Annotated in this window: 53 protein-coding genes (1 of these 53 running past the window's edge); 28 read left to right on the forward strand and 25 right to left on the reverse strand. The window is 70.9% G+C overall.

Going from position 1 to position 55,787, the window contains the following annotated elements; translation table 11 throughout:
* Positions 1-437: 437 nt before the first annotated feature.
* Both CK500_RS13120 and CK500_RS13125 read left to right on the forward strand, forming a co-directional pair.
* The gene (locus CK500_RS13120; RefSeq protein WP_095637678.1) at positions 438-1,187 is read left to right on the forward strand and encodes a sugar phosphate isomerase/epimerase family protein; all 750 of its coding nucleotides are present in this window, start codon (positions 438-440) and stop codon (positions 1,185-1,187) included.
* Positions 1,188-1,255: 68 nt separating this feature from the next.
* Positions 1,256-2,482: an ABC transporter substrate-binding protein gene (locus CK500_RS13125; RefSeq protein WP_095637679.1), complete on the forward strand. Its 1,227-nt coding sequence runs from the start codon at positions 1,256-1,258 to the stop codon at positions 2,480-2,482.
* Positions 2,483-2,604: 122 nt separating this feature from the next.
* Here the strand turns inward: CK500_RS13125 and CK500_RS13130 are convergent, their stop codons facing one another.
* From CK500_RS13130 to CK500_RS13140, 3 genes are all read right to left on the reverse strand, one after another.
* Positions 2,605-3,459, reverse strand: a complete 855-nt coding sequence (locus CK500_RS13130) for a DUF7547 family protein (RefSeq protein ID WP_095637680.1) — start codon at positions 3,457-3,459, stop codon at positions 2,605-2,607.
* Between the two features lie 56 nt (positions 3,460-3,515).
* Positions 3,516-4,733, reverse strand: a complete 1,218-nt coding sequence (locus tag CK500_RS13135; protein ID WP_095637681.1) for a GNAT family N-acetyltransferase — start codon at positions 4,731-4,733, stop codon at positions 3,516-3,518.
* A 92-nt stretch (positions 4,734-4,825) separates the two neighbouring features.
* Entirely contained in the window at positions 4,826-5,926 is a 1,101-nt protein-coding gene (locus tag CK500_RS13140; protein ID WP_095637682.1) for an NADH:flavin oxidoreductase/NADH oxidase, read from the reverse strand.
* 140 nt (positions 5,927-6,066) lie between these two features.
* On the opposite strand from CK500_RS13140, the gene CK500_RS17450 reads away from it, so the two are divergent.
* Positions 6,067-6,228 carry a hypothetical protein gene (locus tag CK500_RS17450; RefSeq protein WP_198951568.1) on the forward strand — a complete coding sequence of 54 codons (162 nt, stop codon included), beginning with the start codon at positions 6,067-6,069 and terminating at the stop codon, positions 6,226-6,228.
* A gap of 67 nt (positions 6,229-6,295) precedes the next feature.
* Here the strand turns inward: CK500_RS17450 and CK500_RS13145 are convergent, their stop codons facing one another.
* The gene (locus tag CK500_RS13145) at positions 6,296-6,742 is read right to left on the reverse strand and encodes a DUF7124 domain-containing protein (RefSeq protein ID WP_095637683.1); all 447 of its coding nucleotides are present in this window, start codon (positions 6,740-6,742) and stop codon (positions 6,296-6,298) included.
* A 130-nt stretch (positions 6,743-6,872) separates the two neighbouring features.
* Between CK500_RS13145 and CK500_RS13150 the strand changes: the two genes are divergently transcribed.
* Positions 6,873-7,700 (forward strand): BtpA/SgcQ family protein, encoded by an 828-nt coding sequence (locus CK500_RS13150; protein ID WP_095637684.1) that lies wholly within the window; start codon positions 6,873-6,875, stop codon positions 7,698-7,700.
* A gap of 86 nt (positions 7,701-7,786) precedes the next feature.
* Here the strand turns inward: CK500_RS13150 and CK500_RS13155 are convergent, their stop codons facing one another.
* Positions 7,787-8,803, reverse strand: coding sequence for a carbohydrate kinase family protein (locus tag CK500_RS13155; protein WP_095637891.1), 1,017 nt, complete (start codon positions 8,801-8,803; stop codon positions 7,787-7,789).
* Between the two features lie 25 nt (positions 8,804-8,828).
* Positions 8,829-9,353, reverse strand: a complete 525-nt coding sequence (locus CK500_RS13160) for a nucleoside deaminase (protein WP_095637685.1) — start codon at positions 9,351-9,353, stop codon at positions 8,829-8,831.
* 81 nt (positions 9,354-9,434) lie between these two features.
* On the opposite strand from CK500_RS13160, the gene CK500_RS13165 reads away from it, so the two are divergent.
* The 3 genes from CK500_RS13165 to CK500_RS13175 all read left to right on the forward strand — a co-directional run bounded on the left by CK500_RS13165 (position 9,435) and on the right by CK500_RS13175 (position 13,678).
* A complete protein-coding gene (locus tag CK500_RS13165) occupies positions 9,435-10,358 on the forward strand; it encodes a CehA/McbA family metallohydrolase (RefSeq protein ID WP_095637686.1) in 924 nt (307 codons plus the stop codon).
* Positions 10,359-10,421: 63 nt separating this feature from the next.
* Positions 10,422-11,672: a molybdopterin molybdotransferase MoeA gene (locus tag CK500_RS13170; protein WP_095637687.1), complete on the forward strand. Its 1,251-nt coding sequence runs from the start codon at positions 10,422-10,424 to the stop codon at positions 11,670-11,672.
* On the forward strand, positions 11,669-13,678 hold the full coding sequence (locus CK500_RS13175; RefSeq protein WP_095637688.1) for a molybdopterin biosynthesis protein: 2,010 nt from the start codon (positions 11,669-11,671) through the stop codon (positions 13,676-13,678). Before CK500_RS13170 ends, CK500_RS13175 begins: the two co-directional genes overlap by 4 nt.
* Here CK500_RS13175 and CK500_RS13180 read toward each other — a convergent pair.
* From CK500_RS13180 to CK500_RS13190, 3 genes are all read right to left on the reverse strand, one after another.
* Positions 13,648-14,109: a PaaI family thioesterase gene (locus tag CK500_RS13180; protein WP_095637689.1), complete on the reverse strand. Its 462-nt coding sequence runs from the start codon at positions 14,107-14,109 to the stop codon at positions 13,648-13,650. The two genes, CK500_RS13175 and CK500_RS13180, sit on opposite strands and share 31 nt — an antisense overlap.
* A 243-nt stretch (positions 14,110-14,352) precedes the next feature.
* On the reverse strand, positions 14,353-15,240 hold the full coding sequence (locus tag CK500_RS13185) for a hypothetical protein (protein WP_095637690.1): 888 nt from the start codon (positions 15,238-15,240) through the stop codon (positions 14,353-14,355).
* 86 nt (positions 15,241-15,326) lie between these two features.
* Positions 15,327-17,006 carry a sensor histidine kinase gene (locus tag CK500_RS13190; RefSeq protein ID WP_095637691.1) on the reverse strand — a complete coding sequence of 560 codons (1,680 nt, stop codon included), beginning with the start codon at positions 17,004-17,006 and terminating at the stop codon, positions 15,327-15,329.
* A 127-nt stretch (positions 17,007-17,133) separates the two neighbouring features.
* On the opposite strand from CK500_RS13190, the gene CK500_RS13195 reads away from it, so the two are divergent.
* The 6 genes from CK500_RS13195 to hemA all read left to right on the forward strand — a co-directional run bounded on the left by CK500_RS13195 (position 17,134) and on the right by hemA (position 22,053).
* The gene (locus CK500_RS13195) at positions 17,134-17,847 is read left to right on the forward strand and encodes a lipoate--protein ligase family protein (protein ID WP_095637692.1); all 714 of its coding nucleotides are present in this window, start codon (positions 17,134-17,136) and stop codon (positions 17,845-17,847) included.
* A gap of 94 nt (positions 17,848-17,941) precedes the next feature.
* Entirely contained in the window at positions 17,942-18,340 is a 399-nt protein-coding gene (locus tag CK500_RS13200) for a 30S ribosomal protein S6e (RefSeq protein WP_095637693.1), read from the forward strand.
* Between the two features lie 12 nt (positions 18,341-18,352).
* On the forward strand, positions 18,353-18,820 hold the full coding sequence (locus tag CK500_RS13205) for a DUF7112 family protein (RefSeq protein WP_095637694.1): 468 nt from the start codon (positions 18,353-18,355) through the stop codon (positions 18,818-18,820).
* Between the two features lie 91 nt (positions 18,821-18,911).
* Positions 18,912-19,997, forward strand: a complete 1,086-nt coding sequence (gene ahbB / locus CK500_RS13210) for a siroheme decarboxylase subunit beta (RefSeq protein WP_095637695.1) — start codon at positions 18,912-18,914, stop codon at positions 19,995-19,997.
* Positions 19,994-20,713 (forward strand): precorrin-2 dehydrogenase/sirohydrochlorin ferrochelatase family protein, encoded by a 720-nt coding sequence (locus CK500_RS13215; RefSeq protein ID WP_095637696.1) that lies wholly within the window; start codon positions 19,994-19,996, stop codon positions 20,711-20,713. Before ahbB ends, CK500_RS13215 begins: the two co-directional genes overlap by 4 nt.
* On the forward strand, positions 20,710-22,053 hold the full coding sequence (gene hemA, locus CK500_RS13220) for a glutamyl-tRNA reductase (protein ID WP_095637697.1): 1,344 nt from the start codon (positions 20,710-20,712) through the stop codon (positions 22,051-22,053). Before CK500_RS13215 ends, hemA begins: the two co-directional genes overlap by 4 nt.
* Positions 22,054-22,103: 50 nt before the next feature.
* On the opposite strand, the gene CK500_RS13225 is transcribed toward hemA, so the two are convergent.
* Both CK500_RS13225 and CK500_RS13230 read right to left on the reverse strand, forming a co-directional pair.
* Positions 22,104-23,588 carry a sodium:solute symporter family protein gene (locus CK500_RS13225; protein ID WP_095637698.1) on the reverse strand — a complete coding sequence of 495 codons (1,485 nt, stop codon included), beginning with the start codon at positions 23,586-23,588 and terminating at the stop codon, positions 22,104-22,106.
* Positions 23,585-23,863 carry a DUF3311 domain-containing protein gene (locus tag CK500_RS13230; protein WP_095637699.1) on the reverse strand — a complete coding sequence of 93 codons (279 nt, stop codon included), beginning with the start codon at positions 23,861-23,863 and terminating at the stop codon, positions 23,585-23,587. The genes CK500_RS13225 and CK500_RS13230 overlap by 4 nt, the downstream gene beginning before the upstream one ends.
* A 176-nt stretch (positions 23,864-24,039) precedes the next feature.
* On the opposite strand from CK500_RS13230, the gene dnaG reads away from it, so the two are divergent.
* Positions 24,040-25,572 (forward strand): DNA primase DnaG, encoded by a 1,533-nt coding sequence (gene dnaG / locus CK500_RS13235; protein WP_095637700.1) that lies wholly within the window; start codon positions 24,040-24,042, stop codon positions 25,570-25,572.
* Positions 25,573-26,184: 612 nt separating this feature from the next.
* Here dnaG and CK500_RS13240 read toward each other — a convergent pair.
* Together CK500_RS13240 and CK500_RS13245 are read right to left on the reverse strand one after the other, a co-directional pair.
* Positions 26,185-27,495: a phosphoribosylamine--glycine ligase gene (locus CK500_RS13240; protein WP_095637701.1), complete on the reverse strand. Its 1,311-nt coding sequence runs from the start codon at positions 27,493-27,495 to the stop codon at positions 26,185-26,187.
* Between the two features lie 81 nt (positions 27,496-27,576).
* Positions 27,577-27,942, reverse strand: a complete 366-nt coding sequence (locus CK500_RS13245) for a group I truncated hemoglobin (RefSeq protein WP_095637702.1) — start codon at positions 27,940-27,942, stop codon at positions 27,577-27,579.
* A 130-nt stretch (positions 27,943-28,072) separates the two neighbouring features.
* Here CK500_RS13245 and CK500_RS13250 point away from each other — a divergent pair, with 130 nt between their 5' ends.
* A complete protein-coding gene (locus tag CK500_RS13250) occupies positions 28,073-28,483 on the forward strand; it encodes a glutamyl-tRNA reductase (protein ID WP_095637892.1) in 411 nt (136 codons plus the stop codon).
* A gap of 43 nt (positions 28,484-28,526) precedes the next feature.
* Here CK500_RS13250 and CK500_RS13255 read toward each other — a convergent pair whose 3' ends face one another.
* Entirely contained in the window at positions 28,527-28,760 is a 234-nt protein-coding gene (locus CK500_RS13255) for a DUF2249 domain-containing protein (RefSeq protein ID WP_095637703.1), read from the reverse strand.
* A gap of 169 nt (positions 28,761-28,929) precedes the next feature.
* Here CK500_RS13255 and CK500_RS13260 point away from each other — a divergent pair, with 169 nt between their 5' ends.
* Together CK500_RS13260 and katG are read left to right on the forward strand one after the other, a co-directional pair.
* Positions 28,930-29,316, forward strand: a complete 387-nt coding sequence (locus CK500_RS13260) for a cupin domain-containing protein (RefSeq protein WP_095637893.1) — start codon at positions 28,930-28,932, stop codon at positions 29,314-29,316.
* A 325-nt stretch (positions 29,317-29,641) separates the two neighbouring features.
* Positions 29,642-31,783 (forward strand): catalase/peroxidase HPI, encoded by a 2,142-nt coding sequence (gene katG / locus CK500_RS13265; protein WP_095637704.1) that lies wholly within the window; start codon positions 29,642-29,644, stop codon positions 31,781-31,783.
* Positions 31,784-31,884: 101 nt separating this feature from the next.
* On the opposite strand, the gene CK500_RS13270 is transcribed toward katG, so the two are convergent.
* A complete protein-coding gene (locus tag CK500_RS13270; RefSeq protein WP_095637705.1) occupies positions 31,885-32,439 on the reverse strand; it encodes a DoxX family protein in 555 nt (184 codons plus the stop codon).
* A gap of 72 nt (positions 32,440-32,511) precedes the next feature.
* Positions 32,512-33,495 (reverse strand): nucleoside recognition protein, encoded by a 984-nt coding sequence (locus CK500_RS13275; protein WP_095637706.1) that lies wholly within the window; start codon positions 33,493-33,495, stop codon positions 32,512-32,514.
* Between the two features lie 105 nt (positions 33,496-33,600).
* On the opposite strand from CK500_RS13275, the gene CK500_RS13280 reads away from it, so the two are divergent.
* On the forward strand, positions 33,601-34,512 hold the full coding sequence (locus tag CK500_RS13280; RefSeq protein ID WP_095637707.1) for an HVO_0234 family beta-propeller protein: 912 nt from the start codon (positions 33,601-33,603) through the stop codon (positions 34,510-34,512).
* 650 nt (positions 34,513-35,162) lie between these two features.
* On the opposite strand, the gene CK500_RS13290 is transcribed toward CK500_RS13280, so the two are convergent.
* Positions 35,163-36,113, reverse strand: coding sequence for an aminopeptidase (locus CK500_RS13290; protein ID WP_095637709.1), 951 nt, complete (start codon positions 36,111-36,113; stop codon positions 35,163-35,165).
* A 178-nt stretch (positions 36,114-36,291) separates the two neighbouring features.
* Here CK500_RS13290 and CK500_RS13295 point away from each other — a divergent pair, with 178 nt between their 5' ends.
* Positions 36,292-37,356: a type II glyceraldehyde-3-phosphate dehydrogenase gene (locus CK500_RS13295; RefSeq protein ID WP_095637710.1), complete on the forward strand. Its 1,065-nt coding sequence runs from the start codon at positions 36,292-36,294 to the stop codon at positions 37,354-37,356.
* A gap of 25 nt (positions 37,357-37,381) precedes the next feature.
* Here the strand turns inward: CK500_RS13295 and CK500_RS17455 are convergent, their stop codons facing one another.
* The 3 genes from CK500_RS17455 to CK500_RS13305 form a co-directional block, all read right to left on the reverse strand.
* The gene (locus tag CK500_RS17455; protein WP_198951569.1) at positions 37,382-37,558 is read right to left on the reverse strand and encodes a hypothetical protein; all 177 of its coding nucleotides are present in this window, start codon (positions 37,556-37,558) and stop codon (positions 37,382-37,384) included.
* A gap of 112 nt (positions 37,559-37,670) precedes the next feature.
* Positions 37,671-37,970: a hypothetical protein gene (locus tag CK500_RS13300; RefSeq protein ID WP_095637711.1), complete on the reverse strand. Its 300-nt coding sequence runs from the start codon at positions 37,968-37,970 to the stop codon at positions 37,671-37,673.
* 91 nt (positions 37,971-38,061) lie between these two features.
* The gene (locus CK500_RS13305; RefSeq protein ID WP_095637712.1) at positions 38,062-39,114 is read right to left on the reverse strand and encodes a hypothetical protein; all 1,053 of its coding nucleotides are present in this window, start codon (positions 39,112-39,114) and stop codon (positions 38,062-38,064) included.
* Positions 39,115-39,263: 149 nt separating this feature from the next.
* On the opposite strand from CK500_RS13305, the gene CK500_RS13310 reads away from it, so the two are divergent.
* Positions 39,264-39,626 (forward strand): DUF5518 domain-containing protein, encoded by a 363-nt coding sequence (locus CK500_RS13310; RefSeq protein WP_095637713.1) that lies wholly within the window; start codon positions 39,264-39,266, stop codon positions 39,624-39,626.
* A gap of 527 nt (positions 39,627-40,153) precedes the next feature.
* Here CK500_RS13310 and CK500_RS13315 read toward each other — a convergent pair.
* Together CK500_RS13315 and CK500_RS13320 are read right to left on the reverse strand one after the other, a co-directional pair.
* Positions 40,154-40,627: a redoxin domain-containing protein gene (locus CK500_RS13315; RefSeq protein ID WP_095637714.1), complete on the reverse strand. Its 474-nt coding sequence runs from the start codon at positions 40,625-40,627 to the stop codon at positions 40,154-40,156.
* An 81-nt stretch (positions 40,628-40,708) separates the two neighbouring features.
* A complete protein-coding gene (locus tag CK500_RS13320; protein WP_095637715.1) occupies positions 40,709-41,212 on the reverse strand; it encodes a DUF367 family protein in 504 nt (167 codons plus the stop codon).
* A 451-nt stretch (positions 41,213-41,663) separates the two neighbouring features.
* On the opposite strand from CK500_RS13320, the gene CK500_RS13325 reads away from it, so the two are divergent.
* The 3 genes from CK500_RS13325 (at position 41,664) to CK500_RS13335 (ending at position 45,229) form a co-directional block, all read left to right on the forward strand.
* Positions 41,664-42,419 (forward strand): coenzyme F420-0:L-glutamate ligase, encoded by a 756-nt coding sequence (locus CK500_RS13325; RefSeq protein WP_095637716.1) that lies wholly within the window; start codon positions 41,664-41,666, stop codon positions 42,417-42,419.
* 9 nt (positions 42,420-42,428) lie between these two features.
* Positions 42,429-43,412 (forward strand): 5,10-methylenetetrahydromethanopterin reductase, encoded by a 984-nt coding sequence (locus tag CK500_RS13330; protein ID WP_095637717.1) that lies wholly within the window; start codon positions 42,429-42,431, stop codon positions 43,410-43,412.
* A gap of 158 nt (positions 43,413-43,570) precedes the next feature.
* The gene (locus tag CK500_RS13335) at positions 43,571-45,229 is read left to right on the forward strand and encodes a methyl-accepting chemotaxis protein (protein ID WP_095637894.1); all 1,659 of its coding nucleotides are present in this window, start codon (positions 43,571-43,573) and stop codon (positions 45,227-45,229) included.
* A gap of 47 nt (positions 45,230-45,276) precedes the next feature.
* Here CK500_RS13335 and CK500_RS13340 read toward each other — a convergent pair whose 3' ends face one another.
* Positions 45,277-45,516, reverse strand: a complete 240-nt coding sequence (locus CK500_RS13340; RefSeq protein ID WP_095637718.1) for a hypothetical protein — start codon at positions 45,514-45,516, stop codon at positions 45,277-45,279.
* A gap of 131 nt (positions 45,517-45,647) precedes the next feature.
* On the opposite strand from CK500_RS13340, the gene CK500_RS13345 reads away from it, so the two are divergent.
* The 3 genes from CK500_RS13345 to CK500_RS13355 all read left to right on the forward strand — a co-directional run bounded on the left by CK500_RS13345 (position 45,648) and on the right by CK500_RS13355 (position 49,445).
* Positions 45,648-47,519, forward strand: coding sequence for a site-2 protease family protein (locus CK500_RS13345; protein WP_095637719.1), 1,872 nt, complete (start codon positions 45,648-45,650; stop codon positions 47,517-47,519).
* Positions 47,520-47,616: 97 nt separating this feature from the next.
* Positions 47,617-48,912, forward strand: a complete 1,296-nt coding sequence (locus tag CK500_RS13350) for an ornithine cyclodeaminase (RefSeq protein WP_095637720.1) — start codon at positions 47,617-47,619, stop codon at positions 48,910-48,912.
* Positions 48,909-49,445 carry a GNAT family N-acetyltransferase gene (locus CK500_RS13355; protein ID WP_095637721.1) on the forward strand — a complete coding sequence of 179 codons (537 nt, stop codon included), beginning with the start codon at positions 48,909-48,911 and terminating at the stop codon, positions 49,443-49,445. The genes CK500_RS13350 and CK500_RS13355 overlap by 4 nt, the downstream gene beginning before the upstream one ends.
* 778 nt (positions 49,446-50,223) lie before the next feature.
* Here CK500_RS13355 and CK500_RS13360 read toward each other — a convergent pair.
* Positions 50,224-51,681 carry a DUF6498-containing protein gene (locus CK500_RS13360; RefSeq protein ID WP_095637722.1) on the reverse strand — a complete coding sequence of 486 codons (1,458 nt, stop codon included), beginning with the start codon at positions 51,679-51,681 and terminating at the stop codon, positions 50,224-50,226.
* Positions 51,682-51,840: 159 nt separating this feature from the next.
* On the opposite strand from CK500_RS13360, the gene CK500_RS13365 reads away from it, so the two are divergent.
* Positions 51,841-52,266 (forward strand): universal stress protein, encoded by a 426-nt coding sequence (locus CK500_RS13365; RefSeq protein ID WP_095637723.1) that lies wholly within the window; start codon positions 51,841-51,843, stop codon positions 52,264-52,266.
* A gap of 157 nt (positions 52,267-52,423) precedes the next feature.
* Positions 52,424-53,296, forward strand: coding sequence for a sulfurtransferase (locus CK500_RS13370; protein ID WP_095637724.1), 873 nt, complete (start codon positions 52,424-52,426; stop codon positions 53,294-53,296).
* 93 nt (positions 53,297-53,389) lie between these two features.
* Here the strand turns inward: CK500_RS13370 and CK500_RS13375 are convergent, their stop codons facing one another.
* A protein-coding gene (locus CK500_RS13375) for a GAF domain-containing protein (RefSeq protein WP_095637725.1) crosses the window boundary here: on the reverse strand, positions 53,390-55,787 show its 3' portion. The gene runs 458 nt beyond the window's last position; the window shows 2,398 of its 2,856 coding nt (coding positions 459-2,856); the start codon falls outside the window, past its right edge; the stop codon is at positions 53,390-53,392.

Below are 55,787 nucleotides of genomic sequence, written 5' to 3' on the forward strand. Positions count from 1 at the left end.
AAGGGCAGCTTACGCTCGCTGCGCGCCTCGTTCAGTCGCTGTCGCTCCTTCACTGCGGTGCTTAGCGTCGCCTAAGCTGCCCTTGCGACTGCCCCTTTGAGTCCCACCCAACCGCAGACCGCAGCCTCACGCCTCCCCAGCCTCGTCGGCGGCTCCCGTTAGTCGCCGCCGACTCCCTCGCGCGTGCTCCTCGCGGCCGCCAGTGGCGGCCACTCGGAGGCACGCGCCACCGCGTTGTTTTATAAGTGGCCGTCGCCGTCGCTCTTGGATGTTTAAATACCGGATCGCCGCTATCGATCTGCAAGACCTACTCCCGATATCAATTACTACAGTACCTGTACTGAGCGATCGGGATACCTAGAGCGATCAAGCGGATCGCAGCGACGCCACGATCACGGCGACACTAATTATACAAACCCGCCGCACCCACCGCCGACATGGACATCGGTCTCACCGTCGGCGACGACCTCGACCGGCTCGCGGCGTCGCCCGCGCGGTTCGACTTCTGCGAGCTCGGGGTCGGCGAGCCGACCCTCGTGCCCGGCGAGATCGACCGGGGGCGGCTGACCGACGCGCTCGCGGGGCGCGACCTGCTCGTCCACCTCCCGTACAGCCAACGGCTGGCGACGTACGTCCCCGAGGTCAACGACGCCATCGTCGACTACCAGCGCCGGCTTTTAAACGCGGCCGGCGAGCTGGGCGCGGAGAAGGCCGTCCTCCACGCGACCTCCGCCGACCGCGACGACATCGAGTTCCGCGAGGTCGCCGCCGACCAGCTCCGCCGGATCGCCGACGCCGGCCGCGAGGCGGGCGTCGAGGTCGTCGTCGAGAACGTCGGCCACCAGCATGCAGGGCTCCAGCTGTCCGTCCTCGGCGACCTCGCGCGGGAGACGGACACCCCGATCTGCTTCGACCTCGGACACGCGTACATGGAGGGCGACAACAAGGCGATAAAGCGATTCCTCCGGAGCCATGGCGACCTGATCTCGCATCTCCACTGCCACGACGCCCGCCGCCGCGGCGACACCCACCTCCCGGTCGGCGCCGGCGAGGTCGACTACGGGCTCGTCGAGTCCGAACTCGACGACTTCGACGGCACCGTCGCGCTGGAGGTGTTCACCGACGACGAGACGCTGCTCCTCGACTCGGCCGAGCGCGTCGCCGACCGGCTGGGAGCGTCGTTCTGAAGCGGCCCTTGTTTTAGGCCGACCAAAGATTCGAAAGGGCTAAAAGTATTTAGGCTAGCCTAAATCGTATGGCGACCGACCCGACACGGCGATCGGAGCTGACTCGACGGAACTACCTCGCGTACGGCGGCTCGGCGCTCGGTGCCGCCCTCCTCGCCGGCTGTACCGGCGGCGGAGACGGGGACGGCGGCGGCGAGACCGACGGCGACGGGGGAGCCGACGGCGAAGCCGGCACGGCGTCCACCGAGGAGGAGCCGTCCGAGGGAGAGGAGGACTCGGAGGAATCGACGACCGACGAGTCCTACACGGTGTCGCTGTCGTCCGTCGGCGAGGTCACGTTCGACGCCGTGCCCGAGACGTGGGCCGCCAACAACGGGAGCTGGGCGGACATGGGGGTCGCCCTCGGCCAGCGACCGCCGGAGGCCGTCTACCTCACGGGGCGCTACCACACGCAGCTCTACGACGAGATTCCGGGCGTGAGCGTCGACAAGAGCGACATGCAGTCGCTCTGGGAGAGCGAGCTCGACGTAGAGGACTTCCTGTCGCTCGCCGAGCGCGTCGACTTCTTCGCGATGGACCCGAACTTCCTGCTCGGCCGGACGAGCAACTGGGAGCAGGACGACATCGACCAGATCGAGTCCGCGGGCGCCCCCTTCTTCGCCAACAGCATCTTCTCTCGGGGGTACGAGTGGCACGACTACGAGTACCCCACGCTGTACGAGGCGTTCGAGAAGCTCTCGGAGGTCTTCCAAGAGGAGGAGCGCTACGACGCGTTCGAGGCCCTCCACGAGGAGTTCCGGGCGGAGATCGACGGGATTGTCCCCCCGGAGGAGGAGCGCCCGTCGGTGGCGATCATGTGGCCGCAGCCGATCGACGAGCCGGAGTCGTTCTCCCCGTACCTCATCGACGAGGGCACGAGCTTCAAGCAGTGGCGCGACCTGGGTGTCGAAGACGCGTTCGCGACGACCGACGTCAAGGACTTCCACGCGGACCGCGGCCAGGTCGACTACGAGCTGTTGCTCGAAATCGATCCCGACGTGCTGCTGCTCCGCGGCAACGAGAACAAGACGGCGGCGGAGTTCCGTGACACGGTCGTCTCCTTCATGGAGGACCACTCCGTCGCGAGCAGCCTGACCGCGGTCGAGAACGGCGACGTCTACCGCGGCGGCCCGCTGTATCAGGGACCGATCACGAACCTCGTCCTCACCGAGCGGGCGGCCGAGCAGGTGTACGGCGTCGACGAGGAGCTGTTCGACCGCGAGCGCGTCGCCGACATCGTCAACGGGGAGTTCTGAGGACGCCGGCCGCTCCGGTCCTCGCTGCTTCGATCCTCGCTGCTTCGATCCTCGCTGCTTCGATCCTCGCTGCCTCGGTTCTCGCAGACCCGGTCCGCGCGGTTCAGCTACTCGCGGTTCAGCTACTCGCCGCTCTCGTCCCCCTCGGCCCCTCCACCGTTGTCGGCGTCCTCGTCGGTGTCCCCGTCGCTCTCGCCCCCTTCGGCTCCCCCGCTGACGCCCTCGGCGTCCGTGTCGGCCGCGCTTTCGGCGCGCCGCTCGTCGTCGAGCCGCCGCTTTATCGACTCCAGCTCCGACTCGACGTCGACCTCGGGCGCGGGATCGTCGTCCCCGTCGGTCCCGCCGGACCCGTCGTCGTCGTCCGGGTTCGGATCGGTCACGTCGATCCTGACGCCGCGGTCGCCGTGATCGTTGCGGTCGTCGCGGTCGTCGCGGTCGTCGCTCACTTCGTCGGCGGGCGTGACCTCATTCCGTCCGTCTCGATCGCGGCGCCCGCGCCGCGCGGCGTCGGCCTCGCGGCGGCCCTCCTCGATCCGCGCTTCGATCTCGGCGGTGAGGTCGCGCGCGTCCTCGATGATCGACCGCGAGGCGGCCTCCTCAGGGAGGTCGGCCTCCGAGAGGGCGGTCCGGAGCTCCGAGAGCGACCGCGACAGCCCGGCGCTCGCGCCGTCCCGCACGTCGCCGAGGCGGTCGGTCGCCAACCCCCCCTCGTCGAGGCCCCGGCCGGGGTCGGCGAGCCGGAGCGTCCCCTGCACCAGTTCGAGCGACTTGATCGTCGTTTCGAGGAGGGCGATCACGGTCGGGATGGTGTACTGCTCCGTGAACCGAACGAGCTCGGAGAGCCGGGGCGGGCGCGGGGGGCCGCGGCGGTCCCGCTCGGTCTCGCGGAGGTCGCGGCGGAGCTCGCTCAGCACGTCCTCGAGCTCGTCGAGCCGCTCTTCGAGGTCGTCGTCGCGTCGGTCGTCGCGGGAACTCATGCCGCGTCGTAGGCGGTCCGCGGATAAAAAGCCCGGCCGGCCCCGTCGGAGAGGCCTCAGAACCCCTCGCGCAGGTGCGTCGTCCGCGGCGGGAACAGCGCGCGGAGGTCGGCGGCGGTCGCGGAGCCGACGTCGAGTCCGTCTCCCCGTGCGACCTCGTCGACCGACCGGTACCCGACGTACAGCTGCGAGAGGGCGCCGACGTCGACCGCGGCGTCCGCGCCCTCGGGCTCGGCGTCGAGCGGCTGGACCGAAACGCCCCCGTCGGCGACGGCCACGCGGAAGGCGGCGTCGTTCCGCTCGACGAGGGAGTCGTCGACCGCGAGCGAGAACGCGGTCTCGACCTCGGGGTCCGGATCGAGCGCCTCGAGGGCGGCGGCGACGTCGACGAGCCGGACCATCGGCCCGGTCCGGACCTCGCAGTCGACGGCACGGGGGTCCTCGACGAGGTCGAGCAGGGGCGCGTCCGGCGGGGCGCGGATCCGGACCTCGGCGACCTGCGAGTCGTGGTTGCGGCAGAACCGCAGCAGCTGGAACCACGCCTCGTCGTCCGCGACGGCGACGTCGGTGACGCGCATCACGGTGCCGTCCGCGTCGTCCGGCTCGTCGTCGAAGCTGTACGCGCACAGCCCGCGGAGCTCTCCGTCGCGCTCCCAGCCGTAGACGAACGGGTCGGTCTTCCAGCCCTGGAGGGTCCGCTCGCGCCACCACTCCTCGGTCCAGTCCATCGTCAGGTCGTAGCGGTCGGCCATCGCCGAAAGCACCGGCTTCACGGCCTCGTAGTCGTCCTCGCCGAGCTGACGGAAGCGTCCGGCCGCGTCGCCCCCGGTCGCGACGAGGTCGTCGACGAACCCGAGCTGCTCCGGCGGCGCGGTGAGGTAGCGGTAGCGGCTAGCGGTCGCCCACCCGTAACTGGCGTAGAAGGGGTACTCGAAGGGCCACAGCGTCGAGACGTGGACGCCCCGATCGCGGTACTCCGCCAGCGACTCCCGGAGCATGCGCCCGACGTTTCCCTGCCGGCGGTGCTCCGGCGGGGACGCGACGGCGGAGAGCCCGGCGACCTCGCGGTCCGCGCCGCGGATCCGCAGGGAGAAGTAGTGGTGCGCGCAGACCGCGACCGGCTCGTCGCCGTCGAACAGCCCTCGGGTGTCGGCGATGGTGTCCTGGTCGTCCGCCTCCTCGGGGTCGTACGGGCCTTCGGCGGGCGAAAAGGCGTACCGCATGAACGCGTCGAACTCGTCGCCGCGCTCGTCGGGGAACTCTCGGTACTCCATGTGCGGTCGGGTCGCGGGAGCGGAATAAGTCTTCCCGGAGCGTGCGAGGGGGTCTCAGTCGGATCCGACCGTCCCGCCCGCGCCGACGCCGCTCAGTCGAACTTCCCGCGCCGGTACTGCACCGGCCACTCGACCTCGGCGCCGAGCTCGTGGGCGGCCTCCAGCGGCCAGTACGGGTGCCGGAGCAGCTCGCGGCCGAGCGCGACAAGGTCGGCCCGCCCGTTCCGGATCAGGGCGTCCGCGTGGGTCGGCTCCGTGATCCCGCCGACCGTCGCGACCGGCACGTCGGTCCCCTCGCGGATCGCCTCGGCGTAGGGGACCTGATACCCCGGCCCGGTGCCCGGGAGCTGCTGGGCCGGGTGGATCCCGCCGCCGGAGACGTCGATCAGGTCGGCGCCGGCCTCGGCGAGCAGGGGAGCCAGCCGCACGGAGTCGTCGACGTCCCACGAGTCGCGGTCGGGGAGCCAGTCGGTCGCGGAGATGCGGACGAAGACGGGCTGATCGTCGGGCCAGACCTCGCGGACGGCCTCGACGACCTCGCGGACGAGGCGGGTGCGGTTCTCGAAGCTCCCGCCGTACTCGTCGTCGCGGTCGTTGGTGACCGGCGAGAGGAACTGGTGGAGCAGGTAGCCGTGGGCCGCGTGGACCTCGGCGACCTCGAAGCCGACCTCAAGCGAGCGCTCCGCGGCGGCCGCGAACGCGTCGACCACCTCGTCGATCCCGTCCCCGTCCAGCCGGCGGGTCGCCGCCAGCTCGTCCTCGTCGGCCCCCCGGTCCGGGTACGGCGCGTCGGTCGCCGAGACCGTCTCCCACCCGTCTTCGGCGTCGGCTGGGATCGGGTCGCCGCCCTCGGCGGGGGCCCGGTGTGAGCCCTTCCGGCCGGCGTGGGCGAGCTGTATCCCCGGCGTCGCGCCCTGCGATTTGACGAACTCGACGATCGGCTCGATCGCCTCGGCGTGCTCGTCGGACCAGATCCCCAGACACCCGGGCGTGATGCGGCCGCGGGGCTCGACCGCGGTCGCCTCGGTCATCACGACTCCGGCCCCGCCGGCGGCGCGGGAGCCGAGGTGGACCCGGTGCCAGTCGTTCGCGAACCCGTCGTCCGCGGAGTACTGGCACATCGGCGACAGCATCACGCGGTTGCGGAACTCGGTGTCGCGCAGCGTGTACGGCGTGAAAAGCGAGTCCGTCATCGACTTCTCCGACGACCCCCACGGAGTAATGGGATCCGATCCCCCGCCCGTCTCGCCGCCGCCGAAACGATCCGGAGCGGTTTCCCGGCGGTTTAGGCCGACCGAAACCTATAACCACCCGCACCTCCGACGCATCGGTAATGACAGCCGGGGACCGGATCGAACGAGAGGTCGAGGGGCCGTCGGACGCACGGCCGCGGGTCGAGGCCAGCCGCTGTTCGCCCGAACGCACCGTCTTCACCGAGGAAGGGAACACGGACGCGTGGATCGCGACCGATCTGACGGTCGAGCTGGAACGATAGCGAACCGTCGTTTCCGTCTTTCTTCGTCTCTCCCCCTCCACCCTTTCTCTCGCAGCTCCGTCGCCGGTCAGTCGAGTCGCTCTCGCACCGCCCGCCACAGCCGACCGACGACCCCCCGATCGCTCGATCGCTCCGACTCGGAGAGCACCCAGTCCGCCTTCTCCGCCGCCTCGTCGATCGGCACGTACTCGAAGCCGACGTGGGTCGCGACGCGCCGGTTCGCGGCGGAGGTCCCGACGAACACCGCCCGCGGGGCGTCGCTCTCCTCGTGGACGTCGCCGAGCGTCCCCCACTTGTCCCAGTTCCGGAGCGCGTAGTCGTTCTCGACCCCGGTCTCGCCGACGAACCGCTCCACCGCGTCCGCGTCGTTGGCGACGATCCCGACGTGCCGGCTCCACTCCCGCGCGTCCGCGAACGCCGCCTCCGGGTCGGCGAGCCGCCGGGCGGCCCCGAGCGAGAGGACGAGCGTCACCTCGCCGGTTCGGTCGTCCGGATCGTCGACGTCGATACCCATGGCTCGGTCGCCCGTTCGCGTCCGAGCGGGTAAACGATGGGGGAGGATGCACCCGCACAGCGTCCGGGAGGGGAGGACGCGACGCCCGTGTGGGGAGACTTATCCGCCGAGGCGGCGTTCGGTCGGTAACATGGATTTCGAGGCCACGTTCGGCACCGACGCGCCCGTGATCGGCATGGTACACCTCCCGCCCCTCCCCGGGGCGCCGAAGGCGCTGGACGACGGCGCGGCCGCGATGCGCGACGCGCTCGACCGGGCCGCCGCCGACGCCCGCGCGCTCGACCGCGGCGGCGTCGACGGGATCATGGTCGAGAACTTCGGGGACGCCCCCTTCTACCCGGACGACGCGCCGAAACACGTCGTCGCGAGCGTCACCCGCGCCGCGACGGCGATCGCGGCCGAGAGCGACCTCCCGCTCGGGATCAACGTCCTCCGCAACGACGCGGAGGCGGCCCTGTCGGTCGCCGCCGCGGTCGGCGCCGACTACGTCCGGGTGAACGTCCACACCGGCGCCCGGGTCACGGACCAGGGCGTCGTCCAGGGGAAGGCCCACGAGACGCTCCGGCTCCGCGACCGCCTCGGCGTCGACGTCGGCGTGTTCGCCGACACAGACGTGAAACACTCCGCGCCGCTCTCGGCGGAGGGGTACACCGCGGAGTCGTTCGCCGACACCGCCGAGCGCGGGCTCGCCGACGCCGTGATCGCCTCCGGACGCGGCACGGGCGAGGCGATGGACCTCGAAGCGCTCGAGGCGGTCGTCGCCGACCGCGACGCGCACGGGCTCGACACCCCGGTCCTCGTCGGGAGCGGCGTCCGGGCCGACACGGTCGGCGACGTGCTCTCGCTCGCCGACGGCGCGATCGTCGGCACCGCGCTCAAGGAGGGCGGCGAGACGACCGCGCCGGTCGACGCCGACCGGGTGGCGGAGGTCGTCGCGCGGGCGGACGAGGCGCGGTGAAGCGCTGGTAATGCGGTGAAGCGCTGGTAATGCGGTGAAGCGCTGGTAATGCGGTGAAGCGCTGGTGACGGCGGCCTAGAAGGCGCTCAGATCCCCCGCGCCGCGAGGAACGCCTCCACCTCGTCTCGGCTCGGGAGCCCCGGCTGCGCGAATCGGGAGGTGCAGTTGATCGCGGCGACCGCGGCCGCGAACCGGACTCCGCCCGCGATACCGGTGCGCTCGGGGCGAGCGTCCCCGCCACCGCCGCTCTCGGCGAGCCACCGATCGATCAGCCCGGCGACGAACGAGTCGCCGGCGCCGGTCGCGTCGACCACGTCGACCTCGAACGCGTCGAACGCGGTGACCTCGCCGTCGGCGACGACCGTCATCCCGTCGGCGCCGTGGGTGAGGACCGCGCGCGGCCAGCGGTCGCCGGGCGGCGCGGAGCGACGACCAGCCCCACGGCCCCGCTGTGCGGCCGCGACGCGCTCGACCGCCGCGTCCGGGCCGCCGAAGTAGGCCGCGGCCGCCACGGCGTCGGCGACGAACAGGTCCGCGGCGTGGAGCAGCCGGTGGACCGTCTCCGGCTCGGTCCCCCGGCCGACGAGCTCCTCGACCGATCCGGAGAGGTCGAAGGCGAGCGCGGGCGGGTCGGCGGCCGACTCGACCGCGTCGAGGGCCGCGCGCGAGACCGCGTCGGGCGTGTACCCGGTGAGGAAGACGGTCTCGGCCGCGGCGAGCGCCTCGCGGTCCGCCTCGCTCAGTCGGAGGCGCCGGAAGCTCTCGCCCGCGGTGACGATGGCGCGCTCCCCCTCGGGGTCGCTGAGGATCACCGACCGGGTCGAGGGGTCGTCGCCGACCGCGACGCGCGAGGCGTCGACGCCGGTGTCCGCGAGGTACTCGCGCGCCCGCCGGCCGTACTCGTCGTCGCCGACGCGGCTCACGAGCCCCACGTCGCGCCCGAGCCGGTCGAGCGCGACGCTGACGTTGGCGCCGACGCCCCCGAACGCGGTCGTCACCTCGCTCGCGAACGCGCCGCCGTCCGGCTCCGGCAGGTTGCTGACGGCGTACCACTCGTCTATCACCGCGGCGCCGACCGCGAGGATCGGGGGCGGACCGGTCATGGACGCCGCGACCGCCCGCTCCCGCTCACGCTCCGTCACCGTACACCGACTCGTGGAGCTCCATCGCGGCCGCCTCGGCGATCGGTCCCTCGACCTCGGTGTCGCCGTCGGCCCGGCGGATCACCTCGTCGCAGGGGATCGTCACCACGTCGCCGGTGAGCGCGTCGAGCGTCTCGCCCGCGACGCCGAAGACGACCCGGCCGATCCCGGCGTAGTGGATCCCGGTCGCGCACATCGGACACGGCTCGGTGCTGGCGTACATCGTGCAGCGGGCGCGCTCGTCCGGGTCGAGCTCGCGGCCGGCCCACCGCGCGAGGGTCATCTCCGGGTGGGCGGCGAGGTCGTCCTCGGTCAGCGTCTCGTTGTGGCCCTCGGCGACGATCTCGCCGTCGAGGACGAGCAGCGCGCCGAACGGTGTGTTCCCCATCTCGACGGCCTCCTCGGCGAGCGCGATCGCCCTGTCGACGTACTCGCGGTCGGTCTGGTCGCTTTCGCCGTCGGCCCCCGGATCGGTCTGGTCGCTTTCGCCGTCCGCCCCCGGATCGCTCATACTCCCGTGTTCGCCCCCGGGCACCTAACCCTTCGTCCCCGAGGCGGTCGCGTTTATATGTCTCCCGGCGCTATCTCGGCCGTGTCCCGCGTCACCGTCAGCATCGATCCCCACGTCCACTCGGACGACAGCTACGACGGCCACGAGCCGGTGGAGCTCATCCTGGAACACGCCGCGGAGATCGGGCTCGACGCGGTGGTGATCACCGACCACGACGTGATCGGCGAGTCGAAGCGCGCGGCGGAGATGGCCGACGAGTACGGCCTGATCGGTATCCCCGGCGTCGAGGTGTCGACCGCGCACGGCCACCTGCTCGCGATCGGCGTCGAGCGCATGCCGCCGCGCCGGCGCCCCTACGACGAGACGGTGGCGTGGATCCACGAGCAGGGCGGCGTCGCGATCGTCCCCCACCCCTTCCAGCGGTCGCGCCACGGGGTCCGCGAGCGGAACATCCCGGTTCCGGGCTCGGCGGACGGGGACGGAGACGGGGACAGGGACGGGGACGTGAAGGCGAACGCCGAGGGAGGAGAGGCCAGCGCTGGGGGAGGAGAGCGAGCCGAACTCCACGAGGTCGATGCGATCGAGGTGTTCAACGCGTGGCTGTTCACCGGCTACCGCAACCGCCGCGCGCGACGGTTCGCGGCCGAGCACGGCTATCCGGGGGTCGCCGCGAGCGACGCGCACCAGCTCGAGTACGTCGGGCGCGCGTTCACCGAGGTCGAGATTCCGGATCGCGAGTCGGTCGAGGCGGTCACGGCCGACGACGTGCTCGACGCGATCCGGAACGGAACCACGCGGGTCGACGGCCGCCGCGCGCCGATCCGGATGGCGGCGAGACACTACGTCGGCGCGGCCGGCCGCAAGTCGGGGTACTACGCGCGGACCGGCGCGGTGCGGAGCGCGAGCGCCGCGCGCCGCGGGGTCGCCGAGGCGGTCTCGACCGTCAGGGTCGCGGTCTCGCAGGGCGCGCACCGCGCCGCGCGCGTCCTCTCGTGGGTGACCTGATCGAGGCCTCCGTATCAGCCCGCCGGAGACGGGTTTTTGCCCGCGGGCCCGAAACGACCGCCCATGAGCCACGACAGACGCGAGGCCGGATTCAAGCGGCGGACCCGCGTCGCGGAGGCGCTGGCGACGCTGCTCGACGCGGCCGCCCCCCACGGGCGGACCGAACCGGCGCCGGTCGCCGACGCGGACGGGCGGGTCGTCGCCGAGCCGATCGACGCGCCGGCGCCGGTCCCGAGCTACGACCGCGCGGCGATGGACGGGTACGCGGTCCGCGCCGAGGACACCTTCGGCGCGTCCGACCGGTCGCCGGCCGTGCTCCGCGCCGCCGGCACCGAGGCCGACGCGATCGCCCCGGGCGAGGCCGCGCGGGTCCACACGGGCAGCGCCGTCCCCGAGGGCGCCGACGCGGTCGTGATGATCGAGCGGGTGGAGGAGGTCGGGGCGGAGGTGGAGGCGTTCGACGCGGTCGCCGAGGGCGAGAACGTCGGCGAGGCCGGCGAGGACGTGGCGGACGGCCAGCGCCTCTTCGAGGCCGGGCACGTCCTCCGGCCCTCCGACCTCGGCCTCCTGAAGTCGGTCGGGCTCGACGCGGTCCCCGTCTACGAGCCCCCAACGGTCGCCGTGATCCCGACCGGCGAGGAGCTGGTGCAGTCCGACCCCGGCCCCGGCGAGGTGATCGAGACGAACGGGCTGACGGTCTCGCGGCTGGTCGAGCGGTGGGGCGGAGAGGCCCGCTACCGCGACGTGGTCACCGACGACGAGGACGCGCTCGCGGCCGCGATCGAGGGGGACCTCGACGCCGACGTGGTCGTCACCACCGGGGGATCCTCGGTGGGCGAGCGCGACCTGCTCCCGGAGGTGGTCGACTCGATCGGCGAGGTGCTCGTTCACGGGGTCGCGCTGAAGCCGGGGCACCCGGTCTGTCTCGGCGTCGCCGACGACACGCCGGTCGTCTCGCTGCCCGGCTACCCGGTCGCCTGCATCGTCAACGCCGCGCAGTTCCTCCGCCCCGTCCAGAAGCGCGTCGGGGGGACGACCGCGGACCCGTTCCCGACGCGGCGCGCGCGGCTCGCCCGGAAGGTACCGAGCGAGCCCGGCACGCGGACGTTCGCGCGGGTTTCGGTGGAGGAAACAGACGGAGGCGGTGACGACGGCGAGCCGGCCCTCCCCGCCGCCACGCCGACCCGCGCCAGCGGTTCCGGGATCCTGTCGAGCGTCGCGCTCGCGGACGGCTGGGTCGTAGTCCCCGAGCCGCGCGAGGGGCTCGACGCGGGCGAGGTCGTCGACGTGGAGCTGTGGGAGGCGAGCCCATGAGCGACCGCAAGGAGTTCCGCGACCTCGCGACGCCCGAGGCCGCCCGCGAGGCGATCGACTCGCTCGACCTCTCGCCGGCGCCGGAGGCGGTCCCCTTGGAGGACGCCCGCGGCCGGGTCCTCGCGGAGCGGGTCGACGCCGCGATCGACGTGCCGGGGTTCGACCGCGCCTCGATGGACGGGTACGCGGTCCGCGCCCGCGACACCTTCGGCGCCGACGAGGCCGACCCGGTCGAGCTCGACCTCGTCGGCGCGGTCCACGCGGGCGCGGCGCCCGAGGTCACCGTCGAGCCCGGGACCTGCGCGGAGATCTCCACCGGGGCCGTGATGCCGGACGGCGCCGACGCCGTGGTGATGGTCGAACGGACGGAGGAGCTTGGCGGGGAGGGCGGACCGGGCGACGCCGCATCCGATCCCGACCGGATCGCGATCCGGACCGCGGTCGCGCCGGGCGACCACGTGATGAGCGCCGGCGCCGACATCGCCGCGGGCGCCCGCGCGCTCGGTCCCGGAACGCGGCTGACGCCCCGCGAGATCGGGCTGCTGTCGGCGCTCGGCGTCGACGAGGTCCCCGTCGCGGGGACACCCCGCGTCGGGATCGTCTCCACCGGCGACGAGCTGGTGCGTCCCGGGGAGGACCTGGACCCCTCGCGCGGCGAGATCTACGACGTGAACTCGACGACGATCGCCGCGGGCGTCGAGGAGGCCGGCGGCGAGCCCGTCCTCTACCCGCACGCCGGCGACGACTACGACGAGATGGAGCGGCTGCTCCGGCGCGCGGCCGACGAGTGCGACCTCGTGCTCTCGTCCGGGTCGACCTCGGCGAGCGCGGTCGACGTGATCTACCGCGTGATCGAGGAGCGCGGCGATCTCCTGCTCCACGGCGTCGCGGTCAAGCCCGGGAAGCCGATGCTGATCGGGCGGCTCGACCGCGGCGGTGAGGGTGCGAGCGGCGGCAGCGACGCCGCCGACTCCCCCGCCGGCGAGTCCGCCTACGTCGGCCTCCCCGGCTACCCCGTCTCCGCGCTCACGATCTTCCGGACGTTCGTCGCGCCCGCGATCCGGGAGGCGGCCGGCCAGCCCGAGCCCGCGACGGCGACCGTCGAGGGGCGGATGGCCGTCGGCGAGCGATACGGCGAGGGGCGGATGCGGCTGATGCCGGTGGGGTTGCTCGACCTGAACGACGGCGATCTCCCCCTCGTCTACCCGGTCGACAAGGGGTCGGGCGCGACGACGAGCCTCGTCGAGGCCGACGGCGTCGTCGCGGTCGACCCGGAGACCGAGTACCTCGACCGCGGCGAGCGCGTCTCGGTGCAGCTGTTCTCGCCCGACGTACGCCCGCCGACCCTGCTCGGCGTCGGCGAGGACGACCCGGCGCTCAACCGCCTGCTCGACCGCCTCGGATCGCCCCGATACCTCCCGGTCGGCTCCCGCGAGGGGCTCCGGCGGCTCCGCGACGGCGTGCCGGACGTGGCGGTCGTCGCGGGCCCGACCGACCGCGAGGTCGACGCCGTCGAGCTCGGCGGGTGGACCCGCGAGTGGGGGCTGGTCGTCCCCGACGGCAACCCCGAGGGCGTGACCGGACTCGGCGACCTGATCGACGGCGACCTGCGGTTCGTCAACCGACCGACCGACTCGGGGCTCCGACGGAGCCTCGACGACGCGCTCGACGGCCTCGCGGCCGACCGCGACGCGTCGCGCCGGGATCTCACCGACCGGATCGACGGCTACGGGCTGACGGTCCGGGCGTTCGAGAGCCCGGTCAGGAAGGTGCTGGGCGGCGACGCCGACGCCGGACTCGGGCTCCGCGAGACGGCGGAGCGGCTCGGCTGCGGGTTCGTTCCGCTGGGCGAACAGCGGGTCTCCGTCCGCGCCGCGCCCGACCGGGTCGAACGGGACGCGGTCACGGAGCTCGCGGAGGTACTGGAGGGTCTCGGCGGAACCGCGGAGGGCGACCTCCTCGCCGATCTGGCGGGCTACTCGCGGAACAGCCGGAACGATCCCTGACCGACGACGACCTCGGCGGCGTCGCCGTTCGTCGAGCTGGTGACCGTCATGTCGCTGACGCCGATCGATCCGCCCGACCTGACGACCGTCGCCTCCGCCCGGAGGTCGCCGGTCGCCGGACGGAGGTAGTTCGCGTTGAGGTTCACCGTCGCGACGCCGCCCGAGAGCGGATCCTCGAAGGCGGTGCGCTGGGCGATCCCGCCCGCGGTGTCGACGAGCGTCGCGGCGACGCCTCCGTGGATGGTGCCGCCGTCGCTGTTCGTCAGCTTGTCGTCGAACGGGATCGAGAGGACGACCCGACCGCGCTCGACGACGTCGACCGACGTGTTCAGCCACGAGAGGTAGCCGTGCTCCTCCTCGATCCGCCGCTCGACGAGCTCGACCGCCGCCGCCGGGAGCGGCTCCATCGCCTCGACCTCGCTCCGGTCCATACGCCACCGTCGGCGTCCCCCCGCTTGTAGCCCTCGGAACTCGCAACAACGGCTGCGAGGTTGGAGACGCTCGAACCGAGACGAGCACGTCCCGTCCGACGCCTTATCCGCGATACCGCGCCATCCGTCCCGTGACCTGACGCGTCGCCCGCGGCGGCCGAGGCGGGAGCCCGGCGCACCGCCGCGGCGGAGCGAGCGCGCCGGCTGTTCGCCACGGCGGTCGCCAGCCGTAGGTCCCCCGACTCATCCGACGCCGAGCCGGATCGGGTCGTCGCTCGGCGCGAGCGCGAGCGACACGGTCTCGCCGAGCGCGAACCGTCTGTCCGGACAGACGAGCTTCGCGCCGACCGCCCCGTCCCTGTCCGCGAACAGCGACAGCCCCGTCACCCGCTCGCCGTTCGCGAGCACGTCGAGCGGTTCCCACGCAACCCCTCGGCCCCGCGCGACGCCCACGCGTGTCCCCCACAGCGACAGCGCCGTCCCGTCCGGGAGCGCGTCGAACGCGCCGCCGCCGGCGTAGTGCGCCAGCCCGCCGTCGAGGGGGACGCCGTCGTCGCTCGCGAGCGCCGCGAACCGCAGACCGGGAGACGGGTGGTTCGGCGCGTCGAGGACGACGTGCGTCGGCCCGCGTTCGACGACCGCGCCGGTCCCGTCCCACTGCACGGGCTCGACCGGCACGTCGACGTCGACCGGGAGCGACCCGCTCGCCCGGAGCGCGTTCGCTCCCGGCGGCCTGAACCCGAGGTGGACGTGGTCGTCGACCCACCGTCCGAAGAAACCGGACCTGGTCAGCGGGCCGAGCGCGTCCCCGACCGCGACGTGCTCGCCCGGCGACACCTCCGGGATCACGTGAAGGATCCGCGCGAGCGTTCCGGTCGCCGCGCCCGTCCGCCGACACCAGTCATCGTCCAGTTCGACGACGATCAGGTGGTCCTCGTCGGCGGCGTACGGCCGGTCCGGACAGCCGACGGTCCGCGTCTCGCGGACGACGCCGGCGACGGGCGAGACGCCCGTTTCGCCGTCCGGGTAGAGGTCGATCGCGCACCCGTCGTCGTGCGCCGGATACGGGGAGTTGAACCGCGAGAACCGCCGGTAGCGGTCGAGCACCGACGGCGGAAGCGTGACGGTCATCGGATCGTCACGTAGGGGCGGACGGGCAAGTGGGCGTCGGCTGCCGAGCGTCGCTGTCGGTCCCCGCGTCGGACCCGACCGCCGGATCAGTCGTCCGCGGGTTCGATCCCGGAGATCACGAAGCGCGCGCCGCCGGACGCCGACTCCTCGACGGTGAGCTCCCACCCGTGCGCTTCGGCGATGTCCCCGACGATGGCGAGGCCGAGACCGGTCCCGCCGCCGAGGGAGACGCCTCGCTCGGTCACCTCCGAGCGCTGGTCCGCCGGGACGCCCGGGCCGTCGTCGGCGACCGCGAGCGCGATACCGTCTTCCCGGCGCTCGATCTCGACCCGAACCACCACGTCGTCGCCGGCGTGTTCGATCGCGTTGCGGAACAGGTTCGAGAGGAGCTGTTCGAGCCGATCGCCGTCGGCCAAGGCCGGCGCGTCGGGTCCCTCGACCGTCAGCGTCGCGTCCGCGGTCTCGAGCCGCGACCAGACGCGTCTGGCGGTCCCGTCGAGCGAGACGCGGTCGACCTCGTCGACGGACTTCCCGGCGGTCGCCAGCGACAGCAGCCCCTCGATCAGGTCGTCCATCCGCTCGTGGGCGTTCGCGGCGCGGTCGAGCGCGTCCTCGTTGTCTCCGCCGCCGTGGCGAGCCAACTCCACCGCCGCGGTCGCGGCCGCGAGCGGGTTCCGGAGGTCGTGGGAGACGACGCCCGCGAAGTCCTCCAACCGCTCGTTCTGCCGCTCCAGCTCCGCCTCGCGGCGCTCCAGCTCCGCCTGGCGACGCTCGCGTTCGGTCACGTCGCGGAGCAGGAACACGTGGCCGCGGTCGGTCCCGCGGGGGTCCGTGATCGGGTCCTCCTGGATGTCGAACTGGCGTCCGCCGATCGTGATCGGGTGTTCGACGCCGACCTCCAGGCGGGGGAACACGTCCGAGAGCGACGATTCGACCGCTTCCGGGGGCAAGAGCTCCTCTGCCGCGGGGTTGAGGTCTCGAATCCGACCATCGGAGCCGGCGACGATCACGGGGTCCTGCATCACCTCGACGGCGGTGTCTCGGGCGACGACCGCGGCGTCGAGCGTCCCGAGCCAGAAGACGGTCCCGTACAGGAAGACACCGTGGACCACGAGCCCTGTCGGGAACCACGCGAGGTTCGCGTAGCTCCCCACGTCGACGACCGTGACGATCCCGCCCAGGAACGGAAACAGGGTCCCGAGCAGGATCACGAACGTCTGGAGCCGGTAACGGTTCCCGGTCCGACGGTACAGGTCGACGACGACGAGGACGCCGGCGATACACAGCCCGTAGGCGTACAGCACGAACGCCACGTCCGCGATCCCGAGTTCGAACGAGAGCAGCGTGAACGGGCCCTCGACGACCGCGGTCAGGGCGCGTCGCGAGAGCCCGTGCGTCCCGCTCGACCAGGCGGCCAGCACCCAGACGAACGGCGGGGCCGCGAGCGCGACGGTCCGATTCTCGGTGCGCCACCGGTCGTGACCCGAGAACGCAAGGACGAACGCCATCCAGATCCCGGGGACCGCGGCGACGAGCGGGGTGGAAAGGTTGAGCGCGACGACCATCGCCAGCTCGCTCGCGCTGGCGACTCTCACCGCGTACAGAAGCGAGATGCCGCCGCCACAGAGCAGGTAGAGCGCGACCTCGGTGCCGCCTGGTTCCTCCCGGTCGGTCCACGCGACGTACCCGAGCCCCAGTCCGATGACCCCGGCCAGCAGGCAGGCTGCGAGGTACGCCTGCACCGGCAGCGCGCCGAGATCGCTCATCGTTACCAGACACAGTCAGAGGGTCGGCAAAACCTTTGTGTCACGCGCTCGCGACGCCCCCGAACCGGGATGACGCGCGTCTGCCGCGCGTCGCAAGCGGCTTGTCCGACGGTCCCCTTTCGCCGATATGCGCGTGGTTAGGGGTCGCGACCCCCGTCCCGAAGCGGACCGGGAGCACACGGCGGCGCTGCTCGCGGGCGCGGCCGACGGAACGCCGGGGATCCGAGTGTGGGCGCCGCCCCGACAGATCGCCTTCGGCCGCCGCGACACTCGGGAGACCGGCTTCGAACGGGCGAAGCGGATCGCCGCCGAGCGGGGGTTCGATCCGATCGAACGCGACGTGGGGGGCCGCGCCGTCGCGTATCCGGGTGACACGCTCGCGTTCGCGCACGCCGTCCCGCTCGGCGACGGGCGGGACTCCGGGTCGATCGCGGAGCGGTACGAGCGCGCGACGGAGACTGTCGTCGACGCGCTGCGCGGGCTCGGCGCGGCGGTGTCGCGCGGCGAACCGCCCGAGTCGTTCTGCCCGGGCGATCACTCGGTCCGTGTCGCTGGCGGCGGCAAGATCGCGGGGATCGCCCAGCGGGTCCGCGGGGACGCGGCGCTCGTGGCCGGCTGTCTGGTCGTGACGCCGGGCGACGCGCACGCGGTCGCGGACGCCACCGCGGCGGTGTACGGCGCGCTCGGAGTCCCGTTCGATCCGGAGACGGTCGGAAGCGTCGCCGCGGCCGGCGGTCCGTCGAGGCCGAATCCCGTCGCTCGGGCGCTGGAAGACGCGTTCGTCGACGGCCCGTGGGGCGACCACAACCCTCGAATCGACAGGATCGACGGCGACGACTGATCCGCGGGCGCCGTCCGCGACGGGGTCCACGGACGGAGCGCGGCCGGATCGCGCTTTCGACGTGCTTTTTATTCGCGGGGGTCTCGGTTCGCCCATGGCCGAATTCAAAGTCGTCATCGCCGACCCCGACACCGGCGAGACGTTCCAGCAAGAGGTCGACGGACAGGACGCGAACCGGTTCCTCGGTCGAGAGATCGGCGACGAGATCGGCGGCGACGCCGTCGGGCTCTCCGAGCACACGATCGCGATCACGGGCGGCTCCGACGAGACTGGCCGCCCGATGCGCGAGGACGTCTCCGGAACCCGCCTGAAGGAGCTCCTCTTAGAGGGCGGCGTCGGCTTCAAGCCGTCCCGCGAAGGCGAGCGCAAGCGCATCACCGTCCGCGGCCGCGAGATCGACGACGACGTGGCCCAGATCAACGTCTCGGTCGTCGAGGGCGACGATGTCGCCGCGGCGCTCGGCGAGGCCGACGACGACGCCGACGAGGAGTAACGCCCCGTTTCGATGCCTCGCGTCCCCTCCGACGACGAGGACATCGCCTCGATCCGCGTCTCGCTCGCCCGGAGCGGCGGCACTCGCCGTCCCTGCGTCCGGATCCCGAACGACGACGAGCTCGACGGGCGCGTCGAGTCCGGGCGCTGCGAGTCGCTGTCGCTCGCCGCCGGCGACATCGTTCGCGTCGCGGTCGACCGCGAGGAGTACCACGCACCGGTGCGGAGCGACAGCGACGGGCGACTGATCCGGGGCGCGTTCGACAACCGGCGGCTCGCGCGCGAGCCCGGTGAGGGGGCAAATCGCCTCGCCGAGTGGCTCGCCGAGAACGGGCGGGAGCCGGGCGACCCCGTCGTCCTCGACGTCGTCGTTCCCGGCGAGCAGTACGGGCTCCGGATCCCGGGCGAGCGGACCGTGTACGACGCGACCCGCGGTCCCCGGTCGTCACTGTCGGACATCGCCCGGGACCTCGACGGCTGAGTTCGGGCGGGTCGTCCCGGTTCGACCCGCCGACGTCGCCGGCGACGCGCAGGCCGGATCGCTTATTCTCGCGCGGACCCGATCCCGGCGTATGCAAGAGGTCGACGCGGATCTGACGGCGCTCGACCGCGGGATCATCAACGCCTTCCAGGGCGGATTCCCGGTGACCGAGCGCCCCTTCGAACCGGCCGCGGCCGCGCTCCGCGAGCACGGGGTCGACGTGACCGGCCCGGAGCTGTGCGAGCGCGTGCGCGAGCTCGACGAGGAGGGAATCTTATCCCGGTTCGGGGCGCTCGTCAACGCCGAGGAGATCGGCGGGGCGGCGTCGCTCGTGGCCATGCACGCCCCCGAGGACCGGTACGAAGAGGTCGCGGAGACCGTCAACGAGTTCACCGCGGTGGCGCACAACTACGAGCGCGAGCACCCGCACCTCAACATGTGGTTCGTGGTGAGCGTCGCCGACCACCCGGACCCGGACAAGGACGGCGGCGACCGGGTCGACGAGGTGCTCGCGGAGATCGAGGCCGCGACGGGCCAGGAGACGTACAACCTCCCGAAGGTCCGCGAGTTCCACGTCGGCGCGAAGTTCCTCGTCGACGGCCCGGTCCCCGACGGCGACGTGGACCTGTCGGATCTCGGCCCCGCCGTCTCGCCGAGCAACCGGTCGACGCTCACGCCCGAGGAGCGCGACCTCGTCGTCGAGATCCAGGGCGGACTCCCGGTCACCGAGACGCCGTACGCCGACGTGGCGGCGGCGATCGGCGCCGACACCGAGTGGGTGATCGAGACGATCAAGCGGTTCGACGCGGAGGGGAAGGTGCGCCGCGTCGGCGTCATCCCGAACCACTACGCGCTCGGCTACACCGAGAACGGGATGACCGTCTGGGACGTGCCCGAGGAGGCCCTCGACGAGGTCGGCCCGGCGGTCGCGTCCCTGGACTTCGTCACGCACTGCTACCAGCGCCCCCGCCACGAGGGCGTCTGGGAGTACAACTTCTTCGCGATGACGCACGGGCGGACGGAGGCCGAAAGCGAGCGCCGGATCGCGGAGGTGAAGGAGCTGATGGACGAGTACTGGGCGGTCGGCGCGGACGACTGGGACACGCTGTTCTCGACCCGGATCCTGAAGAAGACGGGGATCCGCATCGCCGACCGCGCGGACAGCAACACCGCGTGATCCCCCTGTATCACGACCTCACCGGCGAGACGGTGCTGGTGTTCGGCGGCGGCGCCGTCGGCTCGCGGAAGGCGTCCCGGTTCGCCGACGAGGCGCGGGTCGTCGTCGTGAGCCCCGCGTTCGACGAACGGCTGATCGGTCTCGGCGAGGGAGGTACCGAATCGGCGGAGACGGATACCGGGTCGGCGGAGGCGGATTCTGGGTCGGTGGAGCTGGCCCGCGCCGCGCCGGACCCCGAGGCCGTCCGCGACTGGATCGACCGGGTCGACCCCGCGCTCGTCGTCGCCGCCACCGACGACGCGGCGGTCAACGCGGCGGCCGAGGCGGCGGCGCTCGACGCGGGCGCCCTCGTCAACCGGACCGACGTGTCGGCCGCGGACCGGTCCGGCGGTCGGGGGGCGCGGAGCGTCGTCGTCCCGGCGACGGTCGAGGACGACCCGGTCAGCGTGGCGCTCTCGACGGGCGGGGCGAGCCCGGCGCTCGCGAAGGCGCTCCGCGAGCGGATCGAGGCGGAGATCGACGGCGCCGGCGCGATGGCGGAGCTGTCGGGGACGCTCCGGGAGGAGCTCAAAGACCGGGGCGTCGCCCCCGAGAGGCGCCGGGAAGCGATCCGCCGAGTCGTGCGATCCGAGGGGGTTTGGAAGGCTTTACAAAAGGGGGAATCCTACGGTCGGCAAGAGGCGGATTCCGTGATCGAGGAGGTACTCACCAGATGAAGGAGACGGGCGCTATTTCGGGCGTGAGCGTCGCCCACTCCCGGGCAACGGTCGACGAGATCGAGGCCGCGGGCGGCGACGGCGTCCGCGCCACCGTCTCGGACCTGCTCGCGCGCGACGGGGTTGAGGAGGCGTTCGCCCTCCAGACCTGCAACCGCTCGGAGGCGTACGTCGTCACCGACCGGACCGTGGACGGGTCGGTCGCGTTAGAGTCGTTCGCCCCCGAGGTCCGCGGCGGCGCGGTCCGCCGACTCGACCACGAGGAGAGCCTGGAACACCTGATGCGAGTCGCCTCGGGGCTCGAGTCGCTCGTGCTCGGCGAGGACCAGATCATCGGGCAGCTCCGTGAGGCGTACGAGGAGTCGAAGTCCGCGGGGGGAATCGGTCCCGTGCTGAAGGACGCGGTGACGAAGGCGCTCCACGTCGGCGAGCGGGCGCGCAACGAGACCTCGATCAACGAGGGGGTCGTCTCGCTCGGCTCGGCCGCGGTGCGGCTGGCCGCCGGCGAGATCGACCTCACCGACGGCTCCGCTGTCGTGGTCGGCGCCGGCGAGATGGGGACGCTCGCGGCGCGGACGCTCGACGACACCGCGGTCTCGGAGATCGTCGTGGCCAACCGGACGGTGCCGAACGCGGCGTTCGTCGCCGAGGAGGTCGACACCCCCGCCGAGGCGGTGCCGCTCGCCGAGCTCTCGACCGTGGTCCCGGACGCCGACCTCGTGATCGCGGCGACAGGGAGCCCGGACCCGGTGATCCGGTCGACACACGTGGCGGGCGCCGACCGGCTCGTCTGCATCGACATCGCGCAGCCGCGGGACGTGGACCCCGCGCTCGCCGACCGCGACGGGGTCACGCTGTACGACATCGACGCGTTAGAGGACGTGACCCGGAAGACCCGCGAGAGCCGGGAGGCGGAGGCGCGGGAGGTCGAGGCGATCATCGACGAGGAGCTCGACCGCATCCTGCAGGCGTACAAGCGCAAGCGCGCCGACGACGCCATCTCGGCGATGTACGCCGGCGCCGACCGCGTGAAGGCCCGCGAGGTCGACCGGGCCGTCTCGAAGCTGGAGGCGCAGGGTAAGCTGACAGACGAGCAGCGCGAGACCGTCGAGGACCTGGCGGACGCGCTGGTCGGGCAGCTGCTCGCGGCACCGACCCGGTCGCTCCGCGACGCGGCCGGCGAGGACGACTGGGAGACGATCCGCACCGCGCTCCAGCTGTTCGACCCCGAGTTCGACACGCTGCCGGACGGCCCGGGGGCGAACGACTCCGGACGCGACGCGCCCTCGGCCGACGTCGACGGCGCGCCCGACTCGGTCACCGAAGAGCTCGACGACTGACTCCGTTTGAGAGGTTTTTAGACCGGTGAGCGGCAGCGACGCCGCCGTCCTCAGTCCCCCGCGACCGCGAACCGCGAGGCGTCGCCCTCGGCGGTCGGCGCGGTGACGAGCGAGACCCCGACGGTGAGGAGCGCGGAGAGGACCATCAGCCCGAGCGCCACGTCCCAGCCGCCGGCGACGGTGCGGGGCAGGGTCGGGACGGCGCCGACGACCGCGGACAGCACCACCGCGAGGTACGCGACCTGCGGCACGAGCACGCCGGCGATCATGCCGGAGCGCGTCGTCCGGTCCCAGTAGAGCGCGCAGATCACCGGGAGCGCCAGCAGCGCGAACCCGGAGAAGGCGGTGTCGCCGACCTCGATCAGCGTCCCGGGCCGGAAGAGGCTCGCGACGAACGCGGCCAGCGCGAAGGCGGCGACGCCGATCCGGGCGATCCACGCCTCGCGGCGCTCTGACGCGTCGGCGTTGATCACGGGGCGGTACACGTCGCGGGTGAAGTACGACGAGCCGGAGAGCAGCATCGAGTCCGAGGAGGACATCATCGCGGCCATCGCGCCCGCGATCACGAGCGCGGCGAACCACGCCGGCGTGTACTCGTTCAAGACGACGGGGAGCACGTTGGCGCCCTCGGGCACCTCCACGGGCATCCCGACCGCCCACGCGCCGAGCATGAACGCGGGGAGGAAAAGGAGGAGGACAAGGACGGGCCACAGCGCGAACGACCGCTTCAGCGTCTCGCCCGACTTCGCGACGAAGAACCGCTGGTTGATCTGCGGGAACATCGTCACGCCGAACGCGATGGTGATCGCGGTGGAGACGATGAATCCGGGCGAGTAGAGGCCGCCGCCGAAGCTCCCGAAGTCGGGCCGCGCGTCGAGCATGGCGCCGGTGGCGGCGCCGACGCCGCCGACCGCGGAGACCACCCAGACCGCGGCGACCCAGACGACGGAGAGCATGAACAGCCCCTGGACGGTGTCGGTCCACGCGACGCCGCGCATCCCGGCGAGGACGACGTAGAGGATCATGAAGGCGGTGACCAGCGCCGCGCCGCCCCAGTACGGGACGATGCCGCCCGTGAGCCCCACGAGCGCCTCGCCCGCGCCCATCTGCTGGAGCATGACGTACGGGAACAGCCAGAGGAGGCTCACCCCGGCGACGAGCGCCCGCAGGCCCACAGATCCGAACCGGTCGCCGAGCATCTCCCCGAGCGTGACGTACCCGTGCCGGTCCCCGATCAGCCACTGCTTGTAGCCGATCGCGTACCACAGCACCGCGAACAGTACCCCGTCAAGCGTCCCCATCACGATCAGCCACTCCGGGCCGGCGGCGAACGCGAGGTTCGGCCCGCCGAAGAAGGTGAACGCCGAGAGGAGGGTGGCGAACGTGGTGAAAAGCAGCACGACCGTCCCGATCGACCGGTTCGCGAGGTAGTAGTCCTCGGCGGTGGCCTCGGAGACGCGGTAGGCGACCAAGCCGACCGCGAGCGCGAACAGGAGGTAGCCGACGACGACCCCGAGCGAGAGCCCGAGCGTCACGGCCGGTCACCCCCGAGCGCCGGGCCGGATTCCGATCCCGGCCCCCCTTCCGCCCCGGTCTCCGGCCGGAGGCCCATGCCGCGCTCCCACGCGCCGCTCCGGACGAACAGCGAGAACAGGGCGGCGCAGAGCCCGAGCCACGCCACGTGCCACCAGATCCACACCGGTAGTCCGGCGACGACTCGATCGACTCCCCACAGCGGCCACGGCACCGCGAAGGCGACGAGGACCGCGAACGTCGGTATCCACACGAGATCTCTCCGAGATCGACTCATGTAGAACGAGGTTAGAACCTGATGACTAAATAGTGTTGGTCTAGTTCGATGTGGTATATCGAAGAGTATTTTTCTTCAATCGGTGGCGACGCAGGGGCGTGCGATAACTATTTTCGCCGACGTGCACAACGACGCACGGGCGGCCGGCGCCGCCCGATCATCATCATTCACTCATCATGAAAGACACCGAAAAATACCTCATCCACGCCACCATCGCGGCCGACGGCGTCGTCGAGCGGAGCGACGTCGTCGGCGCGGTGTTCGGCCAGACCGAGGGGCTCCTCGGCGACGAGCTGGACCTGCGGGACCTCCAGGAGTCCTCGCGGGTCGGCCGGATCGACGTCGCCGTCGAGTCCGAGAACGGCCAGTCGTTCGGCGAGGTCACGGTCGCGTCGAGCCTCGACAAGGTCGAGACCGCGATCCTCGCCGCCGCCCTGGAGACGATCGACCGCATCGGCCCCTGCCACGCCTCGGTGGAGGTGACGAGCATCGAGGACGTGCGGGCGGCGAAGCGCCGCGAGGTCGTCGAGCGCGCCAAGGAGCTTGTCGCCGGCGGCTTCGAGGAGACCAGCCTCCGGAGCGACGACATCTTAGAGGAGGTCCGCGAGGCCGCCCGCGTCGAGGGGATCGTCGACTACGAGGGGCTTCCGGCCGGCCCCCGCGTCGGCGACTCCGACGCCGTCATCGTCGTTGAGGGGCGCGCGGACGTGTTGACGCTGCTCGAGTGCGGCATTAAGAACGCGGTCGCCGTCGAGGGGACGAACGTCCCCGACGCCGTCGCCGACCTCACCGCGGACCGCACCGTCACGGCGTTCCTCGACGGCGACCGGGGTGGCGAGCTCATCCTGCGCGAGCTCGCGCAGGTGGGCGACGTGGACTACGTCGCCTTCGCCCCGCCCGGCGAGTCGGTCGAGGACCTCGACCGCAACGCCGTCTTCGAGGCGCTCCGCGGGAAGGTCCCGTACAGCAGCCTCGCCGACGAGCCGAACCTCCGCGAGGCGGCCGCGGGCGGCTCGGGGAACTCCCCCCTCGACGGCGACGGGACCGGGCTCCCGGGCGGAGCGGCCGAGCCCTCGGACGATGGGGAAGGCGAAAACGCGACCGAGTCGAGCCAAGCGGGCGACGACGGGGTTCAGAGCGTGACGGACAGCGATCTCGCGGACGTGATCGAGGAGTCTTCGTCGTCCGTAGCGATCGACGGCAACGAGGCCGACGAGGGGCACGCGGAGGCCCACGGCGACGAGGCGGGTTCCGCCGACACCGCCGGCGGCGATCCTGACGGCTCCGACCCGGACACCGGCGAGGCGGAACCAGCGAGTGCGGAGTCGGACGGCGAGGCGGACGCCGAGACCGACGACGAACGCGCGGAGGGCGGAGCGCCCGACGACACCCCCCTCGACGACGAGCCGCGCTCGATCGAGGAACACGTCCAGGAGGTCGTCGACGCCGGCAGCGACCGCGCCCGGCTGCTCGGCGACGACCGCGGCGTCCTCGCCGAGGTCGACGCGGCCGACGCCTTCGACGCGGTCGAGAGCGCGGAGACAGCCCCGCACACGGTCGTCGTCGACGGGCGGATCGACCAGCGCCTGCTCGACGTCGCCGCCCAGCGCGGGGTCAGCGAACTGCTCGGCCGGGAGGTCGGCGAGTTCGTCAAACGACCCGTGGGAACGCGCGTGCTCACGGTCGGCGACCTCCGCGCCGGAAGCTGACGACGGACCGGCGAAAACCGGACGTGAACGGGGTTCGCTGTCCCCGCTTCGTCGAACCCCCGTTTATCGGCGAGAACGAGATCAAACAGCTGTTCGGCGGAGATCCCGTTTCGATCGACTGTAGGAGTGAGTCTTGCAGATCGGTCGTGGCGAGATGGTATCTAAACAGCCGTGAGCGGAATCGACGACCACTTATAAAAACGGCGCGGTGGCGCGTGCCGCCGAGCGCCCCTCGGGCGCGAGGTGCACGCGCGAGGGAGTCAGTCGCCGGAGCGAAGCGACGGCGACTGACGAGGCTGGGGAGGGATGAGGTGCTGTGCGGTTGCGGTGGGGTGGGACTCAAAGGGGCAGTCGCCGGCGGCGGAGCCGCCGGCTGCCAGAGGCGCGAAGCGCCTCGCTGCCGCGAGGACGAAGCACGGCGACGCAAGCACTGGAAGGAGCGAGCGATGCGAGCGACTGAAGCGCGCAGCGAGCCGCGCGAGTCCTCGCAGCTGGGGCTTTGCAGGCCTTCACCGCAACACCGTCGATCACCTATAAACACCCACCAGCACACCACAATTAGACTTATAAACAACCGGCCCACCGCAATGATTCACGTACTCCCGCCGTGGCTTACGGTCCGAGGTACCCCCACGCCTGCAGTCGATCGCCGTCACCGTTGATCCAGCGCTCGCCGATGTCGTCGCGGTAGTACATGTTCGGCATCACGATCTCGTCAATCCGGTCGTACGCCTGCTCGCGCGCGGCTCCCATCGTCTCGCCCTTCCCGGTCACGACGATGGGCATACCGTTGTCGCCCGCGACACGCCACTGCCCGTCGACGCGCTTCGCGTCCTCCAGGTGGATCCCCTCGCGGCGCTCCGTCTCGAACACCACGGCCGCGTTCCGGGAGTTCTCGTCGTACGTCTTGTCGTCGTCGAACGGGAACGGCGGGAGGACGACCCGAACCGCGATCTGGTAGCCGTTGTGGACCTCTAGTTCGGGGTCGTTTCCGTGCGCGAGATCGGAGAAGAACTCGCCGGTGGACGACTCGATCGACTCCTCCTGTAAGGCGATCGTCGGGTAGCCGAACCGCGGCGTGAACTCCAGCGGGTAGATCCCCGTCTCGTTGACGATGCAGTTGATGTCGATGCTCCCGACGTACCCCTCGTCGGCGAGCCAGCCTTCGAGCTTGCCGAACGTCTCCTCGAACAGCTTGTTCTGCCCGGCCCAGAACATCGACGTGCCCATCTCACCGGTCGACGGGCCGATGTTGCCCGGGAACAGCTTCTTGTGCTCGAAGTTGAAGTTGACCTGATCGATGAACTCCTCGCCGTTGAAGAACCCGCAGATGGCGACCTCGACGCCCTCGACCTTCCGCTGGAGCTGGAACCCCTTCATGCGGTGGCCCCACGCCTTCTTGTACGCCTTCAGCACGTCGACCACGTCGCTGCCGTCGTCCTCGTTGCCGACGTAGAGGAGCCGTTTGACGTTCTGCACCTCGCCGAGCGGCTTGATCACGTACGGCGCGGGATGCTGCTGGACGTGCTGGATCCCGGCGTCGAAGTCGTCGAAGACGTGGTGTTCGACGGTGTTGACGCCGTGCTCCTCAAGGACTTCCATCGCGTAGCCGCGGTCCTCCTCGAGTCGGTCGGTGTTCGGCGTGCCGCCGACGACGGCCTTCCCCCGCTCGCGGAGCTCCCGTGCGAGCTCTCCAGTGCCGACGTCGGAACCGACCCAGATGTCGTCGAAGACGATCACGTCGGCCCACTCCACCTCCGCGCGCCAGTCGTCCGTCTTGGGGACGAACCCGTCGCCGATCTCCCGGTCGCTTTCGGCCTCGATGTAGTACTTCACGTCGTGGCCCTCGCGGTGGACCTGCCACGCGAGGTCGGTGATCAGCGCGGCGTCCGCGGAGACGAACAGGAACCGTTCGGTGTCCATGGCGGCACGTCTTCCGGCGGGGACTTGAGTGTGTCTCCGTCCCGGACGGCGGCGGGGTCGAGACCGATCGGGCTCGGTCGACTACTGCCCGACCATGTCGGGTTCGAGCGCGCCGACCTCGTCGAGGATCGTCTCGACGTTCTCCTCGGCGACGCCGTTCTCTCTGAGCGCCTCCGCGAGGTAGGTCGCGACGCGACCGAACCCCTCCTCCGTGATCCCCATCCCCTCGTGGGCCGCCCGCATGTCCGCGCCCTCGTAGGAGACCGGGCCGCCGGCGACCGCGCTGATGAACTGGACCTGGTGGGCGTACAGCGCCTCGCGGTCGACGCCCTCGAAGTACGGTTCGAGGACGGGATCGTCGAAGACGCGGTCGTAGAAGTCCGAGACGACGGCCTCGACGGCCTCGCGGCCGCCGATGTCGGCGTAGATCGACTGGGTGTCGGGCATCGCGTCGATCGACTTCGTTGCGACGGAAGACGCCTCTGAAAGAACATGTTCGGGGAGGTCCGTGTCGGTCGATCGATCCCCCGAATACGTTCGGGGGAACACGCACCCCGACGCCGACCGACGCTCGGGTATGAGCACCGACCGGTCCGAGGGGGCCGTTGTCCGATCCGAGACGGACCCGGAGGGTTCCGAACCGTCGCCCGATCCGGAGCCAGAACGAACCGAATCGTCGCCAGATTCGGAACCGGAACCGTCCGAGTCGCCGCCCGATCCGGAGCGACTACGGAGGCGGCTCCGCCGCCGAACCGACGAAATCGAGCGGCGTGAGGTCGAGGCGGCCGTCTCGGCGCTCGACGCGCGCGGCGGCCTCACGGAGGAGCAGCGCGAGACCGTTCGGGAGCTCGGGTCCGCGCTCGCCGACGAGCTGATCGCAGGGCCGGATCGGACGCTGGAGCGGGCGGCTCGAGACCAGGAGGCGGAGGGGCGGGAACGAGAGCGAACGCGGTCGATCCGGCGGCTCTTCGATCTCGGCGAGGCGTAGCAATCGTCACGAGGTCGCGGCGTAGCAATCGCGCGGCGAGGCCTCACTCCTCGGTCTTCGGGAACTCCGCGACGAACTCGTCGGGCGCGTTCTGTCGCACCTCGTAGGCCTCCTCGTCGAACGCGGGGACTTCGGCCGCCATCTCGTAGTACAGCGGCTTCGGCTCGTGGTCGTTGACGATGGTGAGCGTCTCGCCCGGCTCCATCTCCTCGAACTCCTCGTGGATCGTGTCGTGGCGGTTCACCGGCTGGATCTCGCGGACGTCGAGTCTGGGCATGCGATCGGAGAGTCGGGCCCGTCCGAATTCCGTGTTGAGCCGAATACGTTCGGGGACACGCACTCGCCGGCGGGTCCCGAACTCCCGGCCGTGACAGCGATCACTGCCACGCCCACGACCGGTACCGAGAGCGACCACCGCACGCCGTCCGTCCGGAGGGGTGAGTGACGTGCCGGCGACCGACTTCGACGCCGAACGGCGCTACGACGACGAGCGGTTCTCGACCAGCGAGGTGTTCCGGAGCGACCGCATGAAGGTCGTCTGCGGCTACTTCGAGCCGGGGCAGTTCATCCCGGTCCACGCGCCCGACAGCGACGTGGCGATCACGGTCCTGTCCGGCTCCGGGGTCGTCCGAGAGGGCGAGACTGACCGGGAGGTGGATCCTGGCGACGTCGTCGTCGTGCCCGCCGGGACCGCGCGGGGCGTGAAGGCGAGCGAGGGGGAGCGACTGGAGGCCTCGCTCGTCACCGCTCCGCCGCCGACCGACGCGGAGCACGACCCCGTCAGAGCGGGACTCAAACGCGGGGAGTTCGATCCGCGGGCCGGAGGAGAGTAGCGGTCTCGACGGGCCGAGAGACGCGGAGGGTTCCGACGGTAGTTTCGACTTTTCAAACTCTTATTTATGAAGTCCAAAGTTAACTTCTGATTAATAAATGCCGCAGCGGCCAGTAGCCAGATTTTTATTTGAGGTGGATAAAGAATCGATGACGCCGAATGCGTGACGACTCCGCTTTCGAAACGGGCGACCCCGACCTCCACGCGGCCGGTCGCGCTCGCGACGCCGGCACCGGATTTCGGGAGGCCCGGCTTCGACGGGTGGAGTCCCGTGCAGGCGCTTTCGGTACGGTTGCGACCGAACCAACCACGGAAACTCAACGATAATGCCAAGAGACAACACCGATTGGTGGCCGAATCAGCTAGACCTGGACGTCCTCGACGAGCACGCCGGGAACCCCGGACCGCTCGATGACGACTTCGATTACGCCGAGGCGTTCGAGGAGCTCGACCTCGACGAGGTGAAAGCCGACATCGAGGAGGTAATGACGGATTCGAAGGACTGGTGGCCGGCCGACTACGGCACGTACGGGCCGCTCTTCATCCGGATGGCCTGGCACAGCGCCGGGACGTACCGGACGCACGACGGGCGCGGCGGCGCCTCCGGCGGGCGACAGCGGCTCCCCCCGCTCAACAGCTGGCCCGACAACGTCAACCTCGACAAGGCGCGACGCCTGCTCTGGCCGGTCAAACAGAAGTACGGCCGCAAGCTCTCGTGGGCCGACCTGATCGTCCTGACCGGGAACGTCGCCCTCGAGTCGATGGGCTTCGAGACGTTCGGCTTCGCGGGCGGTCGCGAGGACGACTTCAAGCCCGACGACGCCGTCGACTGGGGTCCCGAAGACGAGTGGGAGTCGACCTCGGCGGAGCGGTTCGAGGAGGACGGTCGGCTCGACGACGCGCTCGGTAACACCGTCATGGGCCTCATCTACGTGAACCCGGAGGGCCCGAACGGCGAGCCGGATCTGGAGGGCTCCGCGGCGAACATCCGCGACACGTTCAGCCACATGGCGATGGACGACAAGGAGACGGTCGCGCTCATCGCCGGCGGGCACACCTTCGGGAAGGTTCACGGGGCCGACTCCGGCGACAACCTCGGCCCGGAGCCCGAGGACGCGCCGATCGACCTGCAGGGCCTCGGCTGGGACAACGACTTCGGCGAGGGGAAGGGCCCCGACACGATCACCAGCGGGATCGAGGGGCCGTGGAACGCCACGCCGACCCAGTGGGACCTGAGCTACGTCAACAACCTGCTCAGCTACGAGTGGGAGGCGGAGAAGGGCCCCGGCGGCGCGTGGCAGTGGACGACGAAGAACGACGAGCTCGACGGCGCCGCCCCCGGCGTGCAGGACCCCTCCGACAAGGAGGACGTGATGATGCTCACGACGGACGTGGCGCTGAAACACGACGACGACTTCCGCGCGGTGTTAGAGGAGTTCCGCGACGACCCCGACGAGTTCCAGGACGCCTTCGCGCGGGCGTGGTACAAGCTCATCCACCGCGACATGGGCCCGCCGGAGCGGTTCCTCGGCCCCGAGGTCCCCGAGGAGACGATGCTCTGGCAGGACCCGCTCCCCGACGCCGACTACGAGGTCGTCGGCGACGCGGAGGTCGCCGAGCTCGAGGACCTGATCTCAGAGTCCGACCTCTCGGTCTCCGAGCGGGTCAAGACCGCGTGGGCGTCCGCGTCCACGTTCCGCTACAGCGACAAGCGCGGCGGCGCGAACGGCGCGCGGATCCGCCTCGAACCCCAGCGCAGCTGGGAGGTCAACGACCCCGCGGAGCTGGAGTCCGTGCTGGAGACGTACGAGGAGATTCAGGCCGAGTTCAACGAGTCGCGCGACGACGACACGCGGGTGTCGCTCGCCGACCTCATCGTCCTCGGCGGCAACCTCGCCGTCGAGGAGGCCGCCGCGGCCGCCGGCCACGACGTCGACGTGCCGTTCGAGCCGGGCCGCGTCGACGCCACGCAGGAGCAGACGGACGAGGAGTCCTTCGAGGCGCTCAAGCCGGAGGCAGACGGCTTCCGCAACTACCTCGGTGACGACCTGCCCCACAAGCCGGAGGAGGAGCTGGTCGACAAGGCCGAGCTGCTGAAGCTGACGGTCCCCGAGATGACGGTGCTCGTCGGCGGGCTGCGCGTCCTCGACGCGAACTACGACGGCTCCGACCGCGGCGTGTTCACCGACGAGCCGGAGACGCTCACGAACGACTTCTTCGTCAACCTGCTCGACTTCGACCGCGAGTGGGAGTCCGTCGACGAGGACGACGAGGTCTTCGAGCTCCGCGACCGCGAGACCGGCGAGGTCGACTGGACCGCGACGCGATTCGACCTCATCTTCGGGTCGAACTCCCGCCTCCGCGCCGTCTCCGAGATCTACGGCGCCGCCGACGGCGAGGAGCAGTTCGTCGACGACTTCGTCGACGCGTGGAGCAAGGTCATGAAACTCGACCGCTTCGACCTCTAACGGTCGGACTGGAGCGGTTTTCGCGGGCAACACTTTTTCGAACTGCGGACGCGGCCGTCACCGAATTCGGAGTCGACGATACGCAGGCACTGCGGCGCTGATCACCCGAGGAAGTACCGCGTCCACGGATACCGTTCGACGAGCGCGGTGCCCCCGATGTCGTACTGTTCGATGTAGGCGTCGAGGCCGAAGATCCTGCCCGCCCCGAACGCCGCGACGGAGAGGAACACCAGCAGGTACGCGAAGTCGCCGTTGATGTAGCCGTGGGCGATGTCCCAGTTGCCAAAGTAGAACAACAACATCATGAACGCGCCCCAGAACGCGGCGAGCCGGGTCAGACAGCCGACTATCAGCCCGAGGCCGATGAACAGCTGTCCCCACGGGACCGCGACGTTCACGAAGTCCATGAACAGTGGCGACTGCGCCATCGAGGCGAAGAGGTCGGCCAGCGGACTCCCGTTCGCCGCCGGCGCGTTCTGGAGATACCCGGCCGCGCTGAACTCGCCGCCGAGCAGCTTGCTCGACCCCGCCTGAAGGAACGCGAGCCCCATCATGAGCCGAAGGGCGAGGATGAACCAGACGCTCAGGGTGTGGAGCTGCCCTTCCGCGCTCAACCCGCCGACCGTACTTCTGAGTGTTACTTCTTTCGATGACATATACGCAGATCTACAATACAGTTATAAATAATCATCTCCGGGATCCGTCGTCTCCGGGCGTCTGACGGCCGCTCACCACACCGGCGCGAGCAACAGCCCGACCGTGACCGAGATGAAGACGAGTTTCAAGGCGGTGTTGACGGCGATCACCTTGGTGCCGAACTCGGCCCCCCAGATCCCGTACTGGAAGGGGATCGAGCGCCGGAACGTGGAGACGGCGAAGGAGAGGATCCCTCCGATGAGCAGGCTCGCGACGCCCGTCCGGACGGTGAACGTCCCCTCGGCGGTGCCGGCCAGCGTCACCGCGCCGGCGGTCGTGTCGAGGGTGTAGACGGCGATCACGGGGACCGCGGCGCCCGGGAGCCCGAGCGCGCCCGTGATCGGTTCGGCGACGCTCGTCAGGGCCGCCACGTCGACGTTGCTGACGAGTCCGATCACGAGGGTGTAGACGACCGCGAGCCGCGGGACGATCCGGCGGAGCGTGGACCACGACTTCCCGGCCGCTTCGCGGACGCGCTCCCGGCTGGTGCGGTCGTCGGCGTCGGGACCGCTCGCGTCGACCTCGGCGAGCGCGCCGCGGTCGACGTTGCGCTCGGACAGCAGGACGCCGCCCGCGAGCACGCCGGTGACCGTGATCGCCAGCGCGATCCCGGCGCGCGCGGAGACGTAGACGACCCCGGTTTCGACGCCCAAAATCGGGATCATCACGGGGACGTAGTAGGTGAACACGTGCTGGACGAACCCGAAGAACGTGTTGATGGTCACGGCGACCAGCGTCGCCCGGTCGTCCAGCAGGCCCGACTCGCGGTACTCGGCGAGCGTGGCGTACCCCGCCGTCGTCGACGCCGCGGTCGTGAGGATCGCGGTGCCGACCTCGTCGGGGAGGTTCGCGGGCCGGGTGAGCCACCCGGCGAGTCCGGCGACGTACCGGATCAGCCCGAACGCGACCGCGACGTTGGCGGCGAAGACGCCGACCGCGATGAACGCCGCGATGCGGGCGAGCCGCGGGGCGACCTCGACGAGCAGGGCGACGAGTTCGGCGGCGACCGATTGCACTACCGGTCCTACGCGGTCGCCGACCTAATGGCCATCGGAATCGTGAACGGCCGGTCGGATCCGCGCCGCGCGGGGCTTATGGGAGCCCCGGCCGAACCCCCGGCAATGGCACCCGCCGAAGACGACATCTCGATCGAGGAGAAGCGCGTGTACGCCGGGACGGCGGGCCGCACCGACGCCTACGTCGCCACCGAGAGCGGCGTCGTCCGGGTGGCGCTCTCGGCCGACAAGATCGGCGCGTTCGACATGGTCGCGCGCGACCCCGCCCGCGACGCCGCGGTCCTCCCGCGGCGAGACGCCCCGGACCTGCTCGGCGTCGCGACCCCGGACGGGCTCCGCGTCGCGCCCGTCGGCGACGACCTCGCGTTCGAAGCGGTCGACGCCGGCTCCGTCGGGTCGGAACCAATCGCCGCGGTCGGCGTCCACGACGGCGCGTTCCTCGTCGCGGGCGACGACGGCCGGATCGACCGTCTCGAAGTCGGCGATGGGGGCACCGATTCGGTCGTGACCGCGGTCGGAGACGTCTCGGAACCGCGCGCGGTCGACGGCCCCCTCGTCGCGGCCGCGGACGGGGTCCACCGGGTCGTCGAGGGCGACGGCGTCGGCGACGGCCCCGAACTCGCCGCGGTCGGCCTTGACGACGCCCGCGACGCCGCGGGGACCGGGATGCCCCTCGCGGCGACCGCGGCCGGGGTCTACTGGCTCGGCAACGGGTGGATGACGGCGCTCTCGGGCGACGCGACCGCGGTCGCCGCCGACGGCGACGATCACGCGATGGCGGTCGTCGACGGCGACCTGCTCGTCCACGGTGGGGACGACGCCGAGTGGGGGACCGAGTCGTGGGCCGCGGCGGAGCTCCCGGTCGACGAGGAGCCGGTCGCGCTCGGCTACGGTCCCGGCGTGTCGGTGGCCGTCACCGACGCCGGCACGCTCTGCGTCGACGCCGGCGACGGGTGGCGGCACCAAGTCGTCGGGGTTCGAGGAGTCGCCGGCGTCGCGCTCGCGGTCGTGGAGTGACGAGATACGAAGTAGCACCTCGGTTCGATTTATAAGCAGTTACCGGCAGATCGGCGGTGAACAACGCCAAATTTCCGACGGATCGCTTATAAATAGCTGACAGTGGATCGACAGTGAACACGTCCAAAGCCCCAGCCGCTCGGTTATAAGTGGCTGACAGTGGATCGACAGTGAGCACGTCCAAAGCCCCAGCCGCTCGCTTATAAATGGCTGACAGTGGATCGACAGTGAACACGTCCAAAGCCCCAGCCGCTCGGTTATAAGTGGCTGACAGCGGATCGACAGTGAACACGTCCAAAGCCCCAGCCGCTCGCTTATAAATAGCTGACAGTGGATCGACAGTGAACACGTCCAAAGCCCCAGCCGCGAGGACTCGCGCGGCTCGATGCGCTCCTCGACCGCTCACTCCGTTCGCGGTCTGCGGTGCTTTCGTCGCCGTGCTTCGTCCTCGCGGCTGCCCCTTTGAGTCCCACCCGCCCGCACCGCAACCGCACCTCACGCCTCCCCAGCCTCGTCGGCGGCTCCCGTCGGTCGCCGCCGACTCCCTCGCACGCGCTCCTCACGGCCGCCGATGGCGGCCGCTCGGAGGCGCGCGCCACCGCCCTGATCGCTTATAAACAAGCCACCGCTCCCCGGGCAGACCGTCTGTCCTACGCGCTCGGCAGGTCGATCTCGTCGCCGTCGGCGTAGACGGTCGGGTTCCGGAGGATCCCGTCGAGGTGGACCGGGGCGTCGGTCTCGCCGCCGATGCCGGCGTTGTCGCCGATCGCGATGTGGACCGTGCCGCCGGCCTTCTCGTCTAAAAGGACGGAGCCGACGAGCTCGTCGACGCCGACGTTGGTCCCGATTCCCAGCTCCGCGAGGTTGTACGCGGCGTCACCGACGGACTCCGCGGCGGTCTCGAGCTCCTCGCGGACCGCGTCGTCGCCGACGGACGTGACGAGCCCGTCCTCGACCTCGAACGTGAGGGTCTGGCCCTCGTCGAGCAGCCCGTGGGGCATCATCGTCCCGTCGACCACGTAGGTGCCGGTCGCTGTCTCGGGCGCGACGAACACCTCGCCGGCGGGGAGGTTCGAGAAGTCGCCGGGCTCGTGGACCATTCCCGTGTCGGCGAGCCACTCGCGGTCGCCGATGCCGAAGACGATGTCGGTGCCAGCGGGCGAGGTCACCCGGATCTCGTCGGCGTCGCCGACCTGCGCGAGCACGTCGTCGCAGGCGGCGTCGATCGCGGCGTAGTCGGCGTCGAGCCCGGTCGTGAACACGTCCTCCGTGATCCCCGGCAGGGTCGCGCCGCGCGCGCCGGCCTCGCAGGCGTTCCCGCGGGCGCGGGTGTGACTCAGGCTCTTCGTCGTCGGCGCGAGGAAGGCGTCGCTCTCGGCCATCGCCGCCGCGACCGGCGCGGGCGGCTCGGTCCCGTGCTGGTCGGCCGGCGGATACCGGAGGATCGTCGCGTCGTCCGTCACGGCGCTCGCGGCCTCGTAGAGCGCCTCCCCGATTCGCTCGCGCTCGTCGTCGGTGACGACGACCACTGACTCGTCCGGCGCGACGCGCAGGCACTGCTCGACGGCGGTCTCGGCGGCGTCCGCAAGCTCGCTCGACATGCCCGCCGATCCGCGACGACGGGCGTTAGTCCTTCCCATCGACGACTCATTTACTCTGTTTCGAAATTCAGTTTTGTCTCGAAGGCGCGCGAATTAACCGACCGATTACTCTCGGCGTAGTTAATTTCTTCTTGCTTCTCTCGAAAACATTATGCTGTTCCCCGAGCGACCGACACCTATGACACGCGTGGGCGTCAACGGATACGGGACGATCGGGAAACGTGTCGCGGACGCGGTCGCGGCCCAGCCCGACATGGAACTCGTCGGCGTGACGAAGACGAGCCCGGACTACGGCGCCGAGGCCGCGCTCCGCCGCGGCTACGACCTGTACGCAGCGCTCGACGACCGAGTCGCCGCCTTCGAGGACGCCGGGCTCGACCTCGCCGGGACCCTCGCCGACCTCCTCGACGCGGTCGACGTGATCGTCGACTGCGCGCCGAGCGGGGTCGGGGAGCGCAACCGCCCGACCTACGAGGCCCACGACACGCCCGCGATCTACCAGGGCGGCGAGGACGCCGCGATCGCGGACGCCTCCTTCAACGCCCGCGCCAGCGCGCCGATCCGCAACGCCGACTCGCTCCGGGTCGTCTCCTGTAACACGACCGCGCTCTCGCGGCTGCTCGCCCCGCTCGACGAGTCCTACGGCGTGGAGAAGGCCCGCGTCACGCTCGTGCGGCGGGGCGGCGACCCGAGCGAGACGAACCGCGGACCGATTAACGACGTGGTGCCCGACCCGGCGACGGTGCCGTCGCACCACGGACCCGACGTGAACACGATCCTCGGGGATGTCGACGTCGACACGGCCGCGTTGAAGGCGCCGGTCACCGGCATGCACACCCACAGCGTCAACGTCACGCTCGAGGCGAAGCCGACCACCGAGGAGGTGCGCGAACTGCTCCGCGGCGAGACGCGGATCTTCCTGATCCCAGAGGACGCCGGAATCGACGGCGCCGGGACCCTGAAGGACTACGCGTCCGACCTCGGACGGGCCCGCGGCGACCTCTGGGAGAACTGCGTCTGGGAGGAGTCGATACGCGTTCAGGGCCGGGACCTGTACCTGTTCCAGAACGTCCACCAGGAGGCGGACGTGGTGCCCGAGAACGTCGACGCGGTCCGCGCCCTCGCGGGCGACGTCTCCCGGGAGGAGTCGGTGGCGCGAACGAACGAGACGCTCGGCGTCGGAATCGACAGCCTGCTCTCCGACGGCGGCGCTCCCCGCGATCAGGTCGCCGCGGACGACTGACCGGGACTCCCGCGGATCGCGTTGCTCACTCCGCGGGCGTCGTCACGAGGAACGTCCGCCCGCCGCGGCGTTCGAGGTGGACCTCGCTTCCCTGCACGCGGTTCATCCGCGCGCGATCGGCGATCCGATCGGTTCGACACTCCGTGACGTCGACGCGGGTCGGCGTCGCGTATCGGGGTTGCTCGTGGCTCGTCGCGCTCATACTTCTCCCGAGAGCCGGAACGCCCGTATAAGCGAGCCATCCGCGGAGTGAAAGTGAAAGTGGAGGCGTTGACGGTCCAAGCGGGGGAACGATCCGACAGTCGCCGTCGAGACTACCGCCGGAGCCCGGCCTCCTCGTCGCCTTCGACGAACCGCACGGTGAAGTAGTCGTAACCGCCGTAGGCGGCGTCGAGCGCGCCCAGCCACCAGTTCCAGCGCTCGACGACCGAGGAGCCGTCGGGCGCGTCGCCGAGGTGGTCGATCACGCCGGGCACGGTGAGCGCGTGCCCGCGGTCCCGGGAGGGTCGCCCCGAGTCGGCGAGGTCGCGGGCCGCCCGAGCGACCGCCCGCCGCTCGGCTTCGGTCCCGCCGAACTCCGACTCGAGGGCCTTCTCCAGACGCTGTCGGTCCATGAGCGGGGCTACGGGACCGGAGTATATGAGTCGCGTGGTAGGGGGTGGCACGTCCGGTGTCGGCGACGCGTCGGGCTCGCCTCCGCGGCCGTCACAGGCGGGCTGCGAGCGCGAGGAAGAGGAGGCTAAAGGGCGCCGTCAGCAGCGCTAGCAGCGCCCCGGCCGCCGGCTCGCCGGCCGCGAGGGCCATCGCGAGGCCGACGACGAGCGAGGCGGAGCCCACGACCGCGAGGATGATGCGCTCCGGAACGCTGGCCCGGTCGGGGCCGTCGCTCCGCGCGAGCGTCGCGTCCAGCGCCCGCTCGACCTCGTCGGCGCGGTCCGCGGGGACGAACAGCCACGGGGTCGAGCGGTACCACGCGTTCCCGCGGTACGCGAGCAGGAACACGGTCGTCCACGGGAGGTCGATCCGACGGGTGCGGATCACGGAGCCGAGGTCGTCCGAGCGCGTCCGGTCGTGACTCAGGTACGTCCGCTCGATCGTCTCGGCGGCCGGGTCGAGCCGCAGGTCGGTCCCGCGCGAGCCGGCGAGTACGGGGAAGAGCGTGGCGAACGCGAGGAGCAGCGGTGCAAACCCCGAGAACAGCGATAACGTGGCCGAGACCGGGCCGGAGCCGATCGCCGCCGCCACGACCGCGAGCACGACTCCCGCCCCGGCGAGGGTCCAACCGATCCGGAACCGCGAGCGGTCGAACGAGTAGTCGCCGAACTGCGACCGGAGTTTGCGGCGTCGCTCCGGGGACATCTGGTCGTACGCCACGATCCAGTAGAGCAGCGACACCGGGCCGCCGACGAGGAGGACGACGAGCAACGCCCACGTCGACGCCGGCGGGCCGCCACCGTCGAGGAGCGAGGCGCCGACGGTGACAGCGACGACCGAGAGGGCCACGAGCACGAGTCCGGCCACGGTCGCGCTCGCACCGAACGCAAGCGACCGCAGGCGATCGAAGCGGACCGGCCCCCACTCGACGACGCCTCGGTCGGGCTCGGTGTCTGTATCTGTCCCGGTGTCCGCGTCTGTCTCGGCGTCCGTGTCGGGCTGAGAGTCGGAAATTGCGCCGGCGTCGGCCTCGGACTCAGGAACGGGCTCTCGATCCGCCGACAACTGCGTCCCGTCGCTCGACGCGCCGGACTCGGAGGGCATGGGCGCTCGTTGGGTCGGTGACGGCTTAAATTCGGTCGTCGCACCGGTCGATGGATAGATCTCGGGAACCCGGACGCCGTCGAACCCGGTGTCGGAACGGGAAACCGACGTGCGGCGACTATTTACCCCGCGACCGGCTACCCCGTGTCATGACAGACTGGCGCGCCGTCGGCTACGGGTTCGTCGTGATGCTGATCGCCGGGCTCCTCGCGACGTTCGCCCCGGTCGTGGGGCACATCGGCGCCGGGCTGATCGGCGGGTTCGTCGCGGGCTACGTCGCCGGCGGCGGGCTGCTCTCGGGGATGTGGCACGGGCTGCTCGCGGGGTCGGTGAGCGGGGTCGTCGTTACCCTCGTCCTGGCAGCGTTCGGCGGGCTCGTGGGGCTCGCCGGAGGGCCCCTCGGCAGCCTGCTCGGCGGCGCCGGCGTGCTCATCGTCGGGCTGTTCCTGACGTTCCTGTTCGCGATCGACTCGGCGCTCGCGGGCGCGATCGGCGGCGTGCTCGGGGACTGAGGCTCGCTTCTTCGGAGTTGGTCGAACCGCGGAGTCGATGAGTGTGGCTTTCGGATCGGCGCGCGCCTTCGAGCGCCCCCCGGGCGCGAGAAGCGCGTGCGAGGGACGCCGCGAGCGCGGAGCGCGTGCGAGGGACGCCGCGAGCGCGGAGCGCGTGCGAGGGACGCCGCGAGCGCGGAGCGCGAGCGGCGAGGCTGGGGAGGCGTGAGGATGCGGTGCTGTTGCGGTCGGTGGGACTCAAAGGGGCAGCCGCGAGGCGGCCAGAGGCGACTCAAGCACCGCAGCGAGTGAGCGAAAGCGAACGAGCGAGGAGCACAGCGAGCGTCTGGCCGCCTCGCGGCTGGGGCTTTGGCGGTGTCCGTGTCGATCGTCGATTTATAAGCACTGTACAGCCGAGCGGCTGGGGCTTTGGCGACGTTCGCCGTCGATCCGCTGTTGGGTACTTATAAGCAGAGAGCTGGAGCCGGAGCGGAGTCCACCAGCGGATCGCGGTCAACTACGTATAAGGAATGTCGGCCAGATCCGTCCTACGCGCTCTCGACCGCGTCGAGGACGGCGTCGTAGTCCGGCTCGTTGGTCGGGTCGTCGGCGACCCAGTCGTAGACGACCTCGCCGTCGTCGTCGATCACGAACACGGCCCGGTTCGCGATCCCGTGGAGGCCCAGGTCGGCGATGTCCATCTCCAGCCCGTACGCCCGGATCGCGTCGCCGGCCATGTCGCTCACGAGGTCGAACTCGATCCCGTGCTCCTCGCGGAACGCGCCCTGCGAGAACGGGGAGTCGGCGCTGATCCCGAACAGCGTCGCGCCCGCGTCGTCGAACTCGGCGGCGCGCTCCTGGAACGCCACCATCTCGTTCGTGCAGGGGGGCGTGAACGCGCCGGGGAAGAAGGCGAGCACGACCGGCCCGTCGCCGACGTGGTCGTCGAGGTCGAACGGTTCGTGGTCGCTCGTGCCGACCGTCGCGGTGAACGTGGGTGCGGAGTCGCCTGTGGATACCATCGCTTACAGATACGGCCGATTCGCCCAAAAGGCTTGTTTCACCCCTCGTCCGAACCGGCACCCGGAGAGCCGGCGAGCCGGCTACTCCCGGTCGAGGTACTCCTGTTGGATCGCGACGATCTCCGCGGAGTCTTCGCACTCCGCGTACCGCCGGAGCGGCTCCTCGTTGAGTTCGAGGAACGTCTCGCCCCACGTGAACTTCGCCATGACTCGCTCCGCGTGGTCGTCCTCGCCGAGGATCGCGAGCGCGGCCGCGAACGCCTCGACGGTCGTGAGCTGCATCGGCCGCCCGAAGTTCACGGGGTTGGCGGCGACGAGGTAGGGGAGCGCGCGGTGCTCGCCCGGCAGCGAGAACATCTTCTCGCCGGCCGACTCCCACGAGCAGTCGAGCGCGACCAGGGCGTTCTCGGCGGCGAGGTCGGCGTCTGCGGGCGAGAGCGCGCGCTCGGCGTGGGGGTTGAGGACGACGCCGTAGGGCGTGGCGCGGTCGGAGCGGTGGAGCTCCGCGAGGTCGAACCGCGCGAGCTTCCGGGCCGTGCACTTGTCGGGGTCGTCGTCGCCCTCGTACCGGACGTGCAGGTCCACGGTACGAGATTGGCGGTGTCGTTGATAAGGCGTGCGGAGGGAGTCAGCGCAAAAATGGTCGCGGCCGTCGACCGCCCCCAGTCACGGGGCGCGGGTCCGCGTCATGATCGGCTCGGAGTCGCCGCTTTCGGGCGGGACGCGGGTCTGCGTCTCGATCGGATCCAATTCGCCTTCGGTGGGTGGTTCGCTCATCGCAGATGGCGCTCGCGCCTCATCACGGATAACTTTTCGGCCCAAAGAATCATTATTTCGCTGATCTCCTAATACACGTTTGTTACTACGGCGCAAATTTCTAAGGAGATGGTGTTATCACTCTGAAAATCAACTGTCCGTGTACTTTTTATCTCCTCTCCGACTCAAACCCCACTCCGGTACCCGCAAACCGCTCCGGATACCGTCAAACCGGCCCGGTACCGGCGGGGTTTTTCCTCGTCGCCGCGCAGGTGCGTGTATGGAGCTGTTCGCGGTTCCGGACCTCCCGGAGATCCGGGAGGGAGACGACCTGGCGGCCATGATCGACGAGCGCGTCGACCTCCGCGAGGACGACGTGGTCGTCGTCGCCAGCACCGTCGTCTCGAAGGCGGAGGGGCGCGTCTTCGACCTCGACGACTTCCCGGCGAGCGAGCGCGCCGAGGCGGTCGCGGACCGGCTCGCGGAGATCGCCGGCGAGGAGAAGGACCCGCGGTTCGCCCAGGCCGTCATCGAGGAGTCGACGGAACTGATCATGGAGGCGCCGTTCCTCCTGACCGCGACCCGCTTCGGTCACATCGGCGTCAACGCCGGGATCGACCGGTCGAACGTCCCCGACGGCGACCTGCTGCTGCTCCCGGAGCGCCCCTCCGAGAGCGCGGCGCGGATCCGCGAGGGCCTCCCGGCCGACCGCGTCGTCGTCAGCGACACCTGCGGGCGCCCCTTCAGACACGGCCAGCGCGGGGTCGCGATCGGCTGGGCCGGAACCCCCGCCAGCCGCGACTGGCGCGGCGAGCGCGACCGCGACGGCCGCGAGATGGGCGTCACCGTCCAGAACGTGATCGACGAGCTCGCGTCCGCCGCCAATCTCGTCGCCGGCGAGGGCGCGGGCGGCACTCCGGTCGTCGTCGTCCGCGACTGGGCGTTCGGCGACCACGACGGCTCGGACAACCACTTCCGCGAGCCGGAGGGCGACTTCGTGCGGCAGGCCCTCCGCGAGTGGGAGTTCCAGGCGTAACCACCACCCATGCTCGGCATCGAACTCACTCCCGAACACGACCCGTCCCGCCTCGTCGACCTCGGCGTCCGCGCCGAGGACGCCGGCTACGACGCCGTCTACTCGACGTGTCACTACAACAACCGCGACCCGTGGGCGTTCCTCTCACAGCTCGCGACCGCGACGGACTCGGTCCGGCTCGGCCCGGGCGTCGCCAACCCCTACGAGACCCACCCCGTCACGCTCGCCTCGAAGGTCGCCACCCTCGACGAGCTGTCGGGGGGCCGCGCCGTCTTCGGGCTCGGTCCCGGCGACCCCTCGACGCTGCGGAACCTCGGTCTCGAAGACGAGCGCGGGCTCCGGCCCGTGTTGGAGGCGTTCAAGACCGCCCAGAAGCTGTGGGCCGGCGAGCGCGTCGACCACGAGGGGACCTTCGACGCCGCGGGCGCCGGGCTCAACTACGAGCCGCCGCAGGGCGCCGGTATTCCGGTCCACGTCGGCGGCGAAGGGCCGCACATGTGCCGGATGGCCGCGAAACACGCCGACGGCCTGCTGTACAACGGATCGCACCCGAAGGACCTCGCGTGGGCCCGCGAGCAGGTCGACGACGGGCTCGCCGACCGCCCGGAGCACCGGGGCGAGTTCGAGCTGATCGCCTACGCGGCGGTCTCGGTCGCCGAGGAGGCGGCCGCCGCCCGCGAGGCCGCCCGGCCGCCCGTCGCGTTCATCGCCGGTGGCGCGCCCCCGCCGGTCCTGCAGCGACACGGGATCGACCCGGACGCGGCCGACGAGATCGGCGACCGCGTCTCGGCCGGCGAGTTCTCCGCGGCCTTCGAGCGCGTGACCCCCGAGATGATCGACGCGTTCTGTATGGCCGGCACGCCCGAGACCGTCCGCGAGCGCGCCGCCGCCGTCGCCGAGCACGCCGACGGGCTCGTCGTCGGGTCGCCGCTCGGTCCGGATCTGGAGGCCGCGGTCGAGCTGGCGGCCGAGGCCGTGGACGGGATATTTTAGTTGCTCCTCAGAATTCTCGCCCGTTGAGAATCGAGAATCGGCCCTGATAACTCCGGGGTGAGCTTCATAAGCCGCTCCCGTCGACCCCCTGTATGTCGACGACACGACGGCGGCAGCCGGGTCTCCGCGGGCGGTACGAGGACCTCCTGTGGGGAACGATGGACCGCCTCGGGATATCCGAATCGATAGAGCGCAAGGTCGTCACGGCCGTCGGGATCCAGTTCCTCGTCACCGTTGGGATCTTCCTGACACAGTTTCTGGTCTCTGGAACGCTCTCGTACGTGATCTCAGGCGCCCTGTTTCTCGGCGCCGTCGTCGCGATCTACAACACCCTTCTCATCGTGCGCCGGGACTTCGTGGCGCCCCTCAAACAGCTGGAGACCGGCGCCGACGCGATCGCCGCGGGCGAGGTCGACGCGGTCGGGTCGAAAGACGGCTCCGACACCGCACTGACCGGCAGCGACCAGCCCGACGAGATCGGGAGCCTCGTGAACTCCTTCGTCGCGGTCGAGCGCTACCTCGGGACCGTCTCCGCGCAGGCCGAGGCGCTCGCGGCCCAGGAGTTCGACGACCCCGCGCTCGACGAGGAGGTGCCGGGGGCGTTCGGCGACTCGCTCGACGAGATGGCCGGGAACCTCGAGGCGTACACGACCGAGCTCGAGTCGCTCGTCGACGCCTTCGGCGACGCGGCGGCGCGCGCGCGAGACGGCGACCTGACCGCGACGATCGACGGCGGGGAGCTGGCGACCGACGGGGACCGATATGCGGAGCTCGTCGGGAACTACAACCGGCTCGTGACCACGCTCGGCGGGACCGTCGGCGAGGTCGGATCGTTCACGGAGGTGGTCGCGGACGCGAGCGACGACGTGCGCGCGAGCATGGACGAGGTCGACGACGCCAGCGAGGAGGTCGCGCGCTCGGTCCAGGAAATAAGCGACGGCGCCGCCGAACAGACCGAGGAGCTGGAGTCGGTCTCCGGAGAGATGAGCACCCTCTCGGCGACCGTCGAGGAGATCGCGGCGTCGGCCGACGACGCGGCCGCGACCGCCCGGAGCGCGGCGGAGCGGGGGAAGGCCGGCCGCGAGGAGGCGGCGGAGGCGATCGCGGAGCTGGAGGCGCTCGAGGCCGGCATCGCCGAGACGGCGACCGCGGTGGCTGACCTCGTCGACCGGGTCGGGGAGATCGACGAGATCGCCTCCGTGATCGACGGGATCGCCGAGGAGACGAACCTGCTCGCGCTGAACGCCTCGATCGAGGCGGCGCGGGCCGACGGCTCCGGCGACGGGTTCGCGGTCGTCGCCGACGAGGTGAAGGCGCTCGCCGAGGAGACCCGCGAGGAGGCCGCCGCGATCTCCGGGCGCATCGACGAGGTGCAGGCGGCGTCCGCGGAGACCGCCGCCGACGTGGACGAGATGGAGTCGCAGGTGTCGGACGGCGTCGACACGATCGAGTCGACCCTCCGCGAGTTCGAGGAGGTCGTCGAGGACGTGACGACCGTCGACGAGACCGTCCAAGAGATAAGCGACGCGACCGACGACCAGGCGAGGACGACCCAGGAGGTCGTCGACATGGTCGACGACATCGCCTCGGTCAGTCGACAGACCGCGACCGAGGCCGAGACCGCCGCGGCGGCGGCCGAGGAGCAGACCGCGACGGTCTCGGAGGTCACCCGGCGGGTCCACGCGCTCTCGGACCAGTCCGACGAGCTGCTCGCGACGCTGGACGAGTTCGAGGTTCCCGAGGGCGACGGCGGTCGTCCGTCCGCGTCCGGGACCGAGCACTTCGGAGCGTCGGCTGCGGGTGCGGACGACGACTGAGAAGAGATCCGCGACCGCACCGCGTTGCTCCGCGGGACCCCGACGCGTTACTCCGCGGGGCCGCGACCGCCGAGCGAGGGGAGCGTCACGCCGATCTCTTGGAGGAGGGCGCCGACCGCGGCGTAGCCGAGCACGGCCACCGCGCCGACGAGCAGGACCTGTCCGACGACGACGAGGAACGCCGACACCGGGTCGCCGGCCCCGAGGATCAGGTCGTTCAGGAACAGGTCCACGAACCGCCCGACGTCCCCGGCGAGCCGGGAGACGACGTCGATGAGCGCCATCATGGCCGGGGGTTGGGTCGGGGGGTACTTGGGTGTTGAGTTCGCGGTCGTCCCTCCCCGGCGCTGCCGACGCCGACCGTCACCGGTACTGACAACCGAACGGCTTACACCCGACCGACACGGACTTGTTCGTCATGAACGCCCTGTCGGAGTTGTTCGCCGAGAACACGCTGCTGTGGGTCCTCACCGGTGTCTTGGCGTACTCCGCGGTCGCGATCTGGCTTCGAGACCGCGGCGTCCTCCCGGAGTCCGTCCGCGTCTCCGGACCGGTACTGACTCTCAGAACCCTCCGCGGCCGGGTCTTCCTCAATCGGCTCGCCGCGCCGAAGCGGTTCTGGCGGATCGTCGCGAACCTCGGGCTCGGCGGCGCCCTGGTCGCGATGGTCGGATCCTTCGTCCTCATCCTCTCGTCGGCGCTCTCCGCGCTCCGCACCGCTCAGCCCTCCGCGATCCAGCAGCCGCAGAACTTCCTCATCATCCCCGGCGTGAACGACTTCCTCCCCCTCTCGGTCGCGCCCGAGATCGTCGCCGGGCTCGCGGTCGCGATGGTCGTCCACGAGGGCGCCCACGGCCTGCTGTGCCGCGTCGAGGACATCGACATCGAGTCGATGGGGCTCGTCTTCTTCGCGCTCCTCCCGGTCGGCGCCTTCGTCGAGCCGAACGAGGAGGCGACCCAGGAAGCGTCGCGCGGCGCCCGCGCCCGGATGTTCGCCGCGGGCGTCACCGCGAACACGGTCCTCACGGTCATCGTGTTCGCGCTCCTCTTCGGCCCCGTCGTCGGCGCGATCGCGCCGGCCCCGGGCTACGCCGTGGGTGAGGTGACCCCCGAGTCGCCGGCCGCGGCGGCCGACATCACCTCCGGTGACCGGCTGGTCGCGGTCGACGGCACGCCCGTCGACACCGCGGCCGAGTTCGAGGCCGCGCTCGCCGACGCCGGCGACACGGTGAGCGTCACGGCCGACGACGGCGACGGGGAGCGGACCGTCGAGGTCGAGCGCGAACTCCAGGTGATCGGCTCCGCCGGCGGGAACCCGCTCGGCGTGACGATCGAGTCGGAGCCGGTGGCGATCGCGTCCGTCAACGGCGAGCCCGTCGCGACCGAGCGGGGGTTCCTCGACGCGGTCGGGGACGCCGAGCGCGCGACCGTGACCGTCGACGCCGACGGCGCCGCCAACGCCACGGTCGAGTCCGAGACCGCCGAGATCCCCATCGGCGCGTACGCGCTCGGCGTTCAGGAGGACGGCCCGCTCCACGCGGCGGGCGCCCCCCTCGGCGAGCCCATGACGATCGTCGCGATCGACGGCGAGCGCGTCCGGAACAACGACGAGCTCTCGGCGGTGCTCGGCGAGCGCGAACCGGGCGCGACCGCGGAGGTCGTCGCGTACGACGCCGACGACGAGCGCGTCAGCTACGACGTGGCGCTCGACCCGCACCCGAACCGCGAGGGCGGGTTCGTCGGCGTGAGCGTCTTCCCCGGCTCCAGCGGGCTCGCGCTCGACGACTTCGGCGTCTCGGAGTACCCGGCCGGCGCGTACCTCGAACTACTCGGCGGCGACGGCGGCGAGGGGGCGACCGACGGGCTCGCGCTCGGCGGGCTCACCGACTCCCCGCTCGGGCTCGTGTTCGCCTCGCTCATCCTCCCGCTCGGCAGCCTGTTCGGGCTCCCGTTCAACTTCGCGGGGTTCACCGGCGAGATGACCAACTTCTTCGTGGTCGAGGGCTCGCTCGCCGCGCTCGGCGGCGGGACGTTCCTGCTGGCGAACCTCCTCTTCTGGACCGGGTGGATCAACATCCAGCTCGCGCTGTTCAACTGCCTGCCGGCGTTCCCGCTCGACGGCGGCCGCATCCTCCGGATGGTCGCCGAGGCGGTGGTGAGCCGGGTCCCCGTCTCCGACCGCCACGCCGCGGTCCGGACGATCACGGTCTCCTCCGGGCTCGTCATGCTCGCCGGGCTGATCATGATGATCTTCGGCAATCGGATCCTCATGGCGCTCGGACTGCTGTAGTTCCGGGTCGGGACCGCGGGATGGGCGGTGCCCGAGAACCCGCCGCGACGTTCGCCGAATGGGAAACGGGTTTCTCCGCGGGGCGAAAGCATACCCCATGAGCCACTCACGCACCGTCGAGATCGAGGGCCACATCATCGACAGCGGGACGATGCAGCGCTGTTTCGGCGCGGTGATGGATCTGGGCGGCTCCTTCGACGTCGAGCAGTTCGACGTGGGGACCCACGAGGAGGCGGAGTCGTACTGCCGGATGGCGGTCTCGGCCGACGACCCGGACACCCTCCAGGCGATCCTCCACGAGCTCCACCAGAACGGCGCGGTGTTAGAGGACCCGAGCGACGTGGAACTCGTCGCGGCGCCCGCCGACAAGGTCGTGCCGCCCGACTTCTACTCCACCACGAACCACCCGACCGAGGTGCTGTACGACGGCGAGTGGATCGAGGTCGAGCGGATCGAGATGGACTGTGCGCTGATCGTCGACCCCGACGGCGGCCCCGACGGGAGCCCCCGCGCGTACACGAAGGTGCTCAACGCGGTCGAGGAGGGCGACCTCGTCGCGACCGACCAGTCCGGAATTCGCGTGAAACCGCCCGAGCGCCCGCGCAGCGGCGGCGGCGCGTTCGGCTTCATGCAGGGCGGCGTCTCCTCCGAGCGCCCCTCCGAGTCGACGATCCGCGAGGTCGCCGAGGAGCTCCGGGAGGTGACGGAGTCCGGCGGGAACGTGATGGTTGTCGCCGGGCCGGCCGTGATCCACTCGGGGGCGGGCGACGCGCTCGCGGAGCTGGTCGAGGCGGGCTACGTCGACGCGCTCTCGGCGGGCAACGGCTTCGCCACCCACGACTTAGAGCGCTCGCTGTACGGCACCTCGCTCGGAATGGACGTGGAGACGCTCGAACACCCGCGGAAGGGCCACAAACACCACATCTGGACCATCTCGGAGATCATCCGCGCGGGCGGGATCGAGGCCGCCGTCGAGGACGGGATCGTCACGGAGGGCGTGATGTACCAGTGCGTGAAAAACGACGTGGACACCGTGCTCGCGGGGTCGATCCGCGACGACGGCCCCCTCCCGGACACGATCACGGACGCGGTGGAGGCGCAGGACGCCATCCGCGAGCAGGCCCACGACGCCGACATCGTGCTGATGCTCGCCACCCTGCTCCACTCCGTCGCGGTCGGGAACTGCCTCCCGTCGACGACAAAGACCGTCTGCGTCGACATCAACCCCGCAACCGTCACCCAGCTGCTCGATCGCGGCTCCGCGCAGGCGGTCGGGATGGTCACCGACATCGGGACGTTCGTCCCCACGCTCGCGGAGTTCGTGCTGGAGGGGGAGGACGGTGAGGTCGCCGTCGCCGCGGACGACGGCCACCACCATCCCGGCGGCGAATGACCGCCGACCTCCGCCCCTACGACCCCGAGACCGACGCCGACGCGCTGTACGGCCTCAAGACTGCCTTCGAGCGGGGGCTCGGAGAATCGACCGGCGGGGAGGCGAAGGCCGCCGCCTACGAGGGGAAGCTCACCGAGGAGTACCGCGAGCGGTGGCTCGCGTGGGTCGACCGGTGCGTCGCCGACGACGAGCGGTGCGTGACGGTCGCGGTCGACGGGGGCGGCAAGGGGAACGGTGGGGGCGACGCCGGTGACGCTGACCTCGTCGGCTACGTCTTCGTCCTCCCCGAGCGCCTCGCCATGGTCTGGGACGCGGCCGTCGTCAACGAGATCTACGTCGCGCCCGAGCACCGCGGAACTGGCGTCGCCGACGACCTGATGGACGCCGCCGTCGCGCTCGCCGGCGATCAGGACCTCCCGCTCGACCGGATCGTGCTCGACGTGGACCCGAAGAACGAGCGCGCGAAGGCCTTCTACGACCGCCACGGCTTCGAGCGGTGGGGCGAGATGGTGGCGCGGTCGCTGGACGGGTGAATCGCGGGCGGCCGTTCGATCCGTACGCGACTCCGCCGTAACGGTGCGCTCGGAGAGATTTCGCAGCAGGTCTGTCCTCGAAGGACGCTTCTGATCGATGGCGGGAGTACGTGAATCACTGCGGTGAGTCGGTTGTTTATAAGGGGAGGAGCGGTGTTGCTGTCGGTTGTTTATAAGTGATCGACGGCACACCGGTGAGGATCTGCAAAGCCCCAGTCGCTGTGGGCGGCGCACGCTCGCTGTCGTTCGAAAGGCGCAAAGCGCCTTTCGTGATGTCGTCAGAACGCTTTGCGTTCTGACTGCTAGCCAGAAATCGGTGATTTCTGGCGATGACGAGAGAGCTACGCTCTCTCGAACCACGCGCTTCAGTCGGTCGCTAGCGCTCCCTCCTTCCAGTGCTTCCGTCGCCTGCGCCGCCCACAGCGACTGCCCCTTTGAACCCCACCCACAACCGCAGGCCGCGGCCTCACGCCTCCCCAGCCTCGTCGCTCGCTGCTCGCGGCTTCGCCGCTCGCCATCGAGGTGCTCGCGCTGCTCGCACCTCGCACCGCTCGCGACTCCCTCGCGCGTGCTGACTCGCGGCCTATCGGCCGCTCGCAGGCACGCGCCACCGCAACAGCCGTTTATAAGGAATCGTCGCTGCCGCTCACGGCTCGCTTAAATACTGCTTCGCTGCCGCCAATCCGCAAGACCCACTCCCGCTGTCACTCGCCCGCAGGTTCCGTATTTGGCGTGACTGCGCGAAATCGGTGTTTTTTGAGCCTTTCAGCAGCTCCGCTCACTCCGGCTCCGCGTACGCCTGCCGCCACAGCAGCCGCGTCGGCCAGACGAGGAACGGCAACAGGAGGAGGAGCCGCAGGGCGTTCGCCGAGGAGCTCCACGGCCCGAACACCCACGCGACTCCGGCGGCGGCGACGGCGCCCCCGAGTCCGACCGCGACCGCCGCGATCCGGCGGTCCATGGGCGGCAGATCGGTCGATCGGACCGGGAGGTCGAACGCGGCGACGAGCCCCTCGCCGTCGGCGACCGGGCCGACGAACCGCTCCGTCTCGTCGTCGCCGACCCCGGCGGTCAGCGAGACGGTCCGCGCCTCGAACGCGCGGTCCGGGAACCGGGTGTGGACCACCCTCGCGTCGCGGAGTCGGTCGACCGCGGCCGCCCACTGCGGCTCGTCGAGCCACGCGTCGTACGCGACCAGCCGGTCCCCGTACCGCCGGTACTCGATCGGCGCGCGGGCGAGGGCGTAGCCCGCGGCGTTCGCGGCGAGCGCGCCGAGGTACAGCGCGAGGACGAGGACCCCTGACCCGAGGGCGACGGCTCCGTCGGCGCCATCGGGAACGAACACGCCGAGAACGACGATCCACGCGATCAGGAAGCCGGTCGCGTAGATCGGTGCGACTCCGGTGAGCGTCTTCAGGACCGCGGTGGCGACGGCGGCCCGGCGGTGTGCCGGGATCCGGGCGTCGGGCTCGGCGTCGGGAACTTCGATCGGTGCCGGCGGCTCCGCCGAGTCGGTCGGCCCGGCGAGCCAGCCGGTGATCCCGCCGCCCGAGTCCTCGTCGCCGTGAGTCGCCCGGAATCCGGACCACTCGACGAGCAGTTTGACGGCGACGAGCGCGGCGACGACGGCGACCCCGCCCCCGGCGGCGTCGAGCGCGGGGAGCGCGAACAGGGCGACCACGAGGAAGAACGCGCGCCTCGTCGGCGTCTCCACGGCCGCGTACGGCGAGGTCTCGGCGTATCGCCGGCGGCCGACGTAGTCCCGGGCGATCTCGACGACCTGTCCCGCGACCAGCGCGAGCGCCGACGCGAGCACCGCCGGCCGACCGAGCAGCGCCGGCACGTCGAACGTCTGCGAGAACGCGACGCCCGCGACGAGCGCGACCCAGACGCCCGCGCCGAAGACCGACGCGACGAACGGGACGTTCCGCGGGTATATCGGGGGGAGCCACGACGCCGGGCGGACCGCGCCGCGCTTCCGCGACAGCGGTCCCTCAGTCACGCTGATCACTCCCCCCTCGCGGTCTACGGGCGGCGGCCGAGCCGCGAACAGCGCCGTCGCGCCCGAGAGCGGGACCGACAGCACGACCTCGATCGCGTACACCGCGGCGAGCGTCGCGGGGTCCCAGCCCAGCCGGAACACGCCGACGAGCGGGACGAGGTTGGCGAGCAGGACGGGGAGGAACGCGGCGGTCCCGGAAGGCGTTCGAACGTCGCGGAGCGCGGCGGAGGGCATCGGTCGACGGTTCCGGATACGGTCGGCCGAGGTGATAACGCCGGTGGACGCGGATCGGATTGCGGGGCGACTCGGGGGTCGGTCGAGGACGCGGCCCGCGAACTCACGGCCCGGGAACGCCGGGCAGGAGTTATGTGGGTACCGGCGCCATCTCCGGGTATGAGCTATCTCGTTGCGACCGACGGATCGACGGAGAGCGACGAAGCCGTCCGGTACGCGGCGCGACAGGCGGTGGCGTTCTACGAGACGCTCGAGATCGCCCACGTGTTGACGCCGGACTCGGAGCTTGTCGACGGGACGATCATCCTCCCGGGCGAGGAGGCGGCCGTCGAGGCGGGACAGGGGGTTCTGGAGGGCGCCCGCACGGTCGCCGAGGAGGCGGTCGGCGACGAGCCGATCGACGTGGAGACGCAGCTGCTCACTGGACGGCCCGCCGACGCGATCACGGAGTACGCGGCCGAGGGGGCCGTCGACGCCATCTACGTCGGCCACCGCGGGCTCTCGGAGGAGCGCGAGCGGGTCGTCGGCAGCGTCGCGAAGAGCGTCGTCGACAAGGCCGACGTGCCCGTGACGGTGATCCGGTAGCGGGATCGGTCTCGGCCCGGTCGCGCTCCGGTAGCGGGATCGGTCTCGGCCCGGTCGCGCCGGCGACTCCGGGGCGGTCGCCCCAGCGCGTCCGAGACCACGGCAAGGACCACCAATATCGAGGGTTCAAAAGCGGTTGGGCGTGTAACAAGAGGTGATGTCCGAAGACGCACTCGTCACGGCGGACTGGGTGGAAGAGAATCTCGAGCAGTTCGAGAGCGACGACCCGGCGTACCGGCTCGTCGAGATCAACAACCCGACCGTGACCGACGAGTCGGAGTACACGCCCTACGAGGAGGGCCACATCCCCGGCGCGTTGAACTTCGAGTGGGACGAGGTCTTCACCGACGAGACGGAGCGCGACATCGTCTCGAAGGAAGACTTCGCGAAGCGAAACGGCGAGGGCGGCATCCACGCGGACACGACCGTCGTCGTGTACGGCGGCGGCCGTGTTCCCAACTGGTTCGCGCTGTTCGGCTACTGGATCTACAAGTACTACGGTCACGACGACGTGCGCGTCATCGACGGCGGGAAGGGGTACTGGGTCGAGAACGACTACCCGCTCTCGACCGAGGAGCCCGACTTCCCGGCACAGGAGTACGAGGCCCGCGGTCCCTTCGAGAGCATCCGCGCCTACAAGGGCGACATCGACAACGCGATCGAGGACGGGATTCCGATGGTCGACGTGCGCTCTCCCGAGGAGTTCTCCGGCGAGGTCATCGCGCCCGAGGGGCTCAACGAGACCGCCCAGCGCGGCGGCCACATCCCCGGCGCGAGCAACGTCCCGATCGGGACCACGCTGAACGAGGACGGCACGTTCAAGAGCGCCGACGAGCTCCGCGAGCTGTACGCGGACGCCGGCGTCGACGGCGACGAGTCGACGATCACCTACTGCCGCGTCGGCGAGCGCTCGTCGATCGAGTGGTTCCTCCTGCACGAGCTGCTCGGCTACGAAGAGGTCAGCAACTACGACGGCTCGTGGACCGAGTGGGGGAACCTCGTCGGCGCGCCGATCGAGACGGGCGAGTAGGCGGCCCGCTCGCGTCGGCGACCGTGACGCACCGTTGAGACACCGCTCCCCGATGCTTTTCGACGGCGACGGACGGAGCCGGTCGCGTTCCGGCTACCCGGCGCGTTCGAACCCGGTGATCTCGAAGCGCGCTCCGCCGGCCTCGCTCTCGGTGACCCGGACGTCGCAGCCGTGCGCGTCGGCGACCTCCTTGACGATCGCGAGACCGAACCCCGTCCCGTCCTCGCGCGTCGAGTAGCCGGACTCGAAGATCCGCTCGCGGTCGGCCTCCGGGATTCCGGGGCCGTCGTCCGCGACGTAGAACCCGTCGTCCAGGTCGCCGACCGTGATCGTCACGTCGTCGTCGCCGTGTTCCACGCTGTCGCCGGACTCCGTCCGGGTGCCAGTCGAGCCGTGCTCGACGCTGTCGCCGGGGGTCGCCCGGCTGCCAGTGGAACTGTGTTCCACGCTGTTCCGGATCAGGTTCTCTAACAGCTGTGCGAGCCGGCTCCGATCGGCCAGAACCGCGGACTCGGCGTCGACGACGAGCGTCGCCGAGCCGGTGTCCACGTTCTCCCAGCAGTCCTCGACGAGCCGGGCCAGATCGACCGGCTCCGCGTCGGTCACCTCCGCGCCCTCGCGCGCCAGTTCCAGCAGGTCGTCGATGAGCGCCCCGATCCGGTCGTGGGCCCTCGCCACCGCGTCTAGGTGCTCGTCGTCGCGGTCGGAGCGGAACAGGTCGAGATACCCCTCGGCCGCGTTCAAGGGGTTCCGGAGGTCGTGCGAGACGATGCTGGCGAACTCGTCGAGCTGCTCGTTCTGCCGTTCGAGTTCGCGCTCGCGCTCGATGCGATCGAGCGCGGTCGTCGTGTGCGCGGCGACGGTCTCCGCGAGCGACACGTCCACGTCGTCGAACGCGCCGGGTTCGGTCGACCCGATCAGGAGGACGCCGTGGTCGCCGAGCGGGAGGATGATCTCGCTGCGGACCGGCGTGTCCGGGTTGAACGGCTCTGAAACCTCCGAGATGTCGCCGTAAATCACCGGTTCCCCCGACTCGAACGCCTCTCCGGCGAGCCCCTCTCCGAGTTCGAACACCGGTGGTTCACCGACGAGCTCCTCGGTCATGTCCGTCCACGCGACCGGAACCAGTTTATCCTCGTCCTCGTCGTGGAGGTGTACCGCGCTCGCCGGCATGTCGAGGACGTCGTGGACGGTGTCGATACTGATTTCGACGGCCCGCTCGGCCGTCTCGGCCCGCATGACCGACCGGACGGTCTCGTGTAACGCGTCGATGGCCCGCCTGTGGTGTTCGTGGTCGGTGACGTCCGTCACGAACCCCTCCAGCGCCACCGCCTCGCCGCCGTCGTCGTACGTCGCCCGACCCCGCTCCCACACCCACTTCGCTTCGCCGTCCCTGGTGCGGATCCGGTAGGTGATCTCGAACGGCTCGCGCCGCTCGATCGCCTTCTGTATCGACTCCCACACCGCCTCCCGGTCCTCGGGGTGGATGACGCGCTCGCCGTACACGCTCTCGTCGTCCTCCAACTCCGAGGGTCGATACCCCGTCAGCTCCGTCACCTCTCCCCTGACGTCCTCCATCGGCCACCCGGGCTCGTTCGCGCACCGATACACCATTCCCGGCAGGTTGTCGACGAGCCGCGAGAGCCGTCGCTCGCGCCGTTTGCGCTCCGTGAGGTCCCGCCCGATCCCGATGATTCCGACCAGTTCGCCGTCGCGGTCCGTGAGGCTCGACCCCGCGAACTCGTAGGGGACGCGCTCGCCGCCCGCCGTCAGCACCACGGATTCGACGGCCGCCTCGCCGGTGGTGAGCGTCTCCTCCATCGCGGCGCGGATCCGGTCTCGCTCGTCTTCGGGGAACAGCTCCGTCGCGCGCATGCCCTCGATCGCCTCGTCCGAGTAGCCGACGGCCTCGACGAGGTGATCGTTCCAGCGCCGGAACGTCCCGTCGGTATCGATCACGTAGAAGACGTCGGTGAGCGAGTCGAGCGCTTGGTCGACGAAGTCGCGCTCCTCGCGGAGGCTCTCGCGGACCTCGAACGAGTGGATGACGTGAGCGATGTCGTCGCCGAGTTCGGCGAGCAGTTCGCGTTCGGTCGCGTCGAAGGCGTTCGGGCGGTCGGCGTAGACGGCGAGCGCGCCGTACAACGTGTCCTGATACTCGAGCGGGAGGGCGGCAACCGAGCGAAACCCGCGTTCGACCGCCGCGGACTCCCACGGGTCGAAGTCGTCGTCCTCGGTGATGTCCTGTGAGACGGCGACCCGTCGCTCGCGTATCGCCGTCCCGGCGGGACCCCGTCCGGTGGCGCTCTCGTCGGTCGTGATCGTGATCCCGTCGAGGTAGCCGCGCTCGACGCCCGCGGACACCCGGGGTTCGATGCGGCCCGTCTCGGCGTGGACCTCGCCGATCCACGCGAACCGGTAGGGCTCGGAGTCGCTGATGATCTCGCAGACCCGGCGCTCGACCGCGTTCCGGGAGTCGGCGCGCACGATC

It is taken from the genome of Halorubrum salipaludis, assembly GCF_002286985.1.
GTDB classification, from domain to species: domain Archaea; phylum Halobacteriota; class Halobacteria; order Halobacteriales; family Haloferacaceae; genus Halorubrum; species Halorubrum salipaludis.

Coding starts and splice junctions, on each gene's coding strand:
- CK500_RS13125 (WP_095637679.1), top strand. CDS start 1,256: ATGGCGACCGACCCGACACGGCGATCGGAGCTGACTCGACGGAACTAC.
- CK500_RS13300 (WP_095637711.1), bottom strand. CDS start 37,970: ATGGACCGACAGCGTCTGGAGAAGGCCCTCGAGTCGGAGTTCGGCGGG.
- CK500_RS13330 (WP_095637717.1), top strand. CDS start 42,429: ATGCTCGGCATCGAACTCACTCCCGAACACGACCCGTCCCGCCTCGTC.
- CK500_RS13295 (WP_095637710.1), top strand. CDS start 36,292: ATGACACGCGTGGGCGTCAACGGATACGGGACGATCGGGAAACGTGTC.
- CK500_RS13170 (WP_095637687.1), top strand. CDS start 10,422: ATGAGCCACGACAGACGCGAGGCCGGATTCAAGCGGCGGACCCGCGTC.
- CK500_RS13185 (WP_095637690.1), bottom strand. CDS start 15,240: ATGACCGTCACGCTTCCGCCGTCGGTGCTCGACCGCTACCGGCGGTTC.
- ahbB (WP_095637695.1), top strand. CDS start 18,912: ATGCAAGAGGTCGACGCGGATCTGACGGCGCTCGACCGCGGGATCATC.
- CK500_RS13145 (WP_095637683.1), bottom strand. CDS start 6,742: ATGGGTATCGACGTCGACGATCCGGACGACCGAACCGGCGAGGTGACG.
- CK500_RS13190 (WP_095637691.1), bottom strand. CDS start 17,006: ATGAGCGATCTCGGCGCGCTGCCGGTGCAGGCGTACCTCGCAGCCTGC.
- CK500_RS13240 (WP_095637701.1), bottom strand. CDS start 27,495: ATGGACACCGAACGGTTCCTGTTCGTCTCCGCGGACGCCGCGCTGATC.
- CK500_RS13345 (WP_095637719.1), top strand. CDS start 45,648: ATGAACGCCCTGTCGGAGTTGTTCGCCGAGAACACGCTGCTGTGGGTC.
- CK500_RS13350 (WP_095637720.1), top strand. CDS start 47,617: ATGAGCCACTCACGCACCGTCGAGATCGAGGGCCACATCATCGACAGC.
- CK500_RS13310 (WP_095637713.1), top strand. CDS start 39,264: ATGACAGACTGGCGCGCCGTCGGCTACGGGTTCGTCGTGATGCTGATC.
- CK500_RS13360 (WP_095637722.1), bottom strand. CDS start 51,681: ATGCCCTCCGCCGCGCTCCGCGACGTTCGAACGCCTTCCGGGACCGCC.
- CK500_RS13205 (WP_095637694.1), top strand. CDS start 18,353: ATGCCTCGCGTCCCCTCCGACGACGAGGACATCGCCTCGATCCGCGTC.
- CK500_RS13140 (WP_095637682.1), bottom strand. CDS start 5,926: ATGACGGACTCGCTTTTCACGCCGTACACGCTGCGCGACACCGAGTTC.
- CK500_RS13130 (WP_095637680.1), bottom strand. CDS start 3,459: ATGAGTTCCCGCGACGACCGACGCGACGACGACCTCGAAGAGCGGCTC.
- CK500_RS13200 (WP_095637693.1), top strand. CDS start 17,942: ATGGCCGAATTCAAAGTCGTCATCGCCGACCCCGACACCGGCGAGACG.
- CK500_RS13280 (WP_095637707.1), top strand. CDS start 33,601: ATGGCACCCGCCGAAGACGACATCTCGATCGAGGAGAAGCGCGTGTAC.
- CK500_RS13195 (WP_095637692.1), top strand. CDS start 17,134: ATGCGCGTGGTTAGGGGTCGCGACCCCCGTCCCGAAGCGGACCGGGAG.
- hemA (WP_095637697.1), top strand. CDS start 20,710: ATGAAGGAGACGGGCGCTATTTCGGGCGTGAGCGTCGCCCACTCCCGG.
- CK500_RS13290 (WP_095637709.1), bottom strand. CDS start 36,113: ATGTCGAGCGAGCTTGCGGACGCCGCCGAGACCGCCGTCGAGCAGTGC.
- CK500_RS13120 (WP_095637678.1), top strand. CDS start 438: ATGGACATCGGTCTCACCGTCGGCGACGACCTCGACCGGCTCGCGGCG.
- CK500_RS13370 (WP_095637724.1), top strand. CDS start 52,424: ATGTCCGAAGACGCACTCGTCACGGCGGACTGGGTGGAAGAGAATCTC.
- CK500_RS13315 (WP_095637714.1), bottom strand. CDS start 40,627: ATGGTATCCACAGGCGACTCCGCACCCACGTTCACCGCGACGGTCGGC.
- CK500_RS13245 (WP_095637702.1), bottom strand. CDS start 27,942: ATGCCCGACACCCAGTCGATCTACGCCGACATCGGCGGCCGCGAGGCC.
- CK500_RS13365 (WP_095637723.1), top strand. CDS start 51,841: ATGAGCTATCTCGTTGCGACCGACGGATCGACGGAGAGCGACGAAGCC.
- CK500_RS13255 (WP_095637703.1), bottom strand. CDS start 28,760: ATGCCCAGACTCGACGTCCGCGAGATCCAGCCGGTGAACCGCCACGAC.
- CK500_RS13340 (WP_095637718.1), bottom strand. CDS start 45,516: ATGATGGCGCTCATCGACGTCGTCTCCCGGCTCGCCGGGGACGTCGGG.
- CK500_RS13160 (WP_095637685.1), bottom strand. CDS start 9,353: ATGAGCGATCCGGGGGCGGACGGCGAAAGCGACCAGACCGATCCGGGG.
- CK500_RS13135 (WP_095637681.1), bottom strand. CDS start 4,733: ATGGAGTACCGAGAGTTCCCCGACGAGCGCGGCGACGAGTTCGACGCG.
- CK500_RS17450 (WP_198951568.1), top strand. CDS start 6,067: ATGACAGCCGGGGACCGGATCGAACGAGAGGTCGAGGGGCCGTCGGAC.
- CK500_RS13355 (WP_095637721.1), top strand. CDS start 48,909: ATGACCGCCGACCTCCGCCCCTACGACCCCGAGACCGACGCCGACGCG.
- CK500_RS13230 (WP_095637699.1), bottom strand. CDS start 23,863: ATGAGTCGATCTCGGAGAGATCTCGTGTGGATACCGACGTTCGCGGTC.
- katG (WP_095637704.1), top strand. CDS start 29,642: ATGCCAAGAGACAACACCGATTGGTGGCCGAATCAGCTAGACCTGGAC.
- CK500_RS13180 (WP_095637689.1), bottom strand. CDS start 14,109: ATGGACCGGAGCGAGGTCGAGGCGATGGAGCCGCTCCCGGCGGCGGCG.
- CK500_RS13150 (WP_095637684.1), top strand. CDS start 6,873: ATGGATTTCGAGGCCACGTTCGGCACCGACGCGCCCGTGATCGGCATG.
- dnaG (WP_095637700.1), top strand. CDS start 24,040: ATGAAAGACACCGAAAAATACCTCATCCACGCCACCATCGCGGCCGAC.
- CK500_RS17455 (WP_198951569.1), bottom strand. CDS start 37,558: ATGAGCGCGACGAGCCACGAGCAACCCCGATACGCGACGCCGACCCGC.
- CK500_RS13155 (WP_095637891.1), bottom strand. CDS start 8,803: ATGACCGGTCCGCCCCCGATCCTCGCGGTCGGCGCCGCGGTGATAGAC.
- CK500_RS13325 (WP_095637716.1), top strand. CDS start 41,664: ATGGAGCTGTTCGCGGTTCCGGACCTCCCGGAGATCCGGGAGGGAGAC.
- CK500_RS13335 (WP_095637894.1), top strand. CDS start 43,571: ATGGACCGCCTCGGGATATCCGAATCGATAGAGCGCAAGGTCGTCACG.
- CK500_RS13305 (WP_095637712.1), bottom strand. CDS start 39,114: ATGCCCTCCGAGTCCGGCGCGTCGAGCGACGGGACGCAGTTGTCGGCG.
- CK500_RS13270 (WP_095637705.1), bottom strand. CDS start 32,439: ATGTCATCGAAAGAAGTAACACTCAGAAGTACGGTCGGCGGGTTGAGC.
- CK500_RS13250 (WP_095637892.1), top strand. CDS start 28,073: ATGAGCACCGACCGGTCCGAGGGGGCCGTTGTCCGATCCGAGACGGAC.
- CK500_RS13175 (WP_095637688.1), top strand. CDS start 11,669: ATGAGCGACCGCAAGGAGTTCCGCGACCTCGCGACGCCCGAGGCCGCC.